The sequence below is a fragment of the Pedobacter insulae genome (assembly GCF_900113525.1).
In the GTDB taxonomy this organism is placed as follows: Bacteria; Bacteroidota; Bacteroidia; order Sphingobacteriales; family Sphingobacteriaceae; genus Pedobacter; species Pedobacter insulae.
In genome coordinates, this window is the sequence record NZ_FOPP01000001.1 from 57,672 (window position 1) to 115,342 (window position 57,671).

53 protein-coding genes and 2 tRNA genes (2 of these 55 cut by a window edge) are annotated in these 57,671 nt (G+C 38.3%); 40 read left to right on the plus strand and 15 right to left on the minus strand.

Annotated features, from left to right (window positions below; all coding sequences use genetic code 11):
* From BM207_RS00275 to BM207_RS00325, 10 genes are all read left to right on the plus strand, one after another.
* On the plus strand, positions 1-43 hold the 3' portion of the coding sequence (locus BM207_RS00275) for a TatD family hydrolase (RefSeq protein WP_090991557.1). 620 nt of this gene lie to the left of the window's left edge; only the last 43 of its 663 coding nucleotides appear in the window; the start codon falls outside the window, past its left edge; the stop codon is at positions 41-43.
* Entirely contained in the window at positions 36-830 is a 795-nt protein-coding gene (locus tag BM207_RS00280; protein WP_090991558.1) for a tRNA threonylcarbamoyladenosine dehydratase, read from the plus strand. Before BM207_RS00275 ends, BM207_RS00280 begins: the two co-directional genes overlap by 8 nt.
* A 66-nt stretch (positions 831-896) precedes the next feature.
* Entirely contained in the window at positions 897-1,205 is a 309-nt protein-coding gene (locus BM207_RS00285) for a nucleotidyltransferase family protein (RefSeq protein WP_090992042.1), read from the plus strand.
* Positions 1,198-1,533 carry a HepT-like ribonuclease domain-containing protein gene (locus BM207_RS00290; protein ID WP_090991559.1) on the plus strand — a complete coding sequence of 112 codons (336 nt, stop codon included), beginning with the start codon at positions 1,198-1,200 and terminating at the stop codon, positions 1,531-1,533. The genes BM207_RS00285 and BM207_RS00290 overlap by 8 nt, the downstream gene beginning before the upstream one ends.
* Before the next feature lie 83 nt (positions 1,534-1,616).
* On the plus strand, positions 1,617-4,835 hold the full coding sequence (locus BM207_RS00295) for a UvrD-helicase domain-containing protein (RefSeq protein ID WP_090991560.1): 3,219 nt from the start codon (positions 1,617-1,619) through the stop codon (positions 4,833-4,835).
* A 285-nt stretch (positions 4,836-5,120) separates the two neighbouring features.
* Positions 5,121-7,973, plus strand: coding sequence for a PD-(D/E)XK nuclease family protein (locus tag BM207_RS00305; RefSeq protein WP_090991562.1), 2,853 nt, complete (start codon positions 5,121-5,123; stop codon positions 7,971-7,973).
* A 120-nt stretch (positions 7,974-8,093) separates the two neighbouring features.
* Positions 8,094-8,651 (plus strand): GNAT family N-acetyltransferase, encoded by a 558-nt coding sequence (locus BM207_RS00310; protein ID WP_090991563.1) that lies wholly within the window; start codon positions 8,094-8,096, stop codon positions 8,649-8,651.
* A 22-nt stretch (positions 8,652-8,673) separates the two neighbouring features.
* Positions 8,674-9,027, plus strand: a complete 354-nt coding sequence (locus tag BM207_RS00315) for a bleomycin resistance protein (protein WP_090991564.1) — start codon at positions 8,674-8,676, stop codon at positions 9,025-9,027.
* A 162-nt stretch (positions 9,028-9,189) separates the two neighbouring features.
* A complete protein-coding gene (locus tag BM207_RS00320) occupies positions 9,190-10,176 on the plus strand; it encodes a pyruvate dehydrogenase complex E1 component subunit beta (protein ID WP_090991565.1) in 987 nt (328 codons plus the stop codon).
* Between the two features lie 113 nt (positions 10,177-10,289).
* The gene (locus BM207_RS00325; RefSeq protein ID WP_143095893.1) at positions 10,290-10,709 is read left to right on the plus strand and encodes a hypothetical protein; all 420 of its coding nucleotides are present in this window, start codon (positions 10,290-10,292) and stop codon (positions 10,707-10,709) included.
* An 899-nt stretch (positions 10,710-11,608) separates the two neighbouring features.
* Here the strand turns inward: BM207_RS00325 and BM207_RS00340 are convergent.
* The 3 genes from BM207_RS00340 to BM207_RS00355 all read right to left on the minus strand — a co-directional run bounded on the left by BM207_RS00340 (position 11,609) and on the right by BM207_RS00355 (position 14,189).
* Positions 11,609-12,004 carry a hypothetical protein gene (locus tag BM207_RS00340; RefSeq protein ID WP_090991569.1) on the minus strand — a complete coding sequence of 132 codons (396 nt, stop codon included), beginning with the start codon at positions 12,002-12,004 and terminating at the stop codon, positions 11,609-11,611.
* Between the two features lie 566 nt (positions 12,005-12,570).
* Entirely contained in the window at positions 12,571-12,810 is a 240-nt protein-coding gene (locus tag BM207_RS18990; protein ID WP_143095894.1) for a hypothetical protein, read from the minus strand.
* A gap of 986 nt (positions 12,811-13,796) precedes the next feature.
* Positions 13,797-14,189, minus strand: a complete 393-nt coding sequence (locus tag BM207_RS00355) for a hypothetical protein (RefSeq protein WP_090991572.1) — start codon at positions 14,187-14,189, stop codon at positions 13,797-13,799.
* 142 nt (positions 14,190-14,331) lie between these two features.
* Between BM207_RS00355 and BM207_RS00360 the strand changes: the two genes are divergently transcribed.
* Positions 14,332-16,578 carry a Tex family protein gene (locus BM207_RS00360; protein ID WP_090991573.1) on the plus strand — a complete coding sequence of 749 codons (2,247 nt, stop codon included), beginning with the start codon at positions 14,332-14,334 and terminating at the stop codon, positions 16,576-16,578.
* 90 nt (positions 16,579-16,668) lie between these two features.
* Here BM207_RS00360 and BM207_RS00365 read toward each other — a convergent pair whose 3' ends face one another.
* Positions 16,669-17,142: an Lrp/AsnC ligand binding domain-containing protein gene (locus tag BM207_RS00365; RefSeq protein ID WP_090991574.1), complete on the minus strand. Its 474-nt coding sequence runs from the start codon at positions 17,140-17,142 to the stop codon at positions 16,669-16,671.
* A 195-nt stretch (positions 17,143-17,337) separates the two neighbouring features.
* Here BM207_RS00365 and BM207_RS19070 point away from each other — a divergent pair.
* Positions 17,338-17,447 (plus strand) — tRNA-Asp (locus BM207_RS19070).
* A 72-nt stretch (positions 17,448-17,519) separates the two neighbouring features.
* Positions 17,520-17,663 (plus strand) — tRNA-Asp (locus BM207_RS19075).
* A 124-nt stretch (positions 17,664-17,787) separates the two neighbouring features.
* On the opposite strand, the gene BM207_RS00370 is transcribed toward BM207_RS19075, so the two are convergent.
* Both BM207_RS00370 and BM207_RS00375 read right to left on the minus strand, forming a co-directional pair.
* Positions 17,788-19,098, minus strand: a complete 1,311-nt coding sequence (locus tag BM207_RS00370; RefSeq protein ID WP_090991575.1) for an amidohydrolase family protein — start codon at positions 19,096-19,098, stop codon at positions 17,788-17,790.
* Positions 19,091-22,126 (minus strand): amidohydrolase family protein, encoded by a 3,036-nt coding sequence (locus tag BM207_RS00375; protein ID WP_090991576.1) that lies wholly within the window; start codon positions 22,124-22,126, stop codon positions 19,091-19,093. The genes BM207_RS00370 and BM207_RS00375 overlap by 8 nt, the downstream gene beginning before the upstream one ends.
* Positions 22,127-22,300: 174 nt before the next feature.
* Between BM207_RS00375 and BM207_RS00380 the strand changes: the two genes are divergently transcribed.
* The 4 genes from BM207_RS00380 (at position 22,301) to trpC (ending at position 26,117) form a co-directional block, all read left to right on the plus strand.
* A complete protein-coding gene (locus BM207_RS00380) occupies positions 22,301-22,750 on the plus strand; it encodes a cytochrome B (protein WP_090991577.1) in 450 nt (149 codons plus the stop codon).
* 474 nt (positions 22,751-23,224) lie between these two features.
* Entirely contained in the window at positions 23,225-24,628 is a 1,404-nt protein-coding gene (locus BM207_RS00385; protein WP_090991578.1) for an anthranilate synthase component I family protein, read from the plus strand.
* Positions 24,629-24,633: 5 nt separating this feature from the next.
* Positions 24,634-25,218, plus strand: a complete 585-nt coding sequence (locus BM207_RS00390) for an anthranilate synthase component II (RefSeq protein ID WP_090991579.1) — start codon at positions 24,634-24,636, stop codon at positions 25,216-25,218.
* Positions 25,219-25,334: 116 nt separating this feature from the next.
* Positions 25,335-26,117, plus strand: a complete 783-nt coding sequence (gene trpC, locus BM207_RS00395; RefSeq protein ID WP_090991580.1) for an indole-3-glycerol phosphate synthase TrpC — start codon at positions 25,335-25,337, stop codon at positions 26,115-26,117.
* 361 nt (positions 26,118-26,478) lie between these two features.
* On the opposite strand, the gene BM207_RS00400 is transcribed toward trpC, so the two are convergent.
* Positions 26,479-27,033 (minus strand): hypothetical protein, encoded by a 555-nt coding sequence (locus tag BM207_RS00400; protein ID WP_090991581.1) that lies wholly within the window; start codon positions 27,031-27,033, stop codon positions 26,479-26,481.
* Between the two features lie 161 nt (positions 27,034-27,194).
* On the opposite strand from BM207_RS00400, the gene hflX reads away from it, so the two are divergent.
* From hflX to BM207_RS00435, 7 genes are all read left to right on the plus strand, one after another.
* Positions 27,195-28,394, plus strand: coding sequence for a GTPase HflX (gene hflX, locus BM207_RS00405; protein ID WP_090991582.1), 1,200 nt, complete (start codon positions 27,195-27,197; stop codon positions 28,392-28,394).
* Between the two features lie 8 nt (positions 28,395-28,402).
* A complete protein-coding gene (locus BM207_RS00410) occupies positions 28,403-29,503 on the plus strand; it encodes an alginate lyase family protein (RefSeq protein WP_090991583.1) in 1,101 nt (366 codons plus the stop codon).
* A 5-nt stretch (positions 29,504-29,508) separates the two neighbouring features.
* Positions 29,509-29,895, plus strand: a complete 387-nt coding sequence (gene rbfA / locus BM207_RS00415) for a 30S ribosome-binding factor RbfA (protein WP_177217023.1) — start codon at positions 29,509-29,511, stop codon at positions 29,893-29,895.
* Positions 29,882-30,556: a PAQR family membrane homeostasis protein TrhA gene (trhA, locus tag BM207_RS00420; RefSeq protein ID WP_090991585.1), complete on the plus strand. Its 675-nt coding sequence runs from the start codon at positions 29,882-29,884 to the stop codon at positions 30,554-30,556. The genes rbfA and trhA overlap by 14 nt, the downstream gene beginning before the upstream one ends.
* 11 nt (positions 30,557-30,567) lie before the next feature.
* Positions 30,568-31,272, plus strand: coding sequence for a peptidoglycan DD-metalloendopeptidase family protein (locus BM207_RS00425; protein WP_090991586.1), 705 nt, complete (start codon positions 30,568-30,570; stop codon positions 31,270-31,272).
* Positions 31,273-31,520: 248 nt separating this feature from the next.
* Complete coding sequence (locus tag BM207_RS00430; protein WP_090991587.1) at positions 31,521-32,171, plus strand: TonB family protein; 651 nt, start codon at positions 31,521-31,523, stop codon at positions 32,169-32,171.
* A gap of 1 nt (position 32,172) precedes the next feature.
* Positions 32,173-32,571, plus strand: a complete 399-nt coding sequence (locus BM207_RS00435; protein WP_143095895.1) for a hypothetical protein — start codon at positions 32,173-32,175, stop codon at positions 32,569-32,571.
* Here BM207_RS00435 and BM207_RS00440 read toward each other — a convergent pair.
* A complete protein-coding gene (locus BM207_RS00440; protein ID WP_090991589.1) occupies positions 32,555-33,433 on the minus strand; it encodes a diacylglycerol/lipid kinase family protein in 879 nt (292 codons plus the stop codon). The two genes, BM207_RS00435 and BM207_RS00440, sit on opposite strands and share 17 nt — an antisense overlap.
* A 58-nt stretch (positions 33,434-33,491) precedes the next feature.
* On the opposite strand from BM207_RS00440, the gene BM207_RS00445 reads away from it, so the two are divergent.
* Both BM207_RS00445 and BM207_RS00450 read left to right on the plus strand, forming a co-directional pair.
* Complete coding sequence (locus tag BM207_RS00445) at positions 33,492-34,466, plus strand: App1 family protein (RefSeq protein WP_090991590.1); 975 nt, start codon at positions 33,492-33,494, stop codon at positions 34,464-34,466.
* A gap of 36 nt (positions 34,467-34,502) precedes the next feature.
* Positions 34,503-34,901, plus strand: a complete 399-nt coding sequence (locus tag BM207_RS00450; RefSeq protein ID WP_090991591.1) for an META domain-containing protein — start codon at positions 34,503-34,505, stop codon at positions 34,899-34,901.
* 3 nt (positions 34,902-34,904) lie between these two features.
* Here the strand turns inward: BM207_RS00450 and BM207_RS00455 are convergent, their stop codons facing one another.
* Positions 34,905-35,273, minus strand: a complete 369-nt coding sequence (locus tag BM207_RS00455; RefSeq protein ID WP_090991592.1) for a YccF domain-containing protein — start codon at positions 35,271-35,273, stop codon at positions 34,905-34,907.
* Between the two features lie 52 nt (positions 35,274-35,325).
* Here BM207_RS00455 and aat point away from each other — a divergent pair, with 52 nt between their 5' ends.
* Positions 35,326-35,955 (plus strand): leucyl/phenylalanyl-tRNA--protein transferase, encoded by a 630-nt coding sequence (aat, locus tag BM207_RS00460; RefSeq protein ID WP_090991593.1) that lies wholly within the window; start codon positions 35,326-35,328, stop codon positions 35,953-35,955.
* Here aat and BM207_RS00465 read toward each other — a convergent pair.
* Positions 35,944-38,841 carry a DEAD/DEAH box helicase gene (locus BM207_RS00465; RefSeq protein WP_090991594.1) on the minus strand — a complete coding sequence of 966 codons (2,898 nt, stop codon included), beginning with the start codon at positions 38,839-38,841 and terminating at the stop codon, positions 35,944-35,946. The two genes, aat and BM207_RS00465, sit on opposite strands and share 12 nt — an antisense overlap.
* Positions 38,842-39,209: 368 nt before the next feature.
* Between BM207_RS00465 and BM207_RS00470 the strand changes: the two genes are divergently transcribed.
* Positions 39,210-39,839, plus strand: a complete 630-nt coding sequence (locus tag BM207_RS00470) for a GIN domain-containing protein (protein ID WP_090991595.1) — start codon at positions 39,210-39,212, stop codon at positions 39,837-39,839.
* 67 nt (positions 39,840-39,906) lie between these two features.
* On the opposite strand, the gene amaB is transcribed toward BM207_RS00470, so the two are convergent.
* A complete protein-coding gene (gene amaB, locus BM207_RS00475; RefSeq protein WP_090991596.1) occupies positions 39,907-41,448 on the minus strand; it encodes an L-piperidine-6-carboxylate dehydrogenase in 1,542 nt (513 codons plus the stop codon).
* Positions 41,449-41,458: 10 nt separating this feature from the next.
* Positions 41,459-41,920, minus strand: a complete 462-nt coding sequence (locus tag BM207_RS00480; RefSeq protein ID WP_090991597.1) for a nuclear transport factor 2 family protein — start codon at positions 41,918-41,920, stop codon at positions 41,459-41,461.
* A 243-nt stretch (positions 41,921-42,163) separates the two neighbouring features.
* On the opposite strand from BM207_RS00480, the gene BM207_RS00485 reads away from it, so the two are divergent.
* The 7 genes from BM207_RS00485 to BM207_RS00515 all read left to right on the plus strand — a co-directional run bounded on the left by BM207_RS00485 (position 42,164) and on the right by BM207_RS00515 (position 48,033).
* Positions 42,164-43,567: a tetratricopeptide repeat protein gene (locus BM207_RS00485; protein WP_090991598.1), complete on the plus strand. Its 1,404-nt coding sequence runs from the start codon at positions 42,164-42,166 to the stop codon at positions 43,565-43,567.
* Between the two features lie 87 nt (positions 43,568-43,654).
* Positions 43,655-44,422: a phosphosulfolactate synthase gene (locus tag BM207_RS00490; protein ID WP_090991599.1), complete on the plus strand. Its 768-nt coding sequence runs from the start codon at positions 43,655-43,657 to the stop codon at positions 44,420-44,422.
* Positions 44,423-44,425: 3 nt separating this feature from the next.
* A complete protein-coding gene (locus BM207_RS00495; protein WP_090991600.1) occupies positions 44,426-45,166 on the plus strand; it encodes a shikimate dehydrogenase family protein in 741 nt (246 codons plus the stop codon).
* A 1-nt stretch (position 45,167) separates the two neighbouring features.
* Positions 45,168-45,749: a gliding motility lipoprotein GldD gene (gene gldD, locus BM207_RS00500; protein ID WP_090991601.1), complete on the plus strand. Its 582-nt coding sequence runs from the start codon at positions 45,168-45,170 to the stop codon at positions 45,747-45,749.
* Between the two features lie 13 nt (positions 45,750-45,762).
* A complete protein-coding gene (locus tag BM207_RS00505; protein WP_090991602.1) occupies positions 45,763-46,401 on the plus strand; it encodes an MBL fold metallo-hydrolase in 639 nt (212 codons plus the stop codon).
* Between the two features lie 13 nt (positions 46,402-46,414).
* Positions 46,415-47,647 carry an ABC transporter permease gene (locus BM207_RS00510; protein WP_090991603.1) on the plus strand — a complete coding sequence of 411 codons (1,233 nt, stop codon included), beginning with the start codon at positions 46,415-46,417 and terminating at the stop codon, positions 47,645-47,647.
* 2 nt (positions 47,648-47,649) lie between these two features.
* Positions 47,650-48,033, plus strand: coding sequence for a hypothetical protein (locus BM207_RS00515; protein WP_177217024.1), 384 nt, complete (start codon positions 47,650-47,652; stop codon positions 48,031-48,033).
* A 2-nt stretch (positions 48,034-48,035) separates the two neighbouring features.
* On the opposite strand, the gene BM207_RS00520 is transcribed toward BM207_RS00515, so the two are convergent.
* Positions 48,036-48,893 carry a menaquinone biosynthesis family protein gene (locus BM207_RS00520; RefSeq protein WP_090991604.1) on the minus strand — a complete coding sequence of 286 codons (858 nt, stop codon included), beginning with the start codon at positions 48,891-48,893 and terminating at the stop codon, positions 48,036-48,038.
* Positions 48,890-49,543: a futalosine hydrolase gene (gene mqnB / locus BM207_RS00525; protein WP_245767993.1), complete on the minus strand. Its 654-nt coding sequence runs from the start codon at positions 49,541-49,543 to the stop codon at positions 48,890-48,892. The genes BM207_RS00520 and mqnB overlap by 4 nt, the downstream gene beginning before the upstream one ends.
* A gap of 107 nt (positions 49,544-49,650) precedes the next feature.
* Between mqnB and BM207_RS00530 the strand changes: the two genes are divergently transcribed.
* The 4 genes from BM207_RS00530 to BM207_RS00545 all read left to right on the plus strand — a co-directional run bounded on the left by BM207_RS00530 (position 49,651) and on the right by BM207_RS00545 (position 55,594).
* Positions 49,651-50,061 carry a 6-pyruvoyl trahydropterin synthase family protein gene (locus BM207_RS00530; RefSeq protein ID WP_090991605.1) on the plus strand — a complete coding sequence of 137 codons (411 nt, stop codon included), beginning with the start codon at positions 49,651-49,653 and terminating at the stop codon, positions 50,059-50,061.
* A gap of 15 nt (positions 50,062-50,076) precedes the next feature.
* Positions 50,077-50,712: a GTP cyclohydrolase I FolE gene (gene folE, locus BM207_RS00535; protein ID WP_090991606.1), complete on the plus strand. Its 636-nt coding sequence runs from the start codon at positions 50,077-50,079 to the stop codon at positions 50,710-50,712.
* Between the two features lie 265 nt (positions 50,713-50,977).
* Positions 50,978-51,853, plus strand: a complete 876-nt coding sequence (gene fabD, locus BM207_RS00540) for an ACP S-malonyltransferase (RefSeq protein ID WP_090991607.1) — start codon at positions 50,978-50,980, stop codon at positions 51,851-51,853.
* Positions 51,854-51,865: 12 nt separating this feature from the next.
* Positions 51,866-55,594 carry a sensor histidine kinase gene (locus tag BM207_RS00545; RefSeq protein ID WP_245767994.1) on the plus strand — a complete coding sequence of 1,243 codons (3,729 nt, stop codon included), beginning with the start codon at positions 51,866-51,868 and terminating at the stop codon, positions 55,592-55,594.
* On the opposite strand, the gene BM207_RS00550 is transcribed toward BM207_RS00545, so the two are convergent.
* On the minus strand, positions 55,587-56,492 hold the full coding sequence (locus BM207_RS00550; protein WP_090991609.1) for a hypothetical protein: 906 nt from the start codon (positions 56,490-56,492) through the stop codon (positions 55,587-55,589). The two genes, BM207_RS00545 and BM207_RS00550, sit on opposite strands and share 8 nt — an antisense overlap.
* A gap of 217 nt (positions 56,493-56,709) precedes the next feature.
* Between BM207_RS00550 and BM207_RS00555 the strand changes: the two genes are divergently transcribed.
* On the plus strand, positions 56,710-57,671 hold the 5' portion of the coding sequence (locus BM207_RS00555; protein ID WP_090991610.1) for a glycoside hydrolase family 10-like protein. 580 nt of this gene lie beyond the right edge of the window; the window shows 962 of its 1,542 coding nt (coding positions 1-962); it begins with the start codon at positions 56,710-56,712; the stop codon falls past the right edge of the window.

Below are 57,671 nucleotides of genomic sequence, written 5' to 3' on the forward strand. Positions count from 1 at the left end.
TATTTTTGGCGATTGGAAAAAATTAATGGAAACATATGGCTGATGTGAGCTGGTTGTCGCGTTCTGCGTTATTACTTGGAGATGAAGGAATCCAAAAATTACAAGGCAAGCATGTTTTGGTGATTGGTTTGGGGGGTGTTGGGTCGTTCGCCGCAGAGTTTATCTGCAGGTCGGGTGTTGGCGAAATGACAATCGTGGACGGGGATGTGGTTGACCCGACCAATAGAAACAGGCAATTACCAGCCCTGGCAACTAATCACGGTGTGGGCAAAGCTAAAATTATGCAGGAGCGGCTAATGGCGATTAACCCAGAATTAACGCTCCATGTAATAGATACCTTTCTTACGCCCGAAAAATGTAGGGAAATATTGGAAGAAAAATTCGATTACGTGATGGATTGTATTGATAGTGTAATGCCTAAGATTACGCTACTTTCTAAGGCGTTAGAAAAACATATCCCCATTGTAAGTTCAATGGGCGCCGGAGGAAAACTGGATCCCACTAGGTTAAGAATTGCCTTGCTTCCTGATACTTATCAATGCGTATTTGCCAGCTATGTGCGTAAAAGATTAAACAAGTTGGTGGGTGCTGATAAAATTAAAGCGGTTTTTTCGACCGAACAAATGGATAAAAACTCCATGATTATGACAGACGGCAGTAATTTTAAACGCTCTGCCTACGGAACTGCATCCTATTTGCCTGCGGCTTTTGGTGGTGCCTGTGCATCGGTTGTGATCCGCGACTTGCTAGGTTTGCCCATTGAAATGGCCGAAAGGCCTTTAAGGATCAGTCATAAAACATTGGCAAAGAAGAAGGCCAAGAAAGGCTAATCTTTGTTTTTGAGATTTGCTTTCATCATTAGCTTTGCTGATATTTACAGTAATAAATTTGTGGATATGATACATCGAAGCTTACAAAAATACTTACCTCAAATGATCAGTCTTTTTAAAAAACATAAAGTGAAAAATGCTTATGTATTTGGATCGGCTGTTACCGGGAACTTTAATGAAAAGAGCGATGTAGATTTCTTGGTGAATTTAAACGAAGGTTTAGATCCGGTAGATGCTGGTGAGCACCTATGGGATTTAGCCGATGAATTGGAAGAACTTCTAAATAGAAAAATAGATTTATTAACAGAAAGGTCACTAAAAAATCCATTTTTTATTAAAGAGTTATCCGAAACAAAGGTTGTTATTTATGGATAACCAAATTAATAAACTATTAGCAGATGTATTAATTGCACTTGATGCAATTGACAGCTATTTGAGTGAGCCTAAGAAATTTGAAGACTACCAGTATAACGCTTTATTAAAAGACGCTGTTGAAAGAAATTTAATCACAGTTGGGGAAGCGGTAAATCATTTATTAAAAGCTGTTCCGGAAATAACAATTTCTGATGCTCGGAAAATTGTAAATACACGTAACAGATTAACACACGGCTATGACGAAATTGACGATGTTCAAATCTGGAGCATTATTATTAACTATTTGCCGAAGTTGAGAAAAGAGATAGAAACGTTGTTAAACCAATAATGCAACCCAGTTCTACTTTCTCTCCTCTTAGTAATTTTTCGGAACGTAGATAATTATAATATTCAGTAAACACCTAGTTTAGTATGCCTAAGCCTCTTAAAATCCTTCAAGCCTCTGCTGGTTCTGGTAAAACATTTAGCTTAACTGCGCATTATCTTACCTTGCTGTTTAGTGGTGAAAATAAGTATCGCGAAATTTTAGCGGTAACTTTTACCAATAAGGCTACCGAAGAAATGAAAACGAGGATTTTGGAGGTGCTTTTAGGCTTCGCCCAAGGGGATGAATCAAAGAAAATTAACGATTACCGCGTTCTTGTACTGGCTTCCCATCCAGCGCTAGATGCGGAAAGCCTAAAGCTGAAGGCCGCACTAATTTACAGAAAGATTTTGCATGATTATAGTAGGTTTTCGGTTAGTACCATCGATGGCTTTGTGCAGAAGGTAATACGAGGCTTTGCTTTTGAACTGGGCCTTAATGCCGATTATAATTTAGAAATGAATTATGATAAAGTAAAGGATGATTTAGTGAACAAATTAGATGAGGCGCTAGATCATAATAAACAGTTGCTGGCGTGGATTATTGATCTGGCTATTGAACGGATTGCCGATAATAAAAGCTGGAATTATAAAACGGAGCTTTATAATTTAATTGGAGAGATTTTTTCGGAGCGTTTTCAGGTGTTTGAGGCGGCTGTAGCGGCTTTAGGAGAGGAAAATATAGATGAGCTCTTTACTAAATATATTCAGGTTACGAGAGCCGAGATTAAGAATTTTGAAGAGGAAATAATAGCTTTAGCTACCGATGCGAATAACGTTCTTGATGTTTTAGGGGTCGAAAATGATCATTTGAAAGGAAAGTCTAGGAATGGATTGCGCAAAATAATTCTAGTAGCAAGAGGTGATTTTTCGAAACTGGAAGCCATCTTTAAGTATATAGATGAGCCGGAAGAATGGTTCCAGAAAAATGTAGACCTTCCTGAAGTATATGAGACCCTCAATCCTATTCTTCATAAGATGAGGGCACATTATTTAGCACACTTGCCGAATTACGCCTTAGCCGTTGCTTTTAACAAAAACCTGTATTACTTAAGACTAATGCAAGAAGTGGCGGGTTTATTGAAACAATATAGAGCAGAAAATGATAATCTGTTAATCAGTGATGCACAGAAGTTAATCAGCGGTATAACGGAGGATGCAGGAGATAATCCCTCTTTTATTTGGGAAAAAGTGGGGAACAGGTATCGGAATTTCTTATTCGACGAGTTTCAAGATACGTCTACCAGTCAGTGGGGCAGTTTTAAGTCGCTCTTAACAAATGCGATTGCAACGCCAAACCCCAATGTAATAGACCATTTAATTGTTGGAGACACCAAGCAGTCGATTTACCGCTGGCGAAATGGAGATTGGAATATTTTGCATAAGCATGCCAAAATTGATGTGGGTGTACAAAATGTGTTGGAAGAAAGCTTGGCTGAGAATTACCGAAGTGCTGAAAATATCATCACTTTTAATAATTTTCTTTATCGTTCTATTCCATTAGCGTTACAAAATGAGTTAAATGCCAATGTTTTAAGTAAATCAGAAAGTATATCAGCTTGGTGGCAAGGAGAAAATTACGATCAAATTATCACCGCTATTTACGAATCATCTACGCAGAACTTTGCCCCTAATACCCAAAAGGGCGGCACGATAAAAATTAGGAAATTTGGTAAGGAAGATGTACCTAACGAAGCAAGGTTTACAGAAACAGTTTTCAGGGATTTAGCTTTGGCTGATGTAATTAAGGAGATTAATTATTTAAAAAACGAGCTGAATTATTCGTTAAAAGATATAGCCGTATTAGTTCGATCTAACAGTGAGGCCATGTTAACTGTTCAAGGGTTAATGGAGCAACATTTGCCTGTACTTTCTGGCGATGCACTCTTAATTTCCAATAATGCTGCGGTGCAATTGATCATTAACACCTTGAAGGTGTTGGTGGGTATTGATACCCAAACGGCACTCTATAAAGCAAATTGTATTGCGCTTTATCATTCCATACAGGGAAAAGAGCCCGATGCAAGTCATTACCTCAATTTAAACGGGGTTTCATTATCTGCCTTAAAAGAGGTGTTTCCGGCCGATTTATGCGAGCATTGGCAAAGTTGGTTACAATTGCCTTTGGCAGAGTTAATGGAGATTCTAATTGAAAGCTATGGACTGAATAATCTCGAAGAACATTTATCGTACTTATTAGCATTTAGGGATTTAACCGCAAATGCAAGCAGGTTAGGGGAAAAAGGGATTATCGCGTTCTTAACGTGGTGGGAAGAAGACGGCATAAAAAAGTCTTTACCATCCCCTGAAGGTGTGGACGCCATTCAGGTTATCACCATTCACAAATCAAAAGGCCTGGCATTTAGAGCTGTCTTTGTACCCTTTTGTAATTGGGAAATTAAAGGGAAACCCAACGCTACTTTCTGGGTCTCGTCTCACGATACGGTTTATAGAGAGTTAGGCGGTATTCCCTTAAAGTATACTGAAGACCTGGCGGATTCGGCAATTTCAAAAGCATATTACGAAGAGTTACTCTATAACAACATGGATGCTTTAAATATGCTTTATGTGGCTACCACCAGATCGAAAGACTATTTGTACATCGCTACAATGGCTAAAAAAGAACCGAAATTATCAAATATGGGAGATGTTATTAACCTCACTTTTGAAAATGATTTTGATGAAAGCAACAAGTATGAAATTGTTGAAAATGTTATTTTAGCTCCTAAAGATCATGATGAAACTTTTATTAAGCTAACTAGTTATCCAACTACCTCACGGCTAGCTGAATTATATATTTCTCCCGAAGAAAAGCATTTAAAACATTTGGTAAATATTGAAAAATCAGGAAGAAAAGGTTCCTTGTTGCATGATATCTTAGCAAATGCTGGTAACGAGAAAGAAGTGTTTGCATACATTGAGGGGCTGGTTTTACAGGGAATAATTAGTGAGGATGAACGGCTTGACCTAGCTAACAAGGTGATGGAGGTGCTGAACAATCCCGATCTGCGGTCGATTTTAACCAAGGCAACAGAAAGTATCACGGAGAAAAACATCATTGATGCCAAAGGTAAATTACACCGTCCCGATCGAGTTTTGATAAACGGTGAGGAGGTAATTATTTTAGATTATAAATTCACTTTGGAAGAAAGTAATAAACATATGGAGCAGATCGATACCTATAAAAACTTGTTGTTGGCAATGGGATATGCACAAGTGAAAGGCTACCTTTTTTATGCCATTAGTGGAAAATTAAAATTGGTTTAAAATGGAGCACGGTATGAAATTAAGCTTGATAAATTTTAGGGATGAGATTGCTTCGTGCCTCGCAATGACGCTTATGCTGAAGGTTGCTTTGCTTCATACTTTGCAACCCCTTGCAATGAGGCTTATGCTGAAGATTGCTTTGCTTCATGCTTTGCAACCCCTTGCAATGAGGCTGACGAGAACTTTAAGCGGGACGCCAAGGATTCCGTCATTGCGAGGTACGACGCAATCTCTTTCGGATATGCCGCTAAATTTTGTTTTAAATTCAAATCTCATAGTAAAATAATGAAACCATTTTTACAAGAAGTTGCAGAAGATTTGATCGCCAGATTTGGCAAGGATTTACAACATTGCGCGATTATTTTTAACAATAAGCGGCCTGCTGCTTATTTGCAGAAATATTTGGCAGATGAAATTAAGAAACCCTTTTTTAGTCCGTCATTCTTCACTATTCAAGAGTTTTTTGCGGCCGCTACAAATTATAAAATTGCCGATTTTTACCTACAGTTCTTCGTTTTACATAAAATCTATAACAAACTATTATTTGAAGAGAAACTAGAAACCATTTCCAGCCATAAATTCTTTCCCCTAGCTAAAATTATCTTAAGTGATTTTAATCAAATAGATAGTGATTTAGTTGATGCGGAAAAATTATATAGAGACTTGGAAGATATTTCGGTTATCAATAAAGATTTTGATTATCTAAGTCAGGAGCAGTACGAGTTTTTATCTCAGTTTTGGACTTCCTATTCTGAGGGTAAGCACAAAAAACAACAGGAATTATTCATTAAGATGTGGAGGCGAATGCCGAAGCTTTATAAATTATTTAATGAAGAATTAAAAGCGCAAGAATATATCACCAACGGTTATGCTTATCGCCTGTTGGCGGAAGGAGATATTAACCAGCAAGCTTTTTTAAAGAGTTTTGACAAGGGTAAGATAGTTTTTGTAGGCTTCAACGCACTCAGTAGTGCCGAAGCGAAGATCTTTACGCAACTGCAGGATTCTGGCAGTGCGCTATTCTATTTTGATGTAGACCGGTACTACCTAGACGATCCCTTACAAGAGGCGGGCTTATTTTTGAGAAAAAATATACACCAACTGGGATTGAAGAACGTATTCCCAGAACTGTCAAGTTTGATGACTAAGGAAGCGCATACGGTAAATGTTTTTAAGGTACAAGGCCAATCGGCCCAAGCCAAAATTCTGAATAACATTTTAGCAGAGGAAGATGATGCAGCAGCGGTTGGGTCGACCGTAATTGTGTTGGCGGATGAAAGCTTGTTGATTCCAACTTTGCAAACCATCCCTACACATCGTAATGGTAAAGCGGTCGACTTAAACGTGACCATGGGTTTTGCATTGGCCACCTCAAGCATATTCGGTCTGATCGATTTATGGGCAACAAGTCAGCTTGAGATTTTACAAAGCAACCGGCTTTCTTATAAAAATGTAGAAGCATTTATTACCCATCCATTGGCAGGTTTGAGCCAAAAAATGAGGGATAAAATCCAAACAGCCCTGTTGGTTGAAAATGTCGTCGAAATTGACCATGAACGCTTGCTAAGGCAAAGCGGCTTGTTCCAGGTTTTTTATCAAAAAGTCGATAAGCCAGAAAGTGTTATTGTCAATCTTCTGAATGTGTTAGACTATGTTTTAACGCGGTTGTCGAACGCTAAAGCACTTAAAAAAATAGATGCAGAGTTGTTTGTAAAAACCATACACGAACTTAACCGCCTGCATGATACCTTCGGCAAACATATAGGTAACGAAGAAATTCCCTTCATTATTTATCTGGTTCAAAAATCTTTACAGTCAATTACTGTTCCACTGGCGGGCGACCCGTTAAATGGCGTTCAAGTAATGGGCTTGCTTGAAACGAGGAATCTAAATTTTGATAAGGTAATCATCTTAGGGTTTAATGAGGGGATTATTCCGAAATCATCTATTGGGAACAGCTTTATTCCGGATAGCATCAGGCGGGTATATGGTCTGCCGGTTTTAGAGAATTTGGATGCGATTTCTTCTTACATGGTATATCGTCTATTACAGCGGTCTGTAAATATCAATTTTGTCTATAATAGCTTGACCGACGAATCTACTTCTGGCGAGGTAAGCAGAATTTTGAAGCAACTGGAGTTCGAAAGCAACTTTAAATTTAATTATAACGAACTTAATCTGTCCGTTAAAACACAACCGGTTAAGGAAATAAAAATTAAAAAAGAGGGTAACGAATTTATTCAAAAGACGTTGCAGAAATATCTTGATAAAACAAAGGTCTTATCGCCCTCTGCATTAACTCAATATATCTCCAATCCGATAGATTTTTTCTTCAATTACATTGCTTTAATCAAAGAGCCCAAGGAAGTGAGTGCTGTTGTGGAGGCGAATGAAATTGGTTCGATTTTACACAAGGTGATGGAGTATTTCTATCAAGAGTTGAGAAGTGGAGAAATTACAGCAGAGCGGATCAAAGAAAGACGTATACAAGTTCCTGCCTTAATTCAAAAGGCCTTTAATGCCGTAATGTTTAATCATCCCGATAAAATAATTGAATACAAAGGGATGCAAAAGGTTATCTTGGCGATTGTAAACGAGTATGTTAGCATCATCTTAGATCAGGATCTAAAGCAGACGCCATTTAATATCATTAGTTTGGAGCAAAAGGTAGAAGCTGAGATCTCTTTTCCCCTTCATGGAAAGGAGGCAAGCGTAAAGATTTTTGGCTATATAGATAGAGTTGATGTAAAAGATGGTATAACCAAGATAATCGACTATAAGACCGGGAGTGATAAGCTAACTTTTAAAGATATTCCCGAACTTTTTAATTCGGACGGTAAGCATATTAACAAAGCATTAATTCAAACCTTGCTATATACCTATACTTACGAACAGTTTGCCGGGAAAACGTGTGTAGAGCCAAATTTGTATATCGTTAAAACAATGAGCCAAGATGGAATTTGGTTTAAGTCGGGCCGCCAGAATTTAGCGGGCGACTATCTAGAGGAGATCAAGCCTGAATTTTTAAATGAACTGCGTAAAAAATTAACCGAATTATTTGAAGCACCTTACTTTGTGGTGAGTGCAGTGCCTGATAATTATAAGTACTCGATCTACAAGACCCTTTTTGGGAAATAGCAAACGAAGCTAGCGCGACTAACACTTACGAAGTTAGCAAGGAGATGAGCGCGGGAGAACTTCGTAAGTGTATTTCGTTTCGTCATTGCGAGGTACGAAGCAATCTTATATCTTTAGCGTATGTTAACCTTAAACTTTACAGAATTTCCAGTTCTTACTACAGAAAGATTAATGCTTCGGGAGCATGCATTAACTGATGCGCCGGCTTTATTTAAGATGCGCATCAATGAAGATGTGATGCGTTATATCCATAGAGAACGACCAAAAACAATTGGTGATATCGAAACATTTATAACTGCTTTTAATGAAGGATTTAAACAAGGCCAACATTTAGCCTGGGTTATAGCTTTGAAAGAAAATCCAGATATAATGATTGGTTCAATTGGCTACTGGCGAACTAATTTTGAAAATCATAGAGCAGAAATTGGGTATATGCTTCATCCAGCATATTGGAGACAAGGCATCGTTTCGGAAGCATTAAAAGCAACCATAGATTTTGGCTTTAAAGAAATGAAATTACATAGCATACAAGCAAATGTTAGTCCGGTGAATAATGCTTCTAAAGAAATTTTATTAAAACATGGCTTTGTAAAAGAGGCTTATTTTAAAGAAGATCACTACTTTAATGGAGAGTTTTTGGATAGCGAGGTTTTCGGCCTACTTACTCCCAATCATTAACCTCATTCATCACAATAAAATTATGTTAAAATTTGCCACACCCATTCTCGCTTCGCTTAACAGTGAGCAAACGATTAAATTTTATACCGAAAAACTAGGTTTTACATTCCACTCAGACTGGGATGGGTATTTAATTTTTAGCAAGGACGGTATTATGCTCCATTTCTGGCCCACCGACGACCCTGCCATTCCTAAGAGTACAGGATGCTATATTAATGTATCGGAGGTAGATCAATTATATGCTGTATATGAGGCGCTTGGGGTTATTCATCCCAATGGCCAGTTGAAGGATATGGAGTGGGAAATGCGTCAATTTTCTATTTTAGATAACAATGGCAATATTATCCATTTTGGTGAAGATATTTCAACAAATTAAATACTGCCAATTTTACTTCTGGCGCTTATCCAAAGTGTAATTAAACCGAGCTTGCGAGCTCATTTATGCCGCTAAAAAAACAACGTAACAATATCAATAAACACTACTTTAATATTACGATACAATAGTTATATTTGCGGACGGTAATTTTTGAATTAAACAATGAGAGAGATCCAATTTAGAGAAGCACTTCGTGAAGCATTGAGCGAAGAGATGCGTAAAAACGAGAACATTTTTTTAATGGGCGAAGAAGTTGCGCAATATAACGGTGCATATAAAGTTAGTCAGGGTATGTTAGATGAGTTTGGCGACAAGCGCATCATTGACACGCCAATTGCAGAGCTTGGTTTTGCAGGTATCGGCATCGGTGCTGCAATGAATGGATTAATCCCGATTGTAGAGTTCATGACTTTCAATTTCTCATTAGTGGCAATCGACCAAATTATCAATGCAGCAGCAAAGATTTTATCGATGAGCGGTGGTCAGTTTTCTGTTCCAATTGTTTTCCGTGGGCCAACAGGTAATGCCGGTCAATTAGGCGCTCAGCACTCTCAGAACTTTGAGAACTGGTTTGCTAATTGCCCAGGATTAAAAGTAGTTGTTCCATCAACACCGTATAATGCAAAAGGCTTGTTAAAAGCTGCTATCAATGATCCAGATCCAGTTATTTTTATGGAATCTGAAGTAATGTATGGTGATAAAGGCGAAGTACCAGAAGGTGAATATACTTTAGAAATTGGTAAAGCGCAAGTTGTTAAACAAGGAACTGACGTAACGATTGTAACTTTCGGTAAAATGTTAACCCGTGTTGTTAATCCAGCAGTAGAAGAATTAGCTAAAGACGGCATCAATGCAGAGGTAGTAGATTTGTTAACTGTTCGTCCGATTGATTATGCAACCATTATAGAATCAGTTAGAAAAACAAACCGTTTAGTAATCGTTGAAGAAGCTTGGCCATTGGCTTCGATCTCTTCTGAAATTACGTTTAACGTTCAGAAAAATGCATTCGATCATTTAGATGCACCAATTTTACGTATTACTTGTGCAGATGTTCCACTTCCATATGCGCCAACTTTAATTGCGGCAAGCTTACCTAATGCAGAAAGAGTTGTAAAAGCAGTTAAAGAAGTAATGTACGTTAATAAGTAAGTTTAACTTGTTATCCTGATATGTATTAAAATCCCTTAAAATAATTTAAGGGGTTTTTTGTTTATCAACCAGATAGTTTGGAGATTACGGTTATATTCGTTAAAATTAAATCTATGAAAATCTTAGCGCTGATATTTTCCTTCCTTATCACTACTTCAGTTTACGCCCAAGATATTACAGGGCAGTGGAATGGAGTATTAAACGTGCAAGGGATGCAATTGAGAGTTGTTTTCCATGTGCAAAAAACTGATGCCGGACTAGTTACCACGATGGATAGTCCTGATCAGCAAGCAAAAGGGATTCCTACGCAAGCAACCACCTTTGAGAATAGCGTTTTAAAGATAATAGCGCCAAAAATAGGTTTGGAATATGAAGGTAAACTAGCAAGCGATCAAACGATACAAGGTAACTTTAAACAAGGAGGTCAAACTTTTGCGATGGTGCTTTCAAGAAATTCAACACCAGCATTAGTTCGTCCGCAAAACAGGGATGAAGAGCTTTTCGCACATAAGCCTTTCCTGGTGTTGTTATAAAGTCCAACCATTTATATTCCAGCCACCCTTTGGGGAGTTTAAGTATACTACTATAATGAAAAGGGATATAAAAAACAGAATTAATCCAATAATTATAGATATCCAAACCCGCGATGTGACTTTTTTGTCTATATCGAAAAGATAATTGTTTGTTTCTCCCCCATTTCTAGGGATTTTAAGTATATGGAATAAAAATAAATAGATAAAACCAAAATGCGTTATTGCAAATATAAGGCCGTAGCCTTTATGGGAGTTCGTGTGTTGTAAAGCTTTGTGGGCTAAATATTAGAAGTATGGTGCACGAAGCTGCTACTAGATAAAAAAGTAAAACTAAACCTACATTCATTGCCGCAATAAGTTCGCTAAAAGTATTATAACCTTCTTTTTTTGTATAATAGTTGAAAACTACTTTATACATGTCTTTGATCATTTAAATTAATGTTAAGTATTTATAGTGAGCCATACAATATTTATAATTAAAGAAATCTAATTCTTGGACATAAAGAAGATATCAAAAAGGATGAGGGCAAGTGACCCTATTAATGTTGAGTACAAAAGTATGTATGATGGTCTTAAAATTTCTGTATCAAGAAGGAAAAGAGAATTTTCATCACTTCCCAACTTATTAAATTTGAACACACTGAACATAAGGAAATGTGTTCCAGCAAGGTAAATTACGATCAATAGTAATAGAAATCCTTTTTCTTTTTGAATGTAAAACCTTTTGTCAGTAATATAACTGAATAATAAGAAGATACTTAAAAAAAAGCAAAGAGCAAGTATACCTGTTAAAAAACCGGCAATAGCGTGCGTTCCACTATTTACGACTTGTTTTTTTCCGAGTGCGTTAAATATTATCTTGTAGACTCCTTCAATGATTTTTAATACCACGCTACTTTTTAAGATTCTGATATAAATGATTCCAATAACGGAATTGCTAAAGCTAAAAGTAAATTTACTCCAAAGATCCACCACCCTAAACTAAAATCCTTCCTAGTAATATTAAATAATTGGTTTGGCCCATCGCCATTTTTGCTAAACCTAAAAACAACGAACACTAGGTAATGATTTATTATGATTAGTACGCCTGATGTAATTAAACCTTCAACTTTAGTAAATGAAATTGGTATAGGATTACTAAAAATGATCTTAACCAAAAAGTAGCAATTTGCTAAAAAAAGCAAATTGCACAAAGATGTGGCTGCCCCAGCAATTACATGAGAACTTTGACTATACCCCTCTTTCTTTACAAAATGATTAAACATGGTTTTATAAACAATTTCAACAGGTGTCATTCAATCGATTTAGCAAGCCCTTGTTTATTTTCTAATATTACCTCTGATTTTATTTCTTTATCATTCATCATCTTTCCTGAACCCCTTTTACTACGAATGTCTCTATTCAAGGGGTTTTTTATGGCTAGCAATATATACCCTGAAATAAAAATAAAAACAACAATGTTAAGAATTGTGAAAAGATTTTCCTTATGTTTTACCATGTTGGACCACTATTAGTCCTATCATCCCTCTGCATCTGCTCCTTTAATTCTTAAATTAATTTGCTCCAATAATTTCAGTTCTTCATGCAGCTGGCTAAATGCCAAACTTTAAATAGCTCGATAGCACAATTGTGAATATAAAAAATACAAAGTAAATTATAATAAAGATCATTACTTTTTTCTATTCTCTGTGGTGTCCTAATTACTACCTTCAAATTGCTCTTTTATTCGATCTAGATAATCTCCTTTTACGCATAAACGATAGTTAACAATTAGGATTGCAAATAACTAAGTTATCCCCAACTCCAATAGCTGCAAACCTCTTACGGTCCCGTATGTGAAAGAGTAGCAGGCTTCAGGCCACTATTTAAAGAACAGATGACCTAAAGCAGGAAACATAATTCCCAAAATCAAATTCAATACAAAAATACGCCAGCCATATAAAAATGTTCTTCTATCTATGTTAAACAGCTTATTCGCACTATCACCGTTCTTGCTGAATTTGAGTACATTAAATAATAAATAATGATTCAAAATCATTAGTAAACCAGTAATTATTAGCCCATTAATTTTCCCTACAGAAAACCAAATTGAATGATTCATAATTAGGTTTATAATAAAATAGCAATTTAGTAAGAAGAAAAAGTTGCATAAGAATGTAGCTAACCCGGCAATTACATGAGAACTTTCATTGTATCCATCTTTCTTTACAAAATGATTATACATAGTTTTATAAACAATTTCAATAGGTGTCATTCAATCGATTTTATAAGCCCTTGTTTATTCTAATGGTTCTATCTTCTTCTTCTAAAGGTAGGTAATTTGTTTTATCTTCGTTTTCTTTGATAGATCACGTAGGTAAGAAAGTTGTAAGTTTTTGGAATCATCATTGTTGAGCTTGTGGTTGCAATATTCATCCAAAGATCTGCTTGTTCGTATCAGGTTAATAAGCAATCCGCTTTTGTTGCAATTACCAGCCATAAGTTCGAAAGTAAGAAACGGCTAATAAAATGAGCGTAATTATGAAAAAGGAGGTGATTACAGCGAGATTACAATTCGATGAGGTGTTGATATTTGTACGCTTGTACTTTTCATAAATATTTTTGAATGTTTTTTTAGTTACAAATACCCGGTAATTTAATAGAGTCAATAAAAATAGGCAACCTATTATTATATGTCTTCTAGTTATGGGATCGCCTAAAATGTCATTTTTTTTAAAACAAATTGAAATAGTAAAAATAGCGACATGAACTCCAAACAAACTAAGCCTATTACTACAATTAATGGATGAAAGGCTTTATTGGTCCCATTTTTATAAGCAGCACTATAAAACAGAAAAATAAACTTATGGATTATATGCATGATTAAAGAACCGGACTATCTTTTTGAAATGTTTATAAATTGGTTAGGAAAAACTCTTGAAAGGTAATAAAAAGCGCCCATACCAAAAAAGTGATAAATAGGCTACTATTGGTGTGTCATTTATAAGTGATTTAATGTTCTTCATTTTTTACACTATAAGGGCTGGGCTGAATTGCTTCTTTTACATAAAGTTAAAGTAAAGAAAAAATGTTATACAGCATATGCCATTATTGAAAATAATACATCCTACCAAATGACAATAAAATAAGAATGACAAAATTGCCTGTAAAGAAAATCCACACTAATCTCGTTGTTTCCAAACGTAAAGAAAATAAGGATTTATTTTCACCATTTTTGCTGAATTTGAAAATAGAAAAGAGCACGAAATAACCTACTATCATGGAAAATAGTGCCAATAGCACTTTACCTCCTTTTCCAAAAGGGATATTTAAAGGAAAGTTTACTATTAAACTTAGCAAAGAAACAAAATTTAAAACAACCGTAATAAGACAGAGTACTGTCACTGCACCTGCTAGTACATGTGTTAAACTATTATATCCATCCCTATTTGCAAAGAAATTAAACATGGTTTTATAGATTGTTTCAACTGCTGTCTTCATGGTCAATATTCAATAAGTGGAGCCTAGCCTATTCACATGTATGTTTCATAAAATTAGATAATTTCGAATGAATACAGCTCTCGTAAACATTATCATTAAATAATCTTCAATTCTAAAAATCCTAGCTAAATTTGCATTTAGTATGGATACACATTTTCAAAGCATTGCCACCAGCCTTAACATTTCGTTTAAACAAGTTAGCGCCACAATAGCGTTGTTAGATGAGGGGGCAACGGTTCCTTTCATTTCTCGTTACCGTAAGGAATTAACAGGTAGTTTGGATGAAGTTCAAGTTGCGGCCATTAGAGATTTGGCACAGCAACTTCGTGAGCTGGATAAACGTAGAGAGGCTATTTTAAAGTCGCTTTTAGAGTTAGAGAAGTTAACGCCAGAACTGGAGAGGAAAATTAATGAGGCTAAAACAATAGCTGCTTTAGAAGATATCTATTTGCCTTATAAGCCTAAGCGGAAAACCAGGGCTTCGGTAGCCAAAGAAAAAGGATTGGAACCTTTGGCACTGCGAATTTTATCCCAAAGCAGGATTGATCCTGAACAAGAAGCGATTGCTTATATTAATGATAAAAAAGGTGTAACCAATGTTTTAGAAGCATTAGCAGGTGCGAGAGATATTATTGCCGAACTGATTAGCGAAAATATTGATGCTAGAACCAAGATGCGCCAGCATTTCACGCAAAAGGCAACTTATAAAACCACTGTAGTTAAAGGAAAGGAAGAAGTCGGGATCAAATACAAGGATTATTTCGAATGGGAGGAAAGTGCCAGAACAGCGCCATCACATCGGGTGCTTGCCATGCGCAGGGGTGAACAAGAAGGCTTTTTAAAATTAGAGGTGCTACCTACAGAGGAGGAAGCAATTTCCTTATTAGAAAAACAGTTTATCACAGCGAAAAATGCCTGTGCAGACCAAGTGCAGTTAGCCATTATTGATGGATATAAAAGATTGCTTCGCCCTGCAATGGAAACCGAGCTAAGGGCTTTAACGAAACAAAAGGCAGATGAAGAAGCTATAAAAGTTTTCGCTGAAAATGCACGCCAACTGTTATTGGCGGCGCCCATGGGACAAAAAAGTGTTTTAGCGGTTGACCCAGGCTTTAGAACGGGCTGCAAGGTAGTTTGCCTAGATAAACAAGGAAAGCTGATAGAGCATACTACCATTTACCCACATACGGGGCAAGGGAACCTTAAAGATGCAGGGTGGCAATTAACCAAGCTTTGCGAAAAACATGAAATTGAGGCTATAGCGATAGGCAATGGTACAGCGGGAAGAGAAACGGAAACTTTTGTAAGAGGCCTAAAAATTCCAAATGTGGTGGTAGTGATGGTTAATGAAAGCGGGGCATCTATTTACTCGGCTTCGCCATTGGCAAGAGAAGAATTTCCAACACAAGATATAACCATTAGAGGGGCTGTTTCAATTGGTCGCAGATTAATGGATCCGCTCGCCGAATTGGTTAAGATAGACCCAAAGTCGATTGGCGTGGGACAATATCAACATGATGTGGATCAGAACAAGTTACAACAGAGTTTGGATGATACCGTAATTAGTTGCGTAAATGCGGTTGGGGTTGAATTAAACACGGCATCAAAACAGGTATTGGCCTATGTTTCTGGTTTGGGCGACACGTTGGCGCAAAATATTGTAAACTATCGTAACACACATGGTGCTTTTAAGAACCGTGAAAGCTTAAAGAAGGTGCCGCGATTAGGCGAGAAAGCATTTGAGCAGGCAGCAGGCTTTTTACGAATTCGTGATGCAAAGCAGACATTAGATCGAAGTGGGGTGCATCCTGAAAGATACGAGCTGGTAAATCAAATGGCCAAAGATTTAGGGTGTACGGTTGATGATTTAATAAAGAATGTACAATTGCAAAAACAATTAAACTTACAACGTTATGTGAGTGCTTCGGTGGGGCTGCCAACTTTAAACGACATTCTTAAAGAACTGGCAAAACCCGGCCGCGATCCACGTGAAGCTTTTGAAGCATTTAGTTTTGCCGATGGAGTTAATGCAATTGGGGACTTAAAAGTAGGGATGAAATTGGCGGGTATCGTAACCAATATTACTAACTTCGGAGCTTTTGTTGATATTGGGGTACACCAAGACGGATTGGTGCATACAAGTCAGCTGGCCAATCGCTATGTGGCAAATCCCAATGAAATTATAAAGGTAAGTCAGGTAGTACAGGTAACGGTTGTTGATGTGGATGTGGCGAGAAAGAGAATTTCCCTGACAATGAAGACCGAAGAGAACCAAAATATTAAGAAGACAAATGCGCAAGCTAAGCCCAAACCTCAGCCTAAAGAAGAGAAGGAAGTAGCAGGCGATTTACAGGCGAAGTTACAAGCGCTAAAAGGATTGTTCAAATAACAAAACCAACAACCCAACCGACAACCTAACCGACTTCGTAAGTCGGCCTAACTAGGGCCAACTTACGAAGTCGGTTTCTTAAAAATTAATTTATAGCTCAATCTGCCGCTTGATGCTTTCTTCCAAAGAGATTAATGTTTCGGTACGTTGTATTCCTTTCACGGCCTGTATTTCTTCGTTCAGTACATGTCGCAGGTGATTGGTATCTCTGCAGGTGATTTTGGCAAACATACTATAAGATCCGGTAGTATAATGAAGCTCTACTACTTCTTTTATTTTGCTGAGCTGTTCAACCGCATCCTTATAAAGAGAACCCTTTTCTAGGTAAATACCTAAAAAGGCAGTAATGTCAAAGCCCGCTTTTTTAGGGTCGATGATTAAATGCGACCCTTTGATAATACCCAAATCCTCTAATTTTTTCATTCTTACGTGCACGGTTCCGCCTGAAATGACCAACTCTTTAGCAATTTCTGTGTAAGGTTTGGTCGCATCTTTCATTAAGTGCGTTAAAATTTGAATATCCAGGTTGTCAATTTCTAAATTTTGACTTTCTTTTTTGAGCATAAATTTCTTTATTTTAAATGATAGTCTAATTTAATTACAATATTCATAAAAATAAAATAAAATGATTAAAATATTTGCAACATATTTACTATTTGTCTTATGTTTGTATCAACAATAAGTTATACGTCGCAAGTCATAGGTTATACGTTAAACAAACTGAAACTTAAAACGAACTACGTATAAGTTAATAAAAAATGTAGGGTGGTGAAATTGGCAGACACACCTCCTTGTCTCGGTGGTAGAGGAAATGGGAAATCCGGTAACGGTACAACCACTCTATGAAGGTTCGACTCCTTCCCCTACAGCACATTAAGTTCTACGTTGTAAGTGATAGGTTATACGTTAACAAACTTACTCCTTAATAACTTAATAAAGAATGTTGGGTGGTGAAATTGGCAGACACACCTCCTTGTCTCGGTGGTGGGGATCATGGGACAAACGCAATTTATGGGTTGACCACAAATTAATTTTGAATTGCAGCTAACTACCCCTTGAAGGTTCGACTCCTTCCCCAACAGCCAGTTTTATAAATAATAAGTTAGTTAGGAGGAGCGCCCAGGATAGGTCGCTCTTTTTTTGTGCAAAAGCAAAAGTCGCCGACAAGGACTTGTTTCCTCCCTATCAGCGACTTCCTTTCGTTTAAAACTATTTTATTCCGTACTTATCGCTAAACTTTTTATCTAATTGTTTATGTAGGTTATCTAAGTTAATGGAGCGTCCTTGAATAAAGGCCTCCTCAACTTTGTTGCTAATCATATCCAGCGCATCTCCTGCCGAAATAAAGAATGTTGCATCTTTGCCAACGGCTAAACTGCCTGTCGTTTTATCAATACCCATGGCCTTTGCAGCATTTAGGGTAATTGCTTTAAGTGCATCTTCTTTACTCATACCCCATGCAGCAGCCGTGCCCGCCATAAACGGCAAGTTACGTTGCTGCCAAAACCCATCGATGCTTAACACTACCGTCACACCAGCATTGTTTAAAACAGCGGCATTCTTGTAAGGCATATTTACATCATCGTCTGCGTTTCTTGGTAGGGCGTGTGGCTGTTTCACAACTACCATAACGTTGTTGCTTTTTAAGAAAGCAGTTAACAAATATGCTTCGTCGCCTCCTACAATAACAGGGGTAATACCATGCTTTTTAGCGAAATTTACTGCTGCAACTATATCTTTTTGGGCATTTGCTGTGATAAATAGTTTTTGCGTACCCTTAAACAAGCCTTTCATTGCCGCTAAACGAGTATTGGTTACTGCAGGTACATTTTCGCTGTACATTTTCGCTTGGATAAAGAAATTATCTAATTCAGCAATTACCGCATTTACACGCTCGTTTGGATCGCCAGGAGCTGCTCCTCCACCCATTCTGCCACCGCCAAAACCTCGGCCTCGTGGTACTGCAGGCCAAGAAAGGTGCATGGCATCGTCTTTCTTGATCACCGCGTCCTCCCAGTTCCAAGCATCCATGTGTACCACAGATGAGCTGCCCGCAATTGAGCCGCCCGCTGGTGTAATTTGAGCCATTAAGATGCCGTTGCTTCTTAAAGTAGCGGGAACCTTAGAATCAGAGTTATAGGCAATAAGCGCTCTAATATGCGCATTGTTCTCTCCCAGCTCACGCTCATCAATGGTAGCTTTAACCGATTCGATTTCTACTAAGCCAAGATTGGTAATCGGCGCTATAAAGCCAGGATAGATATGTTTCCCGCTTGCGGTGATTAATCGGGCTCCCTCCGTGCTAAACTTCACCACGGTAGCGTCTCCAATGCCCGTTATTTTGCCTTTTTCTAAAGTAATATAGCCATTCGGAATAACCGAACCATCACCAGTGTGAATGGTTGCACCCATTACAATAATTCGCTGACTTTGAGGTTTGGCAGGAGAAATGTTTGCTTGGCCATAAGCAATATTAACCGACGCAAATAGCGCCATAGCCATAATTATATACTTATTCATGATTGTGTTCTCCTTCCGTTTTGTTTACTTCAGCCCAATAGTCTTCTTCCGATTCGCAATGATAAAGACGAGGCGGTGCTTGTCCTGATGCACGTTGCGTACGCGCACCGGCAGATTTACTTGCTAATAATTTTTGAATGATGCGTGCTTTTTCCGCGTTTTGTGCTTTTTGTACAGCTGCATCACGCTCTATATCCCAATAAGCAATGCCATCTACAAAGGTCTTTTCAGCTTTTGCATAAATAGACAATGGGTTGGCCGACCAAACAACTACATCTGCATCTTTACCAGGTTTTAAACTGCCCACTTTATTGTCGATATGCAACATACGAGCAGGGTTTAGGGTTACAAATTTCAATGCGTCTACTTCCGATACACCGCCATATAATACAGATTTACCAGCTTCTTGATTTAACCTACGTGCCATTTCAGCATCGTCAGAGTTAAAAGCGGTTGTGATACCTACGTTGTGCATAATTTTGCCATTGTAAGGAATCGCCTCTTGAACTTCCATTTTATACGCCCACCAATCTGAGAAGGTAGAAGCAGCAATACCATGCGCCTTCATTTTGTCGGCTACTTTATAGCCTTCCAAAATATGCGTAAACGTATTGATCTTAAAACCTAAACTATCAGCAACATGGATAAGCATGTTGATCTCACTTTGCACGTAAGAGTGACAGGTGATGAAACGTTTATTGTTTAGAATTTCTACCAGAGCATCTAGTTCCAGATCTCTGCGAACGTTACTTCCTTTCGCAGCTAATGCTTTTTCATACTCTCTTGCACGTGTGAAAGCGTCGATATAGACTTGTTCCACACCCATACGAGTGGCAGGGAACCGTTGGTTGTTTTGAGAAGAACTTTGTTTCACATTCTCTCCCAATGCAAATTTGATGAAACCATCAGCGCCAGCAAACTTCAACTCTTCAGGTGTTTTTCCCCACCTAAGTTTAATCAGCTGACTTTGTCCCCCAATCGCATTTGCAGAGCCGTGTAAAATTTGAGAAGAAGTAACCCCTCCAGCTAATTGGCGATAAATGTTTACATCTTCTGAATTGATAATGTCTGCAATGCGCACCTCAGCTGAATTCGACTGGCCGCCTTCATTAATGCCTCCTGTGCCCGCAATGTGCGAATGCTCATCAATTAAACCTGGAGTTATATGCTTTCCTGTTGCATCTATGACTTTAGCAGCACCAGCTGAAAGATTTTTACCTACTGCTTTAATTTTACCACCTTCTAAAAGTACATCCGCATTGGTAAGGATCCCATCCTTTTCATTAGTCCAAACGGTAGCATTTTTAAGCAATACAGTTTCCTGTACCGGCATTTTTTCATTTCCGAAAGCGATGAACGGAAAAATTAAACCGCCTTGGGTAGCTGCAGGTTTTGCAGGTTCATCACGTTTTGGGTTTTCTTTTGCCGCTTCTTTAAATGTTGCACTCCATGATCCGGCATCTAGGCCGTTGATCATTACATCACCGCTAAAAGCAACTGGATTGGCAGCTGTTAGATATCCGCTTAAGCGTACATCTCCAACTGGGTTTTTTCTTGAGTTAAAGTAAATATTTACCCAATCTCCATTCCTGTTAAAAGTAGCGTTCATTTTTGCGCTATCAGCACCCAATCTTTCAATCGCTGCGGTAGGAGCAGTAGCTGAGCCGGTAATTTTTAGGAGCGCACTACCCATGCCGTCAATATTCAACGTGTAAGTTCCACGCAAATCTGTTATGTCCATTTTGCTTACCACATAACGATTTCCTTGCACCCAGTTTTCATAAATGATGTTACCGGTTTTGAAGAGATTATCGGACGTAATTAGGAAGTTCGCCAATTTGCCTTTTTCTATAGAGCCAACCTTATCGCTTATTCCTAATATTGCTGCTGGTACTTCGGTAACCGACATTAAGGCTTGCTTTTCTGTTAACCCGTGGGCAATAGCTTGCTGGATGTTTGTCCAGAATTCTTTAGGCGTTTCCAAGCCAAAAGAAGTTAAGGCGAACTTTATACCTGCCTTTTCAAGTGCACCCGGATTGGTAGGTGCAAGTTCCCAGCCTTTCAATTGCGCCAAACTCAAATTTCTTGCTTCTGTTGGATTTTCCACATCAAATGCTTTCGGAAAAGTGATGGGAATAATTAAAGTAGCACCAGTTGCTTTAACAGCATCAATGCGTTGGTACTCATCACCAGTAGATTTAATGATGTATGATTTTCCAAATTCTTTGGCAACTTTATCAGCACGCAATATGTTTGCCCAGCCATCAGCTTCGAATAATTGAGGCAGACTTTGTTGTTTATTGAACTGCTCTAAAGAAATATTATATTCCTCCTTTTGTCCTTTGTACCAATTTGCATCTAAATAAGTTTGTCGCAGCAATGAGATTGAACCCATTAATGAGGATGGATAATCATTGCTCGAGGTGCCTCTGTTAAAAGAGTAATTTGCCGCGCTTTGATCGTTCAGCATAACCTCGTTTTCTCTGCCATTTGCTAAGGTAACCGCAGCTGAAGTTCCCCGTGCAATACCATCTCTGCTAATAGCATTTACACTTCCAAATCCTGCTTTTCGCAGATCGTCTGCTTTTTTTGCATCGATTGCAAAAATATTTCTTGCTTCAATTTCGGGGCGGATGCTTTCATTCCAGCCGTATGGACCTTTTTTGGTAGAGGTAAATACCGATTGACGATTGCCAAAGCCTCCGGTAGGAGCCGATCGTGTTGCCTCTGTAATTCCGTAAGAGGTAAATGCATCAATGAGGGAAGGATAAATGTATTTCCCTTTCAGGTCTATCACTACATATCCTTTCGGAATTGAAGTGCCGGAACCTACCGATTGGATGGTTTTGTCTTTAATTAGCAATACGCCATTGCTAATTGTTTGATTGGCATTAACTACAATGTTTGCATTCGTAAAGGCATACATTCCTGGTCTGATATCATAAGAGCCGTTAACAGGGTAAGTTTGCTGTGCAAACAAAAATGCAGTAGAAAATACCAGCGCTAGCGCAAGTAAAATTTTCTTCATAAATTTTTAGTTTTAATATGTTTTAAAGCTATTGATAAATAAAGATTTATCGTGCACCTAACTTTTATTTTACAGTTTTCCAGGAATATTGTGAGTTTACAGAAACATGATCGCTAGTTGGGTCCTTTTGCAAGGCTCTTAAATAATTGTTATGTTTGATTAAATAAAAACATCATGACTTTATACGAAATATTAAAAAATGCTCATTCGGGATGGCGCTATATAGTGATCATCCTTTTGTTTGTAGCGGTAGTAACCGCATTAAAAGGTTGGTTAGGTGCTAAAAATTATACCGAAGGAAATAGAAAACTAAATGTGTTTACATTAATTAGTGCTCACATTCAACTTTTATTTGGGATTGCGTTGTACTTTTTGAGTCCGCTAACTAAGGGGCCAATGAGTGAAGCTATGTATCGCTACTGGAAAGTTGAGCACATCAGCATGATGGTTTTAGCAATCATTTTAATTACCGTAGGGAATGCGCAATCGAAGAAAATTGTTGACGAGTCAGGTAAACATAGAGCAATTGGGATATATTTCGGTATCGCATTGATATTGATTGTGGCCGCTATTTTTATGATGGCAAACAGTGATCCAAGCAAAACTTGGTTTGGAATGAGCTAGACCTAAACGTTAATAATTTCAAATTATTATTGGGGGTTTTATAATCCTTTGAGGTTTAGGGTTATTTATTTCAAAAAAAGCACTAAAATATTTTGATTACTTAACTTTTTGTATATTTTTGCTGCTCAATGATTAACAATATACATACATGGCAATGGCGTTTTAATTCTAACAAGAGTTATGTCGGCGCTTTATGTACCTTATAGTTTATCAACCTAAACCTAAACTTAAACCACATTATCAAACCCGACGTAACCACACGTCGGGTTTTTTGTTTTAAAGGGCTTGATATTTATTGTGGTCATTGCGAGGTACGAAGCCTCCCGTCATTGCGAGGCACGAAGCAATCTACATTGAAGGGGATTGCTTCGTACCTCGCAATGACGGGCGAACGGCGAACGGTGAAAGGCGAAAAGGCGAACATGAAAGACAAAAGGTGAACGGTGAAAATTTAAAAATGAACAACGAAAACAAATGAAAACATATCAAATCAAATCATACTCAAAAAAGCGATTGGCCGATACTACCACGCCTGTAAGTATTTATTTACGCTTGCGTGATGTATTTCCAAATACCATTTTGCTAGAAAGTTCTGATTATCATAGCCGCGAGAATGCCACCAGCTATGTATGTGCTGAACCGGTAGCCGGCATTACTTTAATGGATAAAGTATTGAACATTTATTTTCCCGATGGTGAAAAGGAAAGTAAAGAAGACTTTGTATTAACTTCCGAAATCGCAGCTTTTAAATCGCAGTTTGCACCCATCAGTCAAGTAAAAGATAAACATATTTCAACTGGGTTATTTGGCTATTTTACGTGGAATGCCATCCCACATTTCGAAGACATTACCTTTACTGCTACTACTCCTAACGAAGATAAAATACCGAGTATGCAGTATCATGTTTATCGATATATTATTGCGATAGATCATTTTAAAAATGAGGTTACGCTGGTAAAAAATGTATTTAATGAGGATGATGATGAAGATCTGACCAAAATAGAATACTTAATTCAGAACAAGAACTTTCCCGAATATAGCTTCGAGGCAAAAGGTGAAGAGCAATCGAACCTAACTAACGAAGGTTTTATGACGATGGTTGAGCAGTTGAAAAAACATATCTACCGAGGAGATGTTTTTCAGATCGTGCCTTCAAGAGCGTTTAGTCAGGGTTTTTTGGGTGATGAATTTAATGTGTACCGTTGTTTGCGCTCTATCAACCCATCTCCCTATCTGTTTTATTTTGATTATGGTAGCTTCAAGTTATTTGGTTCCTCTCCCGAAGCACAGATTACCGTTCATAACAATACCGCCAGTATTTTTCCTATTGCAGGAACATTTAAGCGCACAGGAAATGATGAAGAAGATGCAATGCTGGCTAAAAAATTGGAAGAAGATCCAAAAGAAAGTGCAGAACATGTAATGCTGGTAGATTTAGCTAGGAATGATCTAAGCAGGCATTGTAATGCAGTAGCTGTGAAATCCTTTAAGGAAGTTCAATATTACTCCCATTTAATTCATCTGGTTTCAAAGGTGAGCGGCAACTTGCAGGATGGAGTAAGTGCGTTTAAGGTAGTCGCAGATACTTACCCAGCGGGAACATTGAGTGGGGCGCCGAAGTATAAAGCCATGCAATTGATCGATCAATATGAGCAATTAGGGCGTAATTTTTATGCAGGAGCCATCGGGTATATGGGTTTTGATAATGATTTTAACCATGCGATTATGATCCGGACTTTCATGAGCAAGAATAATCAATTGCATTATAGAGCAGGCGCAGGAATTGTGGCCGATTCTGTAGCAGAAAGTGAGTTAAACGAGGTAAATAATAAAATTGCTGCCCTTCGCAAAGCGATTTCAATGGCAGAAGAAATATAAAGGAAATGAATAAAGATCATAAAAACACCGTTTTAGTAATCGATAACTACGATAGTTTTACTTATAATTTGGTACATCTGATTAATGAATTAGGTTTTGAGGCGGTGGTTTGGAGAAACGATAAGTTTGAATTGGCAGATGTTGAGCAATACGATAAAATCTTGCTTTCGCCGGGCCCGGGTATTCCGGTTGAGGCCGGGTTATTATTGGAGGTGATTAAAACATATGCGCCTAGCAAGAGTATCATGGGGGTGTGTTTGGGGCAACAGGCCATAGCCGAGGCTTTTGGAGGGTCGTTGCTCAATTTAGGTCGCCCAATGCATGGCATCGCTACACCTATTACGGTATTAGATTCTACCGAATTAACATTTAAAAACTGTCCCGAGCCAATTGAAGTTGGGCGTTACCATTCTTGGGTGGTTAATCCGGCAGATTTACCGAGCAGTTTGAAAATTACTGCGGTAGATGGCGATGGACAAATAATGGCGTTGCGTCATGAGCAATATGACGTTTGTGGTGTGCAATTCCATCCGGAAAGTGTGCTCACGCCAAGTGGAAAAGAAATGATGAAAAACTGGTTGGGAGATTAATTAACTAACTAAGTCGTCATTGCGAGGTACGAAGCAATCCTAAAAGATAATGTAAGTAAGGAGATTGCTTCGTACCTCGCCATGACGATTCCGTGCCCCGCATAAATTAATATGACATGAATATTTTAGATAAAATAGTTATTCGTAAACAAGAAGAGGTTGCGCTGGCGAAGCAAAGCATTAGTGTTCAGCAGTTGGAAGCTTCACCGAATTTCGATAGAACACCTTTGGTTTTCAAGGACTTCATTTTAGCAGAAAACCGTACTGGAATTATCTCAGAGTTTAAAAGGAGATCGCCTTCCAAGGGTTTAATTAACGGTACGGCGGAAGTTGAAACGGTGACTAAAGCTTACAATGAAGCTGGAGCTTCTGCCTTATCGGTATTAACAGATACGGACTTTTTTGGTGGCAAGGCTGAAGATTTAATCGCGGCAAGGGCGGTAAACCAAATTCCTATTCTGCGCAAAGATTTTATGATCGATGAATATCAGATTTTGGAGGCAAAAGCTTGGGGAGCTGATCTCATATTGTTGATCGCCTCCATTTTAACTCCACAGCAAATTGTTCAATTTGGAAAGTTTGCTCAAAGTTTAGGCTTAAGTGTGTTATTGGAAGTGCATGATCTGGAAGAACTGGAGCGAAGTATTTGTCCTAATTTAGACGCTATCGGTGTAAATAATCGCAATTTGGGCAATTTTACGGTTAATATCCAAACCTCTTTCGATTTGGCTGATAAAATTCCCACAGAGTTTTTGAAGATTTCAGAAAGTGCGATCGATAATCCCGAAGTTATTAGAACGCTAAAAAAGGTTGGTTATAATGGGTTTTTAATTGGAGAAAATTTTATGAAAACAGAAGATCCAGGGCAAGCAATTAGGGATTTTGTGGGGAAACTTTAGGAGACTAAATTTTTATTTAATTTTATAGCTTAAGCCAAAAATAAGGTTTGACTCTGCTAATCGCAGCGCATGTCTTTCACCAGAAAAAGAAACCAAATTTCTTAAGTTAAGTTGCGGATTGATATACCCCATAACTCAGTTTTAATGGGATACTAATCAAGTCTAATTCTTCTTCGTGTTTTTGCAAAGGGTATGGGTTGGGAGTAACATGGGCCCTCATAACCCGAACTTCCCATTAATTTCGCTAAAAAGGTAAGTTGTGCAGCGCAGTCCCATAGGAAATTGAAAGGCTTTTCTTTTCTTGAGCTTGAGTAAGAATGCGGCATAGCATAAGAAATAGTGTTAATAATTTTTTCATGGGTTAGTGATTAAATAGTTGGTATGAAGCCCCGAAGGTGATATTAGATTCTAAGAATGCCGTACCTTTAACGCGATGAAGATTTGCTTGTGGGTTAACATACAAAGAGATCTGTTTAAAAGTTTTAACTTGTAATCCGATGCCAATTCCGGCGCCAATACCCAATAAGGTGTTAAATTTGGCGCTATTCAAATCTGTCGTGAGGCCCCCATTAAAAAATATATAGTCTCCGGCTTCAAAACGCAATTTGAATGGAATACTCGTAAAATTTAGCTCATTGTTTGTTGGCGGTTGACTAGAATCAAAGCTAGCAGTCTCATAGCTGTAAAGGAAACGCTGAAATCCCGTTTCAAAAAATAGATTTTTGCCTATTTCGTGCCAATAACTCATTCCAAATAGATGAAGAGACCTCTGCCGGCTGGTCGGGGTAGGCTCGGATTTTCCCAAGTGGCCAAATTTACCATTACCGAAGCCATACGAAAGAGCGATACTGCCTTCCTCTTGAGCCTTTGCAAAAAGGGAAAGGAATAAAATAGAGAGCGTTAATAATTTCTTCATATATTATTTGCGTAGGGAGCAATTTGGTTCAGAGCTAAAACGAGTAACGTCGACAATACGCTACAACGATAACGATTTCTTCCTAGTTTACCGACTTCGTAAGTCGGACTAAAATAGGTCGACTTACGAAGTCGGAACTTTTGTATATTTGTACCTATACTATGGGAAAACAAAAAACATATGATACCGCTCTTAAACAAGAACGTGCTGTACTTGTTGGGGTAATTACGCCTGGTGAAAAGCCCGAGCAAACAAAAGAATACCTGGATGAGCTGGCATTTTTAGTAGACACGGCAGGGGGTGTGGTTGAAAAAGTATTTACACAAAAAATGCTCCGTCCGGATCGTGCCACCTTTGTGGGAACGGGTAAATTAGAAGATATAAGAGCTTATGTAAAAGCGGAAGAAATTGACATGGTAGTTTTTGATGATGAACTTTTGCCATCGCAACTGCGCAATATCGAACGTGAATTACAAGTTAAGATTTTAGATAGAAGCAATTTAATCCTTGATATTTTTGCCGGAAGAGCACAAACTGCGCAGGCAAAGACACAGGTTGAACTCGCGCAACTGCAATATTTATTGCCCCGGTTAACCCGTATGTGGACCCACTTAGAGCGTCAAAAGGGTGGTATTGGAATGCGCGGGCCAGGTGAAACACAGATTGAGAGCGATAGAAGGATGATTTTAGAGAAAATATCCCTGCTAAAGGAGCGTTTAAAGTTAATCGATCGCCAAAACGAAACACAGCGCAAAAACCGGGGACAGCTAATTCGGGTTGCTTTAGTAGGTTATACGAATGTTGGCAAGTCGACCATTATGAATATGCTTTCAAAATCGGAGGTGTTTGCAGAAAATAAACTATTTGCAACATTAGATACTACTGTTCGCAAGGTGGTGATTGAGAATTTACCTTTCTTGTTGTCAGATACCGTTGGTTTTATCCGAAAACTTCCGCATCATTTAGTAGAATGCTTTAAATCTACTTTAGATGAAGTTAGAGAAGCTGATATACTCGTTCATGTAGTTGATGTATCACATCCAAATTTTGAAGATCAAATTCATACCGTTAATGAGACCTTGAATGATTTGGGTGCAAGAGATAAGGATACCATCATGATCTTCAATAAAATTGATGCTTATGTAACGCCGGCGGCAGATGAGTTTAATGTAGAGGAAGAACAGGCTGCTCCCTTAACCTTGGCCGATTTTAAAAAGAGCTGGATGGCACATCATAATGCCCCTGCAATTTTTATATCTGCTACGCAAAAGGAAAACATCGAAGAGTTTAAGCAATTATTGTACGATAAAGTAAAAGATATCCATACAACAAGATATCCTTACGATAAGTTATTATATTAATTGGCAGGATGAAAAAGCTTTTTCTCTTCAGTATTTTCAGTGCTGTTTTTTTTCATGTTCATGGGCAAATAGTTAGCCTAAAAGACGCTGAGTTAGAAAAGTTAAAAACGCTTATCGGTGCGAATGCCGACGTAAAAAATCATTGGCTGGGCTTGTTAAAAACCGCTGATGAAGCACTGACTGCAGAACCTAATCCTGCAGACACTATTTTATCGGAAGGTATATTGCAAGGGGATCCGCGCAAAACAAAAACATGGAAGTCGCTGGAGGATATGCAAAAAGTATATGCCCTTGGCCTTGCCTATAAGGTAACTTCCTCTGCTAAGTATTTGGATAAAGCAAGCGAATTTTTGCTGGCCTGGGCAAAACGGAACCAACCCCAAGGTAACCCGATTAACGACACCAATTTGGATCGTATTATTTTCACCTATGATCTCTTAAAAACGGAGCTAAAGCCACCAGTAGTGTCGGCTGTTAAATCATGGTTAAGCCTGGTTGCGAAGCAAGAAATTAAAACATTTGATCAGGCGGTAAGTAATAAAAGAAGTGGCAAGAGTTTTAACAACTGGAATTCTCATCGTATAAAGGCAATTAGCCAAGTTGCGGCTGCTTTGGAAGATACAGCCTTATTGCAATATGCCATGGAAAGATATAAGGCTCAAATTTCGAGCAATTTAAAGAGCGATGGCAGTAGCTTTGATTTCCATGAAAGAGATGCTTTGCATTATCACGTTTACGATGTTGACCCCTTATTGGTTGTCGCTATGATTTTAACAAGAGCTACATTGCCCACAAAAAATTTTTATACGTACCAATCTAAAGAAGGAAATTCTTTAAAAAAATCGATAGCATGGCTTCTACCTTATTTTAGTGGCGAAAAAACGCATGCAGAATGGGTAAACTCAAAGTCAGCTTTTGATAAAAAACGTGCAGACAATGGTGAAAAGGGTTATATTGCGGGTACGCTATTTAATCCCTCTGCAGCACGGACAAGCATTGCTTTGGCAGATTACTTTGAGTCTGGCATGTTAAGGGCCTATCAGCAGCAAGCTGAAACGGAATCGAAGTACCCATCGTGGCAGTTCGTTTTAAATGAAGTAAAGAAATAATGATTATGGAAACTAAAAGACAACAGAAATTTGCAGGTTTATTACAGGAAGAGCTTGCTGCTATTTTTCAACGTGAGGGAGCTGCATATTTGCCCAATACATTGGTTACGATCACAAAAGTGAGAGTGTCGCCGGACTTAGCTGTTGCAAAAGTTTACCTGAGTTTTTTGAATACAAACAACACGAGCTTATCGGTTGCTACTGTCAATTCACACGCTAGCGAGATAAGATATAAACTAGGTTCTCGCATCCGTCACCAAGCCAGGGTAATTCCAACCTTGTCATTTTTTGTGGATGATACGAATGAATATGTAGAGCATATGGATAAGATATTCAATAAGATAGCAAGCGAGCGGAAATCGACCGACGAAGAAACTGATGAACAGCAATAGGTATATCCGCGAACCCGGAAACTTTTTTACCCATTTTGTTCCTGCTATTCTGGCCCTGCTGGGCTTGTACCTTTTGTTGCAGGAAGCGGCAAATTATTTTGAATACACAGCGGCCTTAATTTACGGACTGGGGATTGTCATCCTGTTTAGTGTAAGTTCCATTTATCACAGCGTGCCTAAAACTCCTTATGGTATTCGTTTTTGGCAAAAATTTGATCACTGCTGTATTTATTTAATGATTGCGGGATCCTTTACTCCCACGGCATTATTGGTTTTTGAAGGTAATTTACGCTGGATTATTTTTGGAATAGTTTGGCTCATTGCGATTGTGGGTTGTTTGCTTAAAATTTTTAACCGATTGAAAAGCGGTGCGGTATCGACGGGCTTATACATTGCCATGGGTTGCCTGGTTATCCCCTTTCTTAAAAAGATGCTCGAAACTTTGCCAATGAGCGCCATTGCTTGGTTAATTTTAGGAGGTGTGTTTTACGTGGGGGGAACCTATTATTATGCTAAAGATAAACCGCTTAATCGCTTTTTTCACAGTCACGAGCTATGGCACGTTTTTGTGAATTTTGGGGCGCTTTCACACTTTATTTATAACTATGTTTATGTGTTCAGCTTAACGCAGGGAGCGAAAGGGATGGGATTTGGAATTTAATTTTTTTAACAATGAATGCCCTGCAAAAACTTCAAGAATTTTTAGGTGATCCAAATAATCAAATTGGAAAGGTTGTAGATTTCGATGCTACTAAAGACTCGTTATTTCCTTTCAATTTTACTGCAAGTAACACCGATTTAACACCAGAAATACTGGCAGATACCGAGCTATTTTCCCGTTGGGTGGACAAGCAATTGAGTGAGCATGGTGCAACCTATGGCATTGGAGGTTATAATGAACACCGTACTATTTATAGTCGTAGTGGGCACTTTGATACAGTAACAGAACCCAGAAGGCTTCACTTAGGTGTTGATATATGGGGGCCAGCGGGAACGTCAATTTATAATTTTTATGAAGCCAAGGTTCATAGCTTTGAGTTTAATGATAATTTTGGCGATTATGGCGCAACGATAATCTTGGAATATCAATTAGGCGAACTTACTTTATTTGGCTTATATGGCCATTTAAACCTTGCCTCATTGAAAGATTTAAATGAGGGGCAAATCATAGCGGCTGGAAAACAATTTGCCAGATTCGGTGTTAAAGAAGAAAATGGGTACTGGCCACCACATTTGCACTTTCAGCTGATGTTTGATATGGAAGGTTTGCGAGGTGATTATCCAGGTGTTTGTCAATTTTCTAAAAGAGAACGCTATTTGGAAAATTGCCCAGATCCAACACAAGTACTGTCGGCCACATTTGGGGTCACTGTCTGAGGAGCCCTTCGGTATTCCTTCGATAGTCGTTTAATATAGCCGTGCGTTTGCCGTGCATTGGCTGTGCCCCGATGCAGCCGAATGCAGAGCGCATGCACGGCTACCCAGGGGTTTTTGAACGGGTGTATTAAGCAGTAACCGAACAACGCAAATGCATGAGGTAAAGATTGACTTGCCAAGTTTAAATGGAACGCTGTACGGGCAACTTCGTAAGTCTAATATAAAAATAAATATGTAAATTTAATACCATGAACCTCCTAGTAGCTTTTCTTATTTTTTTTGCATTCAGTGCCAGGGCTCAAGAGCCCGCATTGCAAGGTGGCTTGGAGGAGTTTCTAAAGCGTAATACCCTATACCCGGCATTCTCTTTGCAAAACTGTATTCAAGGCACGGTAGATGTAGGCTTCAAATTAAATTCTAAAGGCGAAGTTTATTCGGCTACGATTATAAAAGGCATTGGAACCGATTTAGATGATGAGGCTTTAAGGTTGATTAAATTAAGTAGTGGGAAATGGATATTGCCTGCAAATCATGATACTTTATCACTAGTGCTCATACCTATGAGCTTTAGTTTAAGTGGCTACGGCTGTGAAAGCAAAGATAAAAATGCAATTGCGATGGCTATAAGGGCTTATAAGGCAGAAACTGAACTCACAAATGTTGTCATGAGCTATTACAAGCGCAAAGAAAAAGGTAACACTACCGAAGAGGAAGAGCTGACAGTCTTAAAAATTAAATCGGATTTAGGAATTAATGAGGAGTATCTGGAAGAGAAAATAAGTGCTGGGTTAAAAAAGATTAAACAGGGAGATAGAGATGGAGCCTGCGTTGATTTTAATTTTGTAAAATATATGGGTTCTGATAAGGCCAATGACCAACTGGCTAAATACTGTAATTAATATGAGAATAACGCTCCGATCTTTTGCGGCATTAGATATTTTATCGTTGGTTTTTTTGGGGATGCAGTTATGGGTGAAAGTCGAAAACTATGCTTATTTATCGACCGCAAAGCTTTCCGAAAAAATACAGGCCATCTTATTGCTGCCAATTTTTATTATTATGGCAATAGGCGTAATAGGTCTGATTTCAGGTAAAAAATTTGGTCTGATCTTGTATTATATCCAGTTTCCTTTTCGGTTATATCTTTATATTTTCTCGGTTGGTTTTATCACATTTATACCTGAGGCTTTGGGGTTATTTGAAGATGTTTGGTTTGATAGTTTGCTAAAACTGTGCTTTGTTGCGGAGTTTATTAGACTGTATTTAACAGTAAAAATACAGCTCAGTCTGCCGGAATAATGATGTTTAACGCCCTCGGCATAATTTTAGCATTGATAGAATCAACTCTGCCCAGATATTCGCCGTCTACCTGAAAATGTACTTTATGTCTGGTGTTAATCTTTAGCGCCGAAACCTGAAAGCTTTCTATCTTTTTCGGATTCCAAGGTAGTTTGCTAATCCATATTTTAAGGATTTCCATGACCGCATATTCTTTCACGAGAATAACTTCGAACAACTCATCATCCAATTTTCCGTCTGGATTAATTTGTAAACCAGTCCCATATTTTGTGGCGTTCGCCAATGCTACCATAGCAGCTTTTTGCTTAATTGTTCGTCCATTTGCTGTAAAGCTTACATCCATTTTTCTATGGTTCCAAAATGCATGCCATGCAGCTTTCGCATACGTAAGCATTCCTCTTTCTGGTAATTCGTCGAATTTTTTAACGATATAAGCGTTAAATCCGATATCAGATAAGTGAATGCAGAGCTCTTTATTAACCTTAATAGCATGGATTTTTTTTGTTTTTCCCGCTATAGTTAATTCAATCGCCTCTTGCAACTCCAATGGGATACCAAGCTCCTTAGCCATGCCATTGGCAGATCCTGCCGGAATAATGCCTATAGGCGTTTCTGTGTCGACCAAACATTCGGATACAAGCTTTAAAGTACCATCGCCACCTACGGCAATTACCCGGTCGGCTTTAGCCTTTTTAATGATAGCATTTAATTGATCAAGGCTACAGGAAACCGGTAATTCATACGTTTCGATGGTAGTAGATTGGGTTTTAAAAAAAGTTATTATCTCTGTTTTATAATCAATATCTCCACTACCAGAGCCGGGATTTATGATGAACAATAGTTTTTGTTGTTTAGGTTTCACAAGCTATAATTTACACGCATTACAAACAACTTAATGATTAATCTGTTTTAAATATCATATGGGCGATGCAAGTGTTAAAGTATATCATGGCTACGGCCATACCCATAATCTGGTATTATATGGGCATGTTTTTAAGTTTAAAGCAAAAACTACCCAAATCTTCAGCAATAATATCCTTGTAAATATTTTACATCTTTTTAAACTATTTGTCGTTAAGCCTTTCCCTTTCGCTAAGGTCCGCTTGCATTTTTACGACCAGCGTGTGGATCAGACAGCAGAATATGATGGATTTTTTAAGTTTGAATGGGAGGCTAAAGAGGATGTTAAAGCGGGTTGGCATGATGTGAAAGTAGAAGCTTTAGATGATAAAAATAAGATAATTGCATTTTCAGATGGGAAGTTGTATGTACCTCATATCACACAATACGCATTCATCTCCGATATCGATGATACCATCATGATCTCTCATTCTGCTAGAATGGCAAAAAGATTAAGGGAGCTTTTTATTAAAAATCCCAGGACGCGAAAGACTTTTGAATCCCTCAAAGAACATTATCAGTTGCTGGCCAATGCCCATACAACTATTGAGCAGCCAAACCCATTTTTCTATGTATCGAGCAGCGAGTGGAACTTGTACGATTATTTAGTGGAAATGTTCAGGTTTAATGAACTTCCTGAAGGCACATTTTTATTAAATCAGCTTAAACGGTGGAAAAATCTAATTAAAACTGGAAAAACCGGACACGAGGGCAAGCTATTAAGAGTCATGCGGATTATCGACGCTTTTCCAAATCAGCAGTTCGTATTCTTTGGTGATAATTCGCAGCAGGATCCCGCTATTTATCAAAAGATATCAGAAAAATATAGTCGAAATATGGCTGCGGTTTATATTCGAAATATAAGACCAGAGCGACAAGACATAACCGAGCAGCTTTTGGAAAAAATTAAACAAACAGGTGTTGAAACGTGTTTGTTTGCAAATAGTAAAGAAGCCATATCGCACTCTAAAAAAATTAAATTAATTGTGAGCTAAGTTTTATATTTATAAATAGTTTAAAACATCAATGTTATGAAGAACCTATTTTTTGCATTCGTGATCATTCTTGGATTGAGTTCATGCGCTAAAGAACTAGATACAGCTACCAAAAATAATTCTAAGTGGGTTTTAACAGAATGGCCCGGTAGAATCATGCCTACTGCTGCTCAGGCAACGTTAAACATTAGCGAGGGTAATAAAATTGGCGGAAAGGCTTTTTGCAATACGTACGGGGGCAATGCCTCTTTTAATGGTAATTCAATTCAGTTTAGTCAACTTTTTAGCACCAAAATGTTTTGCAATGAATTGGCGGAAGCTGAGACGAAGTTTACGGCAGACCTGCAAAGTGTGAATTCTGGAAGTGTTGCTGGTGGTAAATTGTCATTAATGAAAGATGGGCAGGTGCTAATGGTCTTTAGTAAAGCAGAGTAGTTTTTATCCAATAGATTTTCCGAATGGCGAAAAGGCTAAGTTCATGAGTTTAAAATGCTGTAATCCGAACGGGATACCAATGATGGTGATGCAGAAGAATAAGCCGAATAACAGATGGGTTAATACAATCCAAATTCCGCCGAATACCAGCCAAATGATATTCATAATGGTAGATAAACAGCCGATGTTGGAGGAAGTGTCAGTTATTTTAACGCCAAAAGGCGCCAGGCCCACGATTGCAAATTTAAAGCACTGAACGCCAAAAGGAATGCCTACAATGGTTAAGCATAATACCAGTCCACCAAAAATGTATTGGAAGAAGATAAAAATCCCGCCAAAAATAACCCAGATAACATTTCCTATAAAACTCATAATTTTAAGATAAAATATATAACCAGATGTTACACCAGGGCAAACACATTTTATGATATTTAACCTTCTGGAAGATTCTCTTATATTCCCGGATCCTACCCTGGCAGATGATCATGGATTATTGGCAATTGGTGGGGATTTGAGTAAGGAAAGATTATTGTTAGCTTATCAAAGTGGGATTTTCCCTTGGTTTAGTGAAGGTGAACCAATATTATGGCATTCACCGCCTGCGCGCTGTGTTATCTTCCCTGATCGGATTAAGATTAGCAAAAGCATGCAAAGGGTAATCAAGAATGGAAATCTTAAAATCACCGAAAACGAGGCTTTTGCTGAAGTAATTTACAATTGTGCGAAAACTCCAAGAATTGGCCAGAATGGAACATGGATTACCGACGAAATGCAGGCAGCTTATATCAATTTAAATGGACACGGCCTGGCCAAAAGCGTAGAAGTTTGGGCTGGAGATGAGCTAGTGGGAGGACTTTATGGCGTGATGGTTGGCGATGTCTTTTGTGGCGAAAGCATGTTTAGTAAGGTAAGCAATGCGTCTAAACTCGCACTCATTTATTTAGCGCAAAAAGATGAGGTCAAATTAATCGATTGTCAAGTGCCCAACGAGCATTTATTGAGTATGGGCGCAGAGATGATCAGTAGAGCGGAGTATCTGGCATTAATTCAATAACTCCTTAATATCATCTTTACTTAACGATTTAAAGAAACTTTCCTCGGTAGTGATTAAGGAGTTGGCCAATGATTTTTTGCGTCGTTGAAGGGCTAAAATCTTTTCCTCCACCGTATCTTTTGAAATGAATTTATAGATAAACACTTTTTTATCCTGCCCGATGCGATGGGTACGGTCAATCGCTTGTTGCTCAACTGCAGGGTTCCACCATGGGTCTAAGATAAAGACGTAATCTGCCTGCGTTAAATTTAAACCAACTCCACCTGCTTTTATCGAAATCAAAAATACTTTAAGGTCTTTGTTATCTTGAAATTCCGCTACAATTTCACCCCGGTTTTTTGTCCCGCCATCTAAGTAGGCATAGGTAATGCCTTCTTTTTCCAAGCTTGTTCTAAAAATGCCGAGGTGCTTTACAAATTGGGAAAAAATTAGAACCTTATGCCCGCCTTTCAATACATTGTCTAACGTATGCATAACGTTTTCAAACTTCCCAGAGTCCGAGTCGTATGTGTCATCGATCATCACTGGGTGGTTCGCCAATTGCCGTAGCGCCGTTAAACCTTGGAGTAGTTGAACTTGTTTTTTAGCATAAGTTCCATTATCCATGCTGGTTAATAAATCATTTCGGTAGGCCGATTTGGTTTTTTCATAGTAGGATGCCTGATCTTCGCTCATATCGCAATAAAAGATATGCTCGGTTTTAGGGGGAAGTTCTGCCGCTACCTGCTCTTTCGTCCTGCGTAATACAAAGGGCTTAATGATAGCCTGGAGCTTCTTTGCTTTTTCTTCATCTTTCCTTTTTTCAATGGCCTGCACGTATTCTTCATTGAAAAATGATTGTGTACCCAACAATCCGGGATTAAGAAAGGTTAATTGGGTCCATAGGTCGCCAACCGAGTTCTCCACCGGCGTACCACTTAACACCAACTTATGTCTGGATTTTAAGAGCCTTACCGCTTTGAACGATTTGGAGGAAGGATTTTTAATGTTCTGGCTTTCATCCAAAATAATATAGTTAAAGTAAAAACCACTTAAAAGATCTACATCAACTCGTGTAATACCGTAGGTAGTAATAATGAGGTCGTATTTATGAAAGAGGCTGATGTCTTTATTTCTGAAAGTCCCGGTATGGGCATGAATTTTAAGTTTCGGTGTAAACTTTTTTGCTTCGTTTAGCCAGTTATAGATCAATGAGGTTGGCATAACAATTAAAGAAGTGCTATGGGTAGCGTTTTGTTCATCTTCTTCTTTTAGTTTTTGTAGCATAGCCAATGTTTGGATGGTTTTACCTAAACCCATATCATCTGCCAAACAACCCCCGAAATTATATTCCCGTAAAAAGCTAAACCAGTTGTAACCAGCTTTCTGGTAGTGACGCAGATCCCCCTTAAAGTTTACAGGCATGGTCGTGTCCGAAATATCTTCAAAATCATTTAGACGTTGCAGTTTTCTATCTAAAGTGACATTGGCTAAACTATCTTCAGCCAAATCGTTAATCAAACCAACGTGGTGTTTTTTAAGTTTAAGTCCCTTGCTCCCGTCGGCCAAACTAAATAAACTGCTGTATTGTGTAAACCATTTCTCTGGGATGATGGCGATATCCCCATCGGGGAGGATAAACTCTCTTTTTTTATGAAGTATATGCTGTTTTAATGCAATAAAAGGAATAGGGTGTGCGCCAAAGTAAACGATCGCCTTGATATCGAACCAATCGTTATCTTCCTTGATGTCGAAATCAATTTTATTGGTCCCAAAAACAAATCGCTTTCCGGAGCTTGCCTGCTCTATCTCAAATCCGTTCTCTTGTAATAGCTCTATATGTTCGTTTACCCACGTAATAATTGCATAAGAGGGGTTGTCGTTTTCGGTTAATTTTGGAAGCTCCAAGTGATGAAAAATGGCGCTGATCTTTTTTAGCCCCAAACTTAATAGGAAGACAAATTTTTGCTTTTCCCATTCGCTGTTTCGCTTAATCCGGGTAAAGGTATAGTTGTCGTCCTCTTTGCTTAAACGTACGGTAACTTTATGTTCATTGCCCATTGCAAAAGCATAAGTTCCATACTTAAAGTAGAGCTGGATCTGTGAGATGCCTCCGTCTACATAAATGACTTTGATAATAGCAGTGGCTTCATGTTTTTCAGTTTTAATCTCAAAGCCTTCCGCATATACATGGTATTTTTCGATTAGCGGAGCAACAAACTTCTCGAAGTAGGTTTCTTCAGTTGCTTTCGGAATAGTGATAAAACGTTTGTTTAAAAAAGGCATTAGCTTTTTGCCTTCAATGTCCTGCTCAAAAAAATAAAGTACATCATTTAGCAAGAGCCATGCAGGCTGGTTACACACGATCTGTGCATCCTTAAACATAAAGTCGATGCGCAATCCCTGATATTTAATTGTTGGAAAGTACCGGGTTTCTGTTTCGCTTTTTCTAAAATGAAAGAGCACTGTTGCGGGTTCTGTAGCCAGCTCAATTTTTCGTTCTGCGGGCCAGCCATCCTTATCCATCAGATAAAGGCCGTCGGCTACTTTTAAGGTCTCCAAAACTTCTGCTAGCTTCTTCTCAATCTTAGGGCGAACACTGTCGTAAAATTTCTCGTCGTAAAACTTGCTGAAGAATTCAAAAGGTCTAATCGCTTTTTTATGGTATTTCTTAATGATAAAATCTTGTTCGGTTTCGTCGAGAATTTTAATCAGTTTGAAATCAAGCTCTGTTAGGTGTTTGGCAAATTCTTGTGCGGTATGGGTAAATAATCGCTGATAGGTTAGCGAAAAATCTCCCTGCGGGTTTAATTGAACAATATGAGGCTCAATTAAATAACCTAAGAACTCATGTTTACATAAGGAATATACGATTTTGCAAGGACTGGAACTATTTACGCGTAACATTAGTTAAAGGCTAAAAGAAAGAAAAGGTAGGCAGCTAAAAATTTCTAAACTTACACCAAAAAGTTGTGTATTCAAATTTTTTTTTGACTTATAAAGTTAATATAGCAAGCTCCGTTAAACTTCGTAAGTCTTTGCTATATATTTCGATAAATTTTAACGAAGGGGATAAATTGCTGATCAAAGCGGTTCGAGTTCGTCGAAGAATTACAGCCGTTCGTCTAAGGTTAACAACCTATGGTCTAAAACCCCAAAATACGATGAAACCTTTTGCGCTTGCTGTCGTCTTATTTACGAAACCTGCCAAAAAGGATTTGCCAGGAAAACAAAATATAATTAACAGATAAACAATTATTTAAAATATTAACGATATGAAAACTTCTATCAAAACCCTATTCGCAGCAGTATTAACAACAGTAGTTTTAACCAGTTCTGCATTCGCATCATCAGACGATCAAAAAAATAATATCACTGTTTTAAACCAAGTGAAAAACATTACAAAATTAGAAGTAAACGGGAACGTGAAAGTACTTTTAATGCAGGCCCCAACAGAGAGCGTAAAAGTTTACGATAGCTACTATTCAAAAAACGCATTGGTTCAGCAACAAAATGGCGTGTTAAGAATTAGCTCATTCCAAGATGAAACTTTAACGGTAGCGGTGTATGTTCGCAACCTATCATCGGTTCAATTGGCTGATAATGCAACGATCAAAACATACGGTAAAGTTAGCTTCTTAACTTTAGATGTAATTTTAAAAGATAAATCATCTGCCGACATCAATGCTTCGACCGTTAGCTTATATACTTCTGTAAAAGACAATGCAACCTTAACATTAAGCGGTACTACAGAAGATCATACTGCCATGTTAGGTTCCTTAGCACAAATGACTACTAACCAATTTATTGCAGCAAACAGTTCAGTAAACAGCTTACCTGGTGTAGTTGCAAAACAAAAAACAGAAAGCCTACCATGGGAAGCTATTGCTGAGCTAGGAAAATAAGCAACTCAATATATATACACTCCGGCACTTCGACAAACTTCTAATTTTGTCAAAGTGCCGGAGTTTTTTACAAATCAAATTTAATTCCCTGGGCCAAAGGCAAAGTATCCGAATAATTTATGGTGTTGGTTTGTCGACGCATATAAGCTCTCCAGGCATCCGAACCACTTTCTCTACCCCCTCCGGTTTCTTTTTCCCCGCCAAAGGCTCCCCCAATTTCTGCACCCGAGGTTCCAATATTTACGTTGGCAATGCCACAATCAGAGCCCTGCGTTGACAAAAATAACTCTGCTTCCCTCAGGTTTAAAGTCATAATGGCCGAGGAAAGCCCCTGCGGAACGCCGTTTTGCAAGGCGATTGCTTCTTCAAGCGTTTTATATTTGATGAGGTATAGGATCGGAGCAAAAGTTTCGTGCTGTACAATTTTGTAATCATTTTTAACTTCGGCGATACATGGTTTAACATAACAGCCAGAAGTATATCCTTCACCTGTTAAAACCCCACCCTCAACTAAAAATTTACCTCCTTCCGCTTTGCACTTTTCTATAGAATCTAAATAACTTGCGACAGCATCTTTATCAATTAATGGCCCAACGTGATTGTTTTGATCTAATGGATCTCCAATTCTTAATTGTCCATATGCCTTAACAAGTTTAGTCACAAAAGCATCGTACACATGCTCATGGATAATTAATCGACGTGTAGTGGTGCAACGCTGACCAGCGGTTCCAACAGCACCAAATACCGCTCCGATAATCGACATGTCTAAATCTGCATCTTTCGAAATAATAATCGCATTGTTTCCACCAAGCTCTAATAAACTACGGCCTAAACGAGCACCGACAGCCGCACCAACGGCTTTGCCCATTTTGGTAGACCCAGTCGCGGATACCAGAGGAACCCGGCCATCATTGCTCAGTAATTCACCAATAGCCCGATCTCCGATGATCAAATTTGATACGCCTTCCGGGATATCATTAGCTTTTAGCACTTTTTCAATTATATGTTGACAGGCGATTGCTGTTAAAGGCGTTTTTTCTGATGGCTTCCAAATGCAAACATTTCCACAAACCCAAGCTAATGCAGTGTTCCACGCCCAAACGGCAACGGGGAAATTAAAAGCCGAAATAATCCCAACAATGCCTAATGGGTGCCATTGTTCGTACATTCTGTGGCTTGGTCTTTCACTATGCATGGTTAAACCATATAATTGACGAGATAAACCAACCGCAAAATCGCAGATATCTATCATTTCCTGAACTTCACCAAAACCCTCTTGCAGGCTTTTCCCCATCTCATAGGACACTAACGTGCCCAAAGCTTCTTTGTTGGCTCTTAAGGCCTCGCCAAACTGCCGAACCATCTCCCCTCTTTTTGGAGCAGGAACGGTTCTCCAGGATAAAAAAGCCTGTTGGGCAGTTTCGATCACTGTGTTGTAATCATCTTCGGTTGCCATGGCAACCGCTGCAATTTTCTGGCCATCAACGGGAGAATAGCTGTCAATTAGTTTTTCGCTGGTCGACTTGCCCCAACTATTACCCGTACTGTAAGCAGGGTTATTGGTTTCGATGGCTAACTGTTTTAAGATATCATTTATCGTTGTATTCATAGCTGTAAAATTAGTTACAATTATCTTTTCTTCTTGTATCGATTAAATAAATGATTTTCCAGCCATCATCACCTTTAAAAAGCTGAAAAGAATTTACGCCACAATGGCTAAATTTATCGCCGACGTAAAACTTATAATCCGTCCAAACACTGGCCAGATTCCCATCAATTAATACTTTGGTAAATACAATGCGCTCGTCGTATTTTTCTGGATGTGGAGCACTTACACTTTTGATAAATCCATCAACACTTTCGGTTCTAACCATGGCCTTACCATCTCGGGTGGCAATCGTCTGCATAATGCTTTTAGGGGTAAAAGCTTTTCTGAGAAAGGTAGAATCCGAATTTCTCATTCCATCAAATAGGTTATTGATAGTTTGCTTTACCGCATCTTCTTCCTGATTTACCGTTTGGGCATTGTTCTTGCTTATTCCAATAAATAAGATCAATGCGAGGATATAAAACTTTTTCATGACTTGAATTTTACTGATTTAAAATTAAATATATGTTATTTTGCAACGATTTAATAAGTATATACCCTCCTAAACAAAATTAAGCTGATAGCATCCACAAATAATTAGTGCTAAGCATTTTATTATTAGTTAATTACCCCCGTATATGTGTGGATGTTGAAAATTTTTTTATTCACACTTCTATAAAAAACGTAAACTTATAATGTATTAATTAATAGGAGAGGCTCTTTAAATACTTGAGATATGGAAGAAGAATTTGAATTTGATTTTAATAAAGATGCACAAAATTCGGTTGAGCGTTATGAGGAAATGATTCGTAATCAAGACCAGTATTTTTTTGATGCACAGGCTTTCGAGTATATAATTGATAATTACATTGAGAAAAATGATCCTGTTAAGGCATTACAGGTAGTCGAGTTTGCCTTAAATCAACATCCTTATGCTGCGGTATTTTTAATCAAGCAGGCACAGCTCCTTTTATTTACCAATCAGGTTGATAAGGCTTTTGCTGCCTTAGAGAAAGCCGAAATGTTGGAAGCTTCAGAAGCGGACATTTATGTTTTGCGAGGAAATATCTATCATAATTTGGAAAGAAATGCCGAAGCACTTGAGAATTTTGAAAAAGCATTAGGTCTGGCCGAAACAACAGATGAGATTTTGCTCCAGATGGCCTATGTATATCAGAATATGCACGACTATGAAAATGCCATTGTTTACATCAAGCGCAGCTTAGAACAAAATATGGAGAACAAAGATGGTTTGTATGAACTTGCTTTTTGTTACGATATATTGGATAAGCAGGAAGAAAGCATCCAGTTTTATCAGGAATATATAGACAATGATCCTTATTCGTACGCTGCTTGGTATAATTTAGCTAATTCGTTCCATAAAATGGACTTATTTGAAAAGGCGATTGATGCGTATGATTATGCGATTTTAATTAAAGAAAACTTCGCTTCTGCATATTACAATAAAGGAAATGCACTGGTGCAGCTTGATAAATATGCGGAGGCGATAGAAGTGTATAAACAGACTTTCGAATACGAACCGCCAAATGCCGATACTTATTGTGCGATAGGTGAGTGTTATGAAAAGTTAGAGCGCATGGATGAGGCGCGCTCTTACTACAAAAAATCTGTCAAAATGGATTCCAAAATGGCCGATGCCTGGTTTGGAATTGGCGTAACGCTAAATTTTGAAGAGCGTTTTTTTGAATCTCTACATTTTTATAAGAAAGCATTGGAGCTGGATGAAGAGAACCCGGACTTTTGGTTTGCCATAGCAGATGCCTATTATAAATTAGGCCAAATAGAGCAATCTGTTGAAGCCTATTATAAAGTATTGGAATATAATCCCCTTGATATTGAGGCTTGGCTTGATTTTTCGACCGTGTTATACGAACAAGGTAAATTAGTAGAGGCTTCCGAAACAATAGCTGAGGCAATTAAAAATAACCCGGAAGCAGCCGAACTATACTATAGGATGGTTGCCTATCTTTTTGCCCTTGGTCAGACCCAGGAAGCAATTAGCTATTTAGAAACCGCACTTACCACCGATCCAGAAAAACATTACATCTTATTTGAATATTTACCGCAGTTACAAGACAACCGGTTAATCCTAGAAGTGATTAATAAGTACATTAAATAGAATATTTTGAGGTTTATTTTAAAAAATAACAGAGTTTTTTAACCTTTGCAGCAATATAACCCCAGATGAGGTTAAAAAAATAGATACATGAATTATAAATTAAATAATATTCCAGAGCGCCCAGTTAAGCCTCGTCAAAGTGGTTTAACAATGGTGATGGATAAAGGGTTAAGCCTAAGACAAGTTGAAGATTTTATAGATATTGCAGGTGTACATACCGATATCGTGAAATTAGGGTGGGCAACCTCTTATGTAACGCCTAAATTGAAAGAAAAATTAGCGCTTTATCGTAGCGCGGGGATACCGACTTATTTTGGAGGAACATTATTTGAGGCTTTTGCCATCCGTAATCAGTTTGATGATTATAGAAGAGTGCTAGAAGAATTTGGAATGGAATATGCCGAGGTGTCTGATGGCTCGATGGACATTGAACATGATGAGAAATGTGAATTCATTAGAAAATTAGCTGAACAGGTTACCGTAATTTCGGAAGTGGGCTCAAAAGATGCTGCAAAAATATTTGCCCCCTATAAATGGATTGCTTTAATGAAAGCAGAGATTGAAGCGGGATCATGGAAAGTGATTGCCGAGGCACGCGAAGGAGGTAATGTTGGTATTTATCGTGGTACCGGAGAGGTTAGAGAAGGGTTGGTAGATGAGATTTTAACGCAGATCCCTGAAGAAACAATTATATGGGAGGCTCCTCAAAAAGAACAACAAGTGTGGTTTATTAAGCTTATTGGAACCAATGTAAACCTTGGTAATATAGCACCCGCAGAAGTTATTCCGTTGGAAACAATTAGATTAGGACTAAGAGGAGATACTTTCGATTATTTTTTGAACCAGGTGAAATAAGGAATGACATTCGGTTTAATCGGTTACCCGCTATCCCATTCATTTTCTAAGAAATTTTTTTCAGAGAAATTTAAAAACGAACAGATTTCCGACTGTGTCTATGAGCTATTTCCAATTGAATATGCCGGGTCGGTTTCTTCAATTGTTCAAGAGAATCCTTCTTTAAGGGGATTAAATGTAACGATACCCCATAAGGTGGCAGTCATGTCTTTACTTGATGAATTGGATAGTGCAGCAGCTGAAATCGGTGCGGTAAATTGTATTTCGGTTACACGCCAAAACGGAGAGGTTTTTTTAAAAGGATTTAACACGGATGCCTATGGATTTGCTGAGTCGTTAAAGCCCTTACTTGAACAGCAACATCAAAAAGCCCTAATATTTGGCGATGGGGGTGCCGCAAAGGCGGTAAAATATGTGCTGGGTCAGTTGGGTATCCCTTTTCTGGTGGTGGTACGCAAGCCAACTGCAAACGCTATATTATATGATGCAGTAACGACGGAGTTATTGAATGAGTATAAACTATTGATTAATACCACGCCGTTGGGAATGTCGCCAAATCAGGATTCTTTTCCACCTATACCTTATCAGGCATTATCGGAGGCACATTTGGCCTACGATCTGGTTTATAACCCAGAGGAAACAGTATTCCTCACTAAAGCAAAAGAGCAAGGGGCAAAAGTCAAAAATGGTTTGGAAATGTTGTATCTTCAGGCAGAACGCTCTTGGTATATATGGAATGCGTAGCATGAAGAGATTAATGGTTTTATGTTTATTGCTGGGCGTTATCGTCGGCTGTGGGGGCGAGCAGGTAAATACCCCTAAACCAAAAGGATACTTTCGGATTAAGTTTCCAGAAAAAAGTTATAGAACTTATATTTCTGATGCCCCATTTACATTTGATTATCCCGCCTATGCAACCATTACGAAAGATACAGATGCAGATGCCCGACCTTTTTGGAACAACCTGGATTTTCCACAGTTTAATGGGCGACTTCACCTAACTTACCATGGTGTTTTTTCGGAGCAAAACTATAACAAAATGACCGAAGCTGCCAGAACCCTCGCCATGAAGCATACCATTAAAGCGAGTGCCATAGATCAAAAATTGATTAATTACCCCGATAAAAAAGTGTACGGGATTTACTATGAAATTGAAGGAAATACTGCTTCGTCGGTGCAATTTTTTTTAACAGATAGCGCAAAGCATTACTTTAGAGGAGCCCTATATTTTAATGAAGCTCCACAGTACGACTCCATTCAACCGGTTATTAAATTTATTAAAAAAGATATAGACCGGATGATTGAAACGTTTAAGTGGAAGAACTAATATTTAACTTAAAATGATAAGCTTAAAAAAATTCACCTTCAACCCTTACCAGGAGAATACTTATGTTTTATATGATGAAAGCGGTGCTTGCGTAATCATTGATCCGGGGATGTATGATGGTGCCGAACAGAATGAATTGGTTGCTTTTATCAAATCGAATAATTTGAAGCCCGAGCGATTGCTCAATACGCATTGTCATATCGACCATGTACTGGGTAATAAGTTTGTATATGATAATTGGAGCTTAAAGCCCGAATTTCACCAAGGCGAACTTTATATTCTACAAGCGGTAGCAGGTTATGCCCCACAAATGGGAATGCACTATGAGCTTAGTCCGGAACCGGAACAATTTTTACCAGAAACCGGAACCATAACTTTTGGAAATAGTAGTTTGAACTTAATTTTTGCACCCGGACACTCGCCTGCACATTTGTGTTTTTATGCAGGCGAAGAGAATTTTTTAATCGGCGGAGATGTATTATTCTATCGCAGTATCGGGAGAACAGACTTGCCCGGCGGTAATCATCAACAGCTGATTACTAGCATCAAAGAAAGTGTTTTTCAATTACCAGATGATTGTGAGGTTTTTCCTGGGCACGGCCCTGCTACAACAATTGGTTTTGAGAAGATGAACAATCCTTTCTTGATTTAGTTATCTTTACCCTGTGAACACCGCATTTTACATAGCTAAACGCTACCTTTTTGCAAAAAAATCTACGAATGCCATTAATATTATTTCGGCAATTTCGGTATTAGGTGTTTTTGTGGGGACTGCCGCGTTAATAATTATCCTTTCAGTGTTCAATGGATTTGAGGATGTTGTGCTAAAAATGTTCAATACGATTACCCCACAACTGATTATTACGCCTGCCAAGGGTAAAACTTTCGAGCCTCGCACGGCTTATTTCCAAAAGTTAAAAACGAATAAGGACATTTATTCCTTTACCGAGGTCTTATCAGAAAATGCATTGGTATTAAATAACGATAAGAAATCTCCCGCATTGATAAAGGGGGTTAGCGAAGACTTTTTAAAGAATAAAAGCTTAGATAGCATCATGGTCGATGGCCAGTTTGTATTGGAAAATGAAGCAGGCCCGAATGCGGTAGTGGGTTCGGCACTCAATGCATCTCTAAATATTAATCCGAGCGACCCATTCAATAAACTGCAAATCTATTCCCCAAAAAAAGGGCTAAAGGCACCGTCTATTAATCCAATGGACGACTTTACCTCCTTTGCGATCTCGCCGGCAGGTATTTTTGAGATTCAACAGGATTTTGATAATGTGGTGATCGTACCGCTATCTTTTGCGAGAGAACTATTTCGAGAATCACATAAGGTATCTGCTATTGAAATTAATTTAAATGAAAATGTGGATGTAGAAGCGCTTAAAAAGAAGATGGAGCAGGCTTTAGGAGAATCGTTTGTCGTGAAGAACAGAATTCAACAAAATCAGGCTCTCTATAATGTATTGGGCTCAGAAAAATGGATGGTGTACATCATTTTAACGTTTATCGTAATTATCGCTATATTTAATATTATTGGTTCTTTAACCATGCTGGTGATAGAAAAATTGAAAGACATTTCCATTCTAAGTAGCTTGGGTGCCGGTAAAAAACTAATTAAACGCATATTTTTTGTTGAGGGACTAATGATTACTTTAACAGGCTGTATTTTTGGATTGATTGTGGGTTATGTTTTTTGCCTGCTACAACAGCAATATGGCTTGGTTAAAATGGGGGAGGCCACGCTGCTAACGACAAATGCTTACCCAATAGGGTTAAAATGGAGTGATTTTGTGCTGGTTTTTATAACTGTTAGCATATTTTCTGCTGTCGCCTCATCATTAGCAGCCAATTTAAGCGTTAAGAAGATAGATAAATTAAATCAAGACCTCTAGTTATGCTAAAAGAGAAAATAGGGATTTTTTCAGTTTTAATAGCCGCGCTTTTAATGTCGGCCTGTGCGGGTGATCAAAAGGAATCGAAAGACAAACCAAAAGTTCAGGTTGCAAAAGGCTTATATAGTTTCGGACCCGAGTTAAAATTATTTACTGTCTGCGAAAGTGGTAAGGAATATTGGGTAGCCGATAGTGCGAAAACACTGGAACTTGCCTATCAGAATTTAGCATTTGAAAAACCCTATTTGCCTGTTTATATTGAGGTAGAATACCACTTTATCAAGTCAGATACCTTAGCAAGTTCAGCTAACTACGACTCGACAATGGTGGTTACAAAATTGCTGAAAATTAGCAAGCAAATTCCGACCGGTCCTTGTGCGCAATAAGTTTACGCTCCCTCTACATAAATATGCTGGGTAAAGGGCGGAATAACGCCTTGTTGTTGTGCCATGCTGAATAATTTGTCGATGGCTGCTCTGCCATCCTTACCCAGGTTTACAGTGTGCTGGTTAACATATAATTCGATATGCTTGTACATAACCTCTTCACTCATGGCCTGCGCGTGTTTACGGATAAAGTCAATTCCGGATCCCGGATTTGCGAAGGCGTATTCCACCGATTTTCTAATTAATCGATCTACCTTTTGCTGTATAGCAAGATCGATTTTTCGATTAATAACTATTCCGCCCAAGGGAATAGCACAACCCGTTAATTGCTCCCAATAATCTCCAAGGTCTAAAATTTTAGCCAGGCCTTTTTCTTGATAGGTAAATCTATTTTCGTGTATAATTAAACCAACATCGATCTGATCATTTAGCAAAGCATACTCGATCTCACTAAATACCATTTCAGTTTTATCATGGAGCTGTGGGTAAGCAATGCTCAATAAAAAATTGGCAGTTGTGTATTTGCCGGGAATTCCGGCTCTTAGCTGGCAGCTTGCGGCCGACAATTGGCTTTTAAACTTTGCCAGGTTTTCCTGTTTGCAGATTAACAGCGGACCCACACCAAAACCTAGCGCACTACCTGCGTTTAGCAGTGCATATTGATCTACTACATGAGCAAATGCATTAAAACTAAGTTTGGTAATCGCTAATTCGCCCCGCATGGCTTTTTGGTTTAGCGTTTCTACATCATGATACGAAACGTCAAATGTTAAGCCTTCCGTGTCAATCTTATGGTGTATGAGTGCGTCAAAAATAAAGGTATCGTTCGGACAAGGGGAAAAACCTAAAGTAAGCTTCATTGTGCAAAATTAATATAATTGATTAACCATTCGTTTAAATTTTTTATGGCTAGTCCAATTTTCCAGGCTTCTTTATTTCTTTGTTCTACATAATTGGAAATACTTCGAACCTGTAAAACAGGGATGTTCATTTGCTGGCAAGCGTAAAATACTGCCGCACCTTCCATGCTTTCTGTCTGCACAGCGTGTTTTTGAAGCAAGTTGTGAATGGTTCGGATATTACCGTGGACGGTATTCACCGTAATTCCACTTACTGCCGGCAACTTTTTAATCAGCTCGATATTTGAGGTAAAACCAGAAGTAAAAGAACATTTGCCAAAACCAAGATCCTCTAGATTAAGGAAGCTTTCCCCATCTTCTGCACCCAGCTCCGAGAAAGTATCCGTCCTAATGTTTACCAGGCTTGCCAATGCAATATTTTTGTCGAAGCTTCCCGCAATCCCGACATTTAACACTAAACTATAATCGTTACTTAAGTGTTTCCCTAACGCAAAAGCAGTAGCTGTCATCCCCACGCCGGTAATAATAACGTCAAATAAAGTGCCTTGAACAAAATTTCCTTTTGCCCATTTAAAGTAGTCGAAAGTTTCGGCCAATTCCTCATATGTTGCCGCTACAATCAGGGTTTTTTCACGCATTGGTTCTTCCATTTCGCAAGCAATTTAACAAATAACCAATTAAAACACTCAACCAATTAATGCAATTAACCAGGTAACCAAATTAAACATTCCGTATATTTGTTTTTTATTTTTAAACAATGATTTATATCACACGTCGCGAGAGCTTTAATGCTGCGCATAAATTATCCAGAAGTGATTGGAGCCAAGATAAGAATACCGAAGTTTATGGCAAGTGCGCCAACCCTAACTGGCATGGGCATAACTATCAGTTATATGTAACTGTAAAGGGAGAAGTAAACCCGGAAACGGGGTTTTTAGTAGATTTGAAATGGCTAAAGCACTTGATCAATGTTCATGTGATCGATCAGGTTGATCATCGGAATTTAAACCTGGATGTAGATTTTATGAAAGGAATTCTGGCCTCTACTGAAAATTTGGCGATCGCCATCTGGAATATCTTAAGTCCTTATATAAATGAAAGTGGCGCACAATTACATTGTATAAAAATTTACGAAACGGAGAATAACTTTGTAGAGTACTTTGGTTAAAATATAAAATTATCCATGAAGAACGATAAATACGATCACGACGACGAAGTTTTGGGCTACCAAAAGATAGACCGCTATGATGATGAGAAGATCTCATCGGTTGCTCATCACTATAGAGACATTTTAGGCAAACTTGGCGAAAACCCAGAACGTGAAGGCTTACTTAAAACTCCAGAACGGGTGGCTAAGGCTCTCCAATATCTTACACATGGTTATGACATCCGTCCGGATGAAATTCTTCGTTCTGCTATGTTTAAAGAAGATTATAGTCAGATGGTGGTGGTTAAAGACATCGAGGTTTTCTCTATGTGCGAGCATCATATGCTACCTTTTTTTGGTAAAGCACACATTGCTTATATTCCAAATGGACATATAGTTGGGCTGAGCAAAATACCCCGTGTTGTGGATGCATTTGCACGAAGGTTACAAGTTCAGGAACGGTTAACAGATGAAATAAGAGATTGTTTACAGGATACCTTACTGCCAGCAGGTGTGGCGGTGGTTGTTGAATGTAAACATTTATGCATGGCTATGAGGGGTGTACAAAAGCAGAACTCTGTAACAACTACCTCGGCGTTTACCGGTGAGTTTTTAAAAAATGATAAAACCAGGGCCGAGTTTTTGAGGTTGATAACGGCAGATTTGCATTAGGGAGCCCGGTTATTGCGGGGCTTCCGTCATTGCGAGAACTCCCGTCATTGCGAGGCACGAAGCAATCTCATGACTAGATTGCTTCGTACCTCGCAATGACGGGTACAACGATTAAAATTAACCCAAAAAACCAAAGAACGAACAGCGAACAAACCGACCTAACAAACAATTAACAACTCAACACCTAAAACCAAACACCTAAAACCAGACACCCAAACAACCAAAAATCCAAATAACGAACAACCAACAACGAATAACCAACAATATGAAAGCATATATATTTCCAGGGCAAGGCGCTCAATTTTCAGGGATGGGCAAAGATCTTTATGAAAACCCATTAGCAAAAGATTTATTTGAAAAGGCAAATGAGATTATCGGTTTCCGAATTAGCGATATCATGTTTGGCGGTACGGATGAAGAACTTAAACAAACCAAAGTAACACAACCGGCTATATTTTTGCATTCTGTTATCTTAGCCAAAACGTTGGGAGAAGGTTTTAAGCCTGAAATGGTTGCCGGACACTCTTTGGGAGAGTTTTCAGCATTAGTGGCTGCCAACGCATTGAGTTTTGAAGATGGTTTAAAATTAGTTATCGCGAGAGCAAATGCGATGCAAAAGGCCTGTGAACTTCAGCCTTCTACCATGGCGGCGATTTTAGGCCTTGCTGATGAAGTTGTGGAAGAAGTTTGTGCGAGTATCAATGAAGTCGTAGTCCCAGCTAATTACAATTGTCCGGGCCAACTGGTTATCTCTGGCAGCATAGAAGGAATTGATATCGCCTGTGAAAAATTAACCGCTGCGGGTGCCAAAAGAGCACTAAAACTAAATGTTGGAGGAGCATTTCATTCCCCTTTGATGGAGCCTGCTAAAGTAGAATTACAGGACGCCATAGAAAAAACCACCATTTTAGTACCTGTTTGCCCAATTTATCAAAATGTAAATGCGGCCCCTACAACAGATCCGGCTACTATTAAGCAAAATTTAATTGCCCAATTAACCGGTGCAGTGAGGTGGACACAAACATCCACTAACATGATCGCAGACGGTGCTACAGATTTTGTGGAAGTTGGGCCTGGAAATGTATTACAGGGTTTAGTGAAGAAAGTGAGCAGAGAGGTGCAAACAAGTAGCGCGACTTAAAATTCATTAATTGTGAGTATAGGAGGTAAAATCAGGTTTTTGTTATTGATTTTTGGCATTTGCTGTATCATTACAGCATTGTCTCTAGATCATGCAATAACCAGAGCAGATCTTCTAACGCATGAAGCCAATCAATTACAAGAAAAACTCGCTTCGAAAGAGAGGACTGTCCAAAGTTTTCTGGCTGATCCTGCCCAACGCAATGCCGCTAAAAACTTTAACAAAAATGGGAATGATGCGCTAAAGTTTATAGATACCTATCGGGATCTTGGCATCAATATTTTAGTTTTCAAAGATAATGTACTCCAGTTCTGGAGTTCCTCTAAAGTATTGCCAGTTTTAAGCAGGATTAAAGAGGGTTCTTCTTTTTATGGGGCAAAAAACGGTTATTATGAACTTATCAAAAAAACGGAAGACCATTACACATTCCTTTTTGTCATCAGTTTAAAGACACAGTTTGTAATTGAGAACCAATACTTAAAGAACCAAATCGTACCCGAGCTATTTTCCAATAATAGCTTAGACCTGGCGGGATTTACAGATAAAGATACCAGGAATATTTTTAGCATCAATAAGGATTATTTATTCCAGGTTAAGCTTAAAGATTCTTATACTGGAGGAATTTATACCAACCTTCAATTATGGCTGTGGATTGTTGGCATACTAACCATTTTCTTATTCGTTAACTCTTATTGCACCTGGCTGGTAAACAAAGGATATGTGTTAACAGGAGTAGTCCTATTAACACTGTTTTTTGCCGCACTTCGGCTTTCTGATCTCTATTATGGATGGTTTAACCATCAATTCGACTTGGAGATCTTTAATCCGTCTATCTACGCTCAAAGTGATTTTTTGCCATCATTAGGCGATTTCCTATTGAATGTAATTGCGATCACCTGGGTGTCCTTATTCGCTTATACGCATAGAAAGAAATACAGTGTCCCAAATTGGATGGCCAAAAACGAAACCATTGGTATAATTTTTCACCTTTTCCTCCTGATTATTTTGGGTGGTATTGGTTTTTTAACAGATGAGGTATTTTTTGGACTGATAGACAACTCGAAAATAAACTTCGACATCACCAATATCATCAATCTTAGCTTTATCAGCTTTATCTGCATCATCATCTTATGCTTGGTTTGGTTCAACATTTTCTTAATAGCTAATATATTTATAGAGCTTAGCAAACTATTCAACGTAACCCATAAGCAAAGGGTAATCTTGTTTGCGGGAAGTTTAGCGGTTTATTTTATTTATAGATTATTAGGTGAATTCAACGTTTACTTTTTGGTCTATGCATTGTTTATTTTTATCCTTTGTTGGAACAATTATATTCAACAAAGGAAGTTTTATATTGGAGTTTACGTGCTGCTATTCTTCTGCATGGCTTTTTTATCCGCTCTGAAGTATGTTAAATATATCGACATTAAAGAGCGTTCAACCAGGGCGGGAATTGCACGAAAATTGATGCTAACCGACGAGCCAAAAGTAATTAGCTCAATCGCAGGTTTTGAAAATAGAATCTCTGCAGATAGCATGGTTGTCGATTATTTCCAGCACCCTGAAAAAACACAATCTTTACAGATCCACAACTATATCAATAAAAGTTATCTCGACGGTTATTTGTCGAGGTTCGAATATAAAATATTTGAATATAATCAGGACGGTCTAGCTTTAAGTAATGAAAATAGCATACCTTTAGGCAAGTACAGGGAATTGGTGCGCAGTGGCTCCATTAAGATCGAGAACTCAGACTATTTCTATCGAATCAATGATACTTTCGGGTTCCAAAAGTATTTTGGGATAATCCCCATTTCACATAGTGAAAATCTGATTGGTTTTATGGTGATCGAACTAACCTCACAATCTTATGACATCAATAGCCATTTCCCAGAATTGTTAATAGATGGGAAGTTAAAAAGTGATGAAGATTATAGCCTTTACTCTTTCGCGTTCTATAAAAATCATAAGCTCTATGGTCAATCTGGCAAGTACACCTACGAAACCGTTACCACGAGATTTGAAGGTGTTCGGGATAAGGTTATTTTTTTGAATGAGCATAATCCCGATTATAACTTCGCTATTTATAAACAAAATACGTCGAAGGTTATCGTAATCAGTAAGGAAAGAATGTCCTATACCATTCGGTTGGCAACCTTATCTTTTTTCTTTTTAGTATTTATTCTATTTAGCGGTATCCTGTATGGCCTATTATGGTTGTTCAACAATATCAATAACCAGAAATCGGGATGGTTCAATGTGAACCGGTACCTGATGATCAATGCTAATAAAATTCTGTATAGAACCCGCATTCAGGTAACCATCGTATTAGCGGTGGTTGCTACGTTGCTGATTGTCGGGTGGACAACTTTTTTTTATATCAAAAACGAGTATATGGGTCAGCAGGAAGATGAGATTAGAGAAAAAATCAGGAAAGTCCAGTTAGCTTACGAAAAGGAAATATTAACCCATGGTTTACGCAATGACGAGGAGGCGAGCTTTAAATTTAACCAGTTTGCAGATGTTAATGCGGCCTACTTGAACCTTTACGACGCCGAAGGAGACATTTACCTTACATCGCTACCAAAAATGTACGAGTATGGTATTTTAGGGCCAAAAATGGGGGCTAAGGCCATTACCACCATGCGTACTAACCTGAAATCAGAGTTTATCAATACTGGTGAAAAAATTGGCACCTTCACCTATGCCGCAGGATATGCACCCATTCGCAATGCGCAAAATCAGACAATCGCTTACATTGGCCTCCCTTACTATAGTAATGAATCTGATTATCAGGAAAAAATAGGCTTATTTATCAATACACTGATCAATATTTATGCGCTGGTATTCGTGTTAATCGGCGTTTTAGCAGTGTTCTTAGCTGACCAGATAACGCATCCTTTAACTTTCATTCAGGAGAGTTTTAAAAAAACCAAGCTCGGACAAACCAATCAGCCTATTGTATGGCATAGACAGGATGAAATTGGTTCCATGATCAAAGAATATAATAAAATGTTGACAGCCCTGGAAATGAGTGCGGTTAAATTGGCCCGATCAGAACGTGAAAGTGCTTGGCGTGAAATGGCTAAACAAGTTGCCCATGAGATTAAGAATCCGCTAACACCACTCAAATTGGGCGTTCAATTGTTAGAGAAATCATGGAGGGAGAAGGATCCTAACTTCGAAAAGAAATTTGCCAGTTTTAACAAGTCTTTTATCGAGCAAATCGACAGTTTAGCAACCATCGCTTCTGAATTTTCTAACTTTGCGAAGATGCCAGATACGAAGTTGGAAAATCTCAGACTAATTCCAATCATAGAACAAGCTATCCGTGTTTTTAACTCCATCGACAACGTTGAAATTAGCATGACTAATCAGGTAAAGGAAGATTTATTGGTGCTGGGGGATAAAGACCAGTTGTTAAGGACTTTCAATAATTTGTTGAAAAATGCAATTGAAGCTGCCGAGGGTAAAGAAAAAGGAGTGATTAGAATAAAAGTAATCAATGATCAGAAATTTGCGTTTGTTGAGGTCGAAGACAATGGAAAAGGTATTGAGGAAAACCTGCAGAATAAGATCTTTGTACCTAATTTTACAACAAAATCTTCTGGAACTGGTTTGGGTTTAGCTTTTGTGAAACAGGCTATTGAAAATGCGGGGGGTACTATTCATTTTGTTTCAGTTCCAAACGCCGGAACTACATTTTATTTGAGCTTCCCATTAGCGGGAGATCTTATTTAAGCGATATCTGGGCCTTTCCCATCTCAAACCCACCAGAATAGAGGATGATGAAATAGGTGCCTTTTAGAAATTCTTTGGGATTAGTCCAATCCATGTTATAAGCAGTATCGTCGTTATTGTAAGAAATCTGGATTTTACTACTGAATTGCATTTGTTGACTATTGGCTTCAAAAAAATCATTGTCATTGGCAATTAGGTTGCCAGCCGGATCAAATACCCTTAGGTAAATGGTTTTATAACCTTTTTCAGCTAGGTCATTGGATGCTACTGTGAAGGTAATCTGAAACTTGTTTGCCGTGCTGGCTTTGGTAACCAATACCGCTTTCCCATTGCTTCTTACTTTGTAAGCAGTGATGTCTATATTGCTTGTTTTTAGGGCTTCTGCAACTCTTACCTTGGCATTTAAATTTTCATTTTGTTTCTCGAGTTCTTCCGCCTTTTGCGTAATCACTACCGTTTTACTTTTTAAACTATCCCGCTCGGATTTTAAATAGGAGTTTTCCTTTTCTAAACGACCGATTTGATCATTGTAATTTTTTACAAATTCTTTTAAAGCGGCGATTTGCTTTTGGGCCTCGTCTAAATCACCTTGTGTTAATTTCCCTTTCTGTAAAGCAAGTTTTAAATCTGCAATCTTATCTCTCGCCAATTGTTGTTCCTCTTGCAGTCTCTCACTAAGTGTTACATTTAAGGAGTTAACCTTATCCAGTTCCGCTTCAATTTTTTCTACTTCAAGGTTTAGTCGGTCTTTTTCAGTGCTTACTGTTACAAAGCGACTGCTCTGCTGCTTATCTTTAAAATACAAATAGGCATTTATTCCTAAAAGGGCAGCGATAACAATGATTAAAAAATAGACTTTGTTTCGATCAACCTTATTTACGGGGTCTTGTTCTTGCATATTTTGAATAGTTTTTATTGAGCAAATTTACGCTCAATAATACAAATTTAGAAGCTTAATGCGCTATTATTGGAGCGCTAACTTAATATAAAAAACCGATAAGTGTAAAAAATGTCGCACTTTTGTATCAAATTTTTAAAAACCTCGTTAAATAGTAACGCTCAATCTGATAACAATTGTACGTTTACCAAACACCTTTAAGCTCGTCCATAAAATAATGACCAAAAGTATCTTATTCACTATTTTAATTTCGTTTGCAGTTTCCACTCTTACTTTTTCGCAAAATAAAGAAACGTTGCCCCCAAAACGTGAATTTAGGGGAGTTTGGGTCGCAACAGTCGCTAATATCGACTGGCCTTCAAGACAAGGTCTATCCGTAGATCAACAAAAGCAGGAATTAATTGGAATTTTAGAACAGCATAAACAAACCGGATTAAATGCCGTCATGCTGCAGATTAGGCCTACTGCTGATGCATTTTATGCGAAGTCCAGAGAACCTTGGAGCCACTGGTTAATGGGGACACAAGGCTTAGCTCCGGCACCAGGGTATGATCCCCTAGAATTTGCCATTAAGGAAGCACATTTTAGAGGCATGGAGCTACATGCCTGGTTTAATCCCTATAGAGCAACGATGAGTGCACGGGCGGTTACTAGCCCAGAACATATCACCAAAAAAAGACCTGACCTCTTTTACACTTATGGAGGTCAAAAACTGTTCGACCCAGGCTTGCCTGAAGTAAGAGCCTACATTGTGCAGGTTATTTTAGATGTAGTTAAGGGATATGATATAGATGGTGTGCATTTCGACGATTATTTCTATCCTTATAGAATAGCCGGACAAAAAATTACTGATCAAGCTACGTTCGAGAAATATCCTAATGGATTTACGAAAATTGATGATTGGAGAAGAAATAATGTAGATCTTTTAATTAAAATGGTTAATGATAGTGTTCATCACTATAAAAAATATGTCAAATTTGGGGTGAGCCCCTTTGGCATTTGGAAAAACTACCGGGAGGATACGTTGGGCTCGAAAACCAATGGCTTGTCTAACTACCACGAATTATATGCAGATTCGAGAAAATGGATCAAGGAAGGCTGGGTAGATTATATCAACCCACAGATTTATTTTACTTTTAGCAGAGCGGTTGCACCTTTTGGTGTGCTGTTGGATTGGTG

Bases quoted from the DNA above. Each gene is read 5' to 3' on its own strand.
- aat (WP_090991593.1), top strand. From the start codon at position 35,326: ATGATATTTAACCTTCTGGAAGATTCTCTTATATTCCCGGATCCTACC.
- gldD (WP_090991601.1), top strand. From the start codon at position 45,168: ATGAAGAGATTAATGGTTTTATGTTTATTGCTGGGCGTTATCGTCGGC.
- BM207_RS00400 (WP_090991581.1), bottom strand. From the start codon at position 27,033: ATGAAGAAATTATTAACGCTCTCTATTTTATTCCTTTCCCTTTTTGCA.
- BM207_RS00520 (WP_090991604.1), bottom strand. From the start codon at position 48,893: ATGAAGCTTACTTTAGGTTTTTCCCCTTGTCCGAACGATACCTTTATT.
- BM207_RS00430 (WP_090991587.1), top strand. From the start codon at position 31,521: ATGAACCTCCTAGTAGCTTTTCTTATTTTTTTTGCATTCAGTGCCAGG.
- BM207_RS00450 (WP_090991591.1), top strand. From the start codon at position 34,503: ATGAAGAACCTATTTTTTGCATTCGTGATCATTCTTGGATTGAGTTCA.
- hflX (WP_090991582.1), top strand. From the start codon at position 27,195: ATGGGAAAACAAAAAACATATGATACCGCTCTTAAACAAGAACGTGCT.
- BM207_RS00370 (WP_090991575.1), bottom strand. From the start codon at position 19,098: ATGAATAAGTATATAATTATGGCTATGGCGCTATTTGCGTCGGTTAAT.
- BM207_RS00530 (WP_090991605.1), top strand. From the start codon at position 49,651: ATGATTTATATCACACGTCGCGAGAGCTTTAATGCTGCGCATAAATTA.
- BM207_RS00505 (WP_090991602.1), top strand. From the start codon at position 45,763: ATGATAAGCTTAAAAAAATTCACCTTCAACCCTTACCAGGAGAATACT.
- BM207_RS00490 (WP_090991599.1), top strand. From the start codon at position 43,655: ATGAATTATAAATTAAATAATATTCCAGAGCGCCCAGTTAAGCCTCGT.
- amaB (WP_090991596.1), bottom strand. From the start codon at position 41,448: ATGAATACAACGATAAATGATATCTTAAAACAGTTAGCCATCGAAACC.
- BM207_RS00375 (WP_090991576.1), bottom strand. From the start codon at position 22,126: ATGAAGAAAATTTTACTTGCGCTAGCGCTGGTATTTTCTACTGCATTT.
- BM207_RS00385 (WP_090991578.1), top strand. From the start codon at position 23,225: ATGAAAACATATCAAATCAAATCATACTCAAAAAAGCGATTGGCCGAT.
- BM207_RS00305 (WP_090991562.1), top strand. From the start codon at position 5,121: ATGAAACCATTTTTACAAGAAGTTGCAGAAGATTTGATCGCCAGATTT.
- BM207_RS00390 (WP_090991579.1), top strand. From the start codon at position 24,634: ATGAATAAAGATCATAAAAACACCGTTTTAGTAATCGATAACTACGAT.
- BM207_RS00340 (WP_090991569.1), bottom strand. From the start codon at position 12,004: ATGACACCTGTTGAAATTGTTTATAAAACCATGTTTAATCATTTTGTA.
- BM207_RS00480 (WP_090991597.1), bottom strand. From the start codon at position 41,920: ATGAAAAAGTTTTATATCCTCGCATTGATCTTATTTATTGGAATAAGC.
- mqnB (WP_245767993.1), bottom strand. From the start codon at position 49,543: ATGGAAGAACCAATGCGTGAAAAAACCCTGATTGTAGCGGCAACATAT.
- BM207_RS00325 (WP_143095893.1), top strand. From the start codon at position 10,290: ATGAAAATCTTAGCGCTGATATTTTCCTTCCTTATCACTACTTCAGTT.
- BM207_RS18990 (WP_143095894.1), bottom strand. From the start codon at position 12,810: ATGAATCATTCAATTTGGTTTTCTGTAGGGAAAATTAATGGGCTAATA.
- BM207_RS00425 (WP_090991586.1), top strand. From the start codon at position 30,568: ATGAATGCCCTGCAAAAACTTCAAGAATTTTTAGGTGATCCAAATAAT.
- BM207_RS00515 (WP_177217024.1), top strand. From the start codon at position 47,650: ATGCTAAAAGAGAAAATAGGGATTTTTTCAGTTTTAATAGCCGCGCTT.
- BM207_RS00310 (WP_090991563.1), top strand. From the start codon at position 8,094: ATGTTAACCTTAAACTTTACAGAATTTCCAGTTCTTACTACAGAAAGA.
- BM207_RS00445 (WP_090991590.1), top strand. From the start codon at position 33,492: ATGGGCGATGCAAGTGTTAAAGTATATCATGGCTACGGCCATACCCAT.
- BM207_RS00360 (WP_090991573.1), top strand. From the start codon at position 14,332: ATGGATACACATTTTCAAAGCATTGCCACCAGCCTTAACATTTCGTTT.
- BM207_RS00365 (WP_090991574.1), bottom strand. From the start codon at position 17,142: ATGCTCAAAAAAGAAAGTCAAAATTTAGAAATTGACAACCTGGATATT.
- BM207_RS00320 (WP_090991565.1), top strand. From the start codon at position 9,190: ATGAGAGAGATCCAATTTAGAGAAGCACTTCGTGAAGCATTGAGCGAA.
- BM207_RS00465 (WP_090991594.1), bottom strand. From the start codon at position 38,841: ATGTTACGCGTAAATAGTTCCAGTCCTTGCAAAATCGTATATTCCTTA.
- BM207_RS00315 (WP_090991564.1), top strand. From the start codon at position 8,674: ATGTTAAAATTTGCCACACCCATTCTCGCTTCGCTTAACAGTGAGCAA.
- BM207_RS00285 (WP_090992042.1), top strand. From the start codon at position 897: ATGATACATCGAAGCTTACAAAAATACTTACCTCAAATGATCAGTCTT.
- trhA (WP_090991585.1), top strand. From the start codon at position 29,882: ATGAACAGCAATAGGTATATCCGCGAACCCGGAAACTTTTTTACCCAT.
- BM207_RS00410 (WP_090991583.1), top strand. From the start codon at position 28,403: ATGAAAAAGCTTTTTCTCTTCAGTATTTTCAGTGCTGTTTTTTTTCAT.
- rbfA (WP_177217023.1), top strand. From the start codon at position 29,509: ATGGAAACTAAAAGACAACAGAAATTTGCAGGTTTATTACAGGAAGAG.
- BM207_RS00435 (WP_143095895.1), top strand. From the start codon at position 32,173: ATGAGAATAACGCTCCGATCTTTTGCGGCATTAGATATTTTATCGTTG.
- fabD (WP_090991607.1), top strand. From the start codon at position 50,978: ATGAAAGCATATATATTTCCAGGGCAAGGCGCTCAATTTTCAGGGATG.
- BM207_RS00495 (WP_090991600.1), top strand. From the start codon at position 44,426: ATGACATTCGGTTTAATCGGTTACCCGCTATCCCATTCATTTTCTAAG.
- BM207_RS00380 (WP_090991577.1), top strand. From the start codon at position 22,301: ATGACTTTATACGAAATATTAAAAAATGCTCATTCGGGATGGCGCTAT.
- BM207_RS00470 (WP_090991595.1), top strand. From the start codon at position 39,210: ATGAAAACTTCTATCAAAACCCTATTCGCAGCAGTATTAACAACAGTA.
- BM207_RS00280 (WP_090991558.1), top strand. From the start codon at position 36: ATGGCTGATGTGAGCTGGTTGTCGCGTTCTGCGTTATTACTTGGAGAT.
- BM207_RS00355 (WP_090991572.1), bottom strand. From the start codon at position 14,189: ATGAAGACAGCAGTTGAAACAATCTATAAAACCATGTTTAATTTCTTT.
- BM207_RS00485 (WP_090991598.1), top strand. From the start codon at position 42,164: ATGGAAGAAGAATTTGAATTTGATTTTAATAAAGATGCACAAAATTCG.
- trpC (WP_090991580.1), top strand. From the start codon at position 25,335: ATGAATATTTTAGATAAAATAGTTATTCGTAAACAAGAAGAGGTTGCG.
- BM207_RS00550 (WP_090991609.1), bottom strand. From the start codon at position 56,492: ATGCAAGAACAAGACCCCGTAAATAAGGTTGATCGAAACAAAGTCTAT.
- BM207_RS00290 (WP_090991559.1), top strand. From the start codon at position 1,198: ATGGATAACCAAATTAATAAACTATTAGCAGATGTATTAATTGCACTT.
- BM207_RS00455 (WP_090991592.1), bottom strand. From the start codon at position 35,273: ATGAGTTTTATAGGAAATGTTATCTGGGTTATTTTTGGCGGGATTTTT.
- folE (WP_090991606.1), top strand. From the start codon at position 50,077: ATGAAGAACGATAAATACGATCACGACGACGAAGTTTTGGGCTACCAA.
- BM207_RS00295 (WP_090991560.1), top strand. From the start codon at position 1,617: ATGCCTAAGCCTCTTAAAATCCTTCAAGCCTCTGCTGGTTCTGGTAAA.